48 protein-coding genes (2 of these 48 cut by a window edge) are annotated in these 57671 nt (G+C 55.7%); 3 read left to right on the forward strand and 45 right to left on the reverse strand.

Annotated features, from left to right (window positions below; all coding sequences use genetic code 11):
• The 3 genes from ACFSO0_RS00255 to ACFSO0_RS00265 all read right to left on the reverse strand — a co-directional run.
• Nucleotides 1-85, reverse strand: partial view of a low molecular weight protein arginine phosphatase gene (locus ACFSO0_RS00255; protein WP_376874605.1) — the beginning only. Its footprint begins 386 nt before the window's first position; the window shows 85 of its 471 coding nt (coding positions 1-85); its start codon is at nucleotides 83-85; its stop codon lies beyond the left edge, outside the window.
• 32 nt (nucleotides 86-117) lie between these two features.
• Nucleotides 118-678, reverse strand: coding sequence for a manganese efflux pump MntP (locus ACFSO0_RS00260; protein ID WP_376874608.1), 561 nt, complete (start codon nucleotides 676-678; stop codon nucleotides 118-120).
• 61 nt (nucleotides 679-739) lie between these two features.
• The gene (locus tag ACFSO0_RS00265; protein ID WP_376874801.1) at nucleotides 740-1831 is read right to left on the reverse strand and encodes an L-threonylcarbamoyladenylate synthase; all 1092 of its coding nucleotides are present in this window, start codon (nucleotides 1829-1831) and stop codon (nucleotides 740-742) included.
• A gap of 231 nt (nucleotides 1832-2062) precedes the next feature.
• Between ACFSO0_RS00265 and ACFSO0_RS00270 the strand changes: the two genes are divergently transcribed.
• Entirely contained in the window at nucleotides 2063-2842 is a 780-nt protein-coding gene (locus ACFSO0_RS00270; RefSeq protein WP_376874611.1) for a DUF3298 and DUF4163 domain-containing protein, read from the forward strand.
• An 89-nt stretch (nucleotides 2843-2931) separates the two neighbouring features.
• Here ACFSO0_RS00270 and spoIIR read toward each other — a convergent pair whose 3' ends face one another.
• From spoIIR to ACFSO0_RS00340, 14 genes are all read right to left on the reverse strand, one after another.
• Nucleotides 2932-3759 (reverse strand): stage II sporulation protein R, encoded by an 828-nt coding sequence (gene spoIIR / locus ACFSO0_RS00275; RefSeq protein ID WP_376874614.1) that lies wholly within the window; start codon nucleotides 3757-3759, stop codon nucleotides 2932-2934.
• A 139-nt stretch (nucleotides 3760-3898) separates the two neighbouring features.
• Complete coding sequence (gene prmC / locus ACFSO0_RS00280; RefSeq protein WP_376874617.1) at nucleotides 3899-4789, reverse strand: peptide chain release factor N(5)-glutamine methyltransferase; 891 nt, start codon at nucleotides 4787-4789, stop codon at nucleotides 3899-3901.
• A complete protein-coding gene (gene prfA / locus ACFSO0_RS00285; RefSeq protein ID WP_376874620.1) occupies nucleotides 4773-5849 on the reverse strand; it encodes a peptide chain release factor 1 in 1077 nt (358 codons plus the stop codon). Before prfA ends, prmC begins: the two co-directional genes overlap by 17 nt.
• 189 nt (nucleotides 5850-6038) lie before the next feature.
• The gene (locus ACFSO0_RS00290) at nucleotides 6039-6536 is read right to left on the reverse strand and encodes a sporulation protein (protein WP_376874623.1); all 498 of its coding nucleotides are present in this window, start codon (nucleotides 6534-6536) and stop codon (nucleotides 6039-6041) included.
• Between the two features lie 104 nt (nucleotides 6537-6640).
• A complete protein-coding gene (locus ACFSO0_RS00295; RefSeq protein ID WP_376874626.1) occupies nucleotides 6641-7231 on the reverse strand; it encodes a thymidine kinase in 591 nt (196 codons plus the stop codon).
• 166 nt (nucleotides 7232-7397) lie between these two features.
• The gene (gene rpmE, locus ACFSO0_RS00300; protein WP_310766816.1) at nucleotides 7398-7598 is read right to left on the reverse strand and encodes a 50S ribosomal protein L31; all 201 of its coding nucleotides are present in this window, start codon (nucleotides 7596-7598) and stop codon (nucleotides 7398-7400) included.
• Nucleotides 7599-7702: 104 nt separating this feature from the next.
• Nucleotides 7703-8968, reverse strand: coding sequence for a radical SAM family protein (locus tag ACFSO0_RS00305; RefSeq protein WP_376874630.1), 1266 nt, complete (start codon nucleotides 8966-8968; stop codon nucleotides 7703-7705).
• Between the two features lie 70 nt (nucleotides 8969-9038).
• Complete coding sequence (locus tag ACFSO0_RS00310; RefSeq protein ID WP_376874633.1) at nucleotides 9039-9941, reverse strand: peptidoglycan DD-metalloendopeptidase family protein; 903 nt, start codon at nucleotides 9939-9941, stop codon at nucleotides 9039-9041.
• A gap of 71 nt (nucleotides 9942-10012) precedes the next feature.
• Complete coding sequence (gene rho, locus ACFSO0_RS00315) at nucleotides 10013-11293, reverse strand: transcription termination factor Rho (RefSeq protein ID WP_376874636.1); 1281 nt, start codon at nucleotides 11291-11293, stop codon at nucleotides 10013-10015.
• Nucleotides 11294-11388: 95 nt separating this feature from the next.
• Nucleotides 11389-12345, reverse strand: coding sequence for a class II fructose-bisphosphatase (gene glpX, locus ACFSO0_RS00320; protein WP_376874639.1), 957 nt, complete (start codon nucleotides 12343-12345; stop codon nucleotides 11389-11391).
• Nucleotides 12346-12373: 28 nt separating this feature from the next.
• Entirely contained in the window at nucleotides 12374-13657 is a 1284-nt protein-coding gene (locus tag ACFSO0_RS00325) for a UDP-N-acetylglucosamine 1-carboxyvinyltransferase (protein WP_376874642.1), read from the reverse strand.
• Nucleotides 13658-13736: 79 nt separating this feature from the next.
• Nucleotides 13737-14381 (reverse strand): fructose-6-phosphate aldolase, encoded by a 645-nt coding sequence (gene fsa, locus ACFSO0_RS00330; RefSeq protein ID WP_376874645.1) that lies wholly within the window; start codon nucleotides 14379-14381, stop codon nucleotides 13737-13739.
• A gap of 15 nt (nucleotides 14382-14396) precedes the next feature.
• Nucleotides 14397-15251 (reverse strand): class II fructose-1,6-bisphosphate aldolase, encoded by an 855-nt coding sequence (fba, locus tag ACFSO0_RS00335; protein WP_376874648.1) that lies wholly within the window; start codon nucleotides 15249-15251, stop codon nucleotides 14397-14399.
• 97 nt (nucleotides 15252-15348) lie between these two features.
• Complete coding sequence (locus ACFSO0_RS00340; RefSeq protein WP_376874651.1) at nucleotides 15349-15723, reverse strand: response regulator; 375 nt, start codon at nucleotides 15721-15723, stop codon at nucleotides 15349-15351.
• Between the two features lie 155 nt (nucleotides 15724-15878).
• On the opposite strand from ACFSO0_RS00340, the gene ACFSO0_RS00345 reads away from it, so the two are divergent.
• Nucleotides 15879-16673 carry a lipid II flippase Amj family protein gene (locus ACFSO0_RS00345; protein WP_376874654.1) on the forward strand — a complete coding sequence of 265 codons (795 nt, stop codon included), beginning with the start codon at nucleotides 15879-15881 and terminating at the stop codon, nucleotides 16671-16673.
• Between the two features lie 70 nt (nucleotides 16674-16743).
• On the opposite strand, the gene ACFSO0_RS00350 is transcribed toward ACFSO0_RS00345, so the two are convergent.
• From ACFSO0_RS00350 to speE, 15 genes are all read right to left on the reverse strand, one after another.
• Nucleotides 16744-18345: a CTP synthase gene (locus ACFSO0_RS00350; RefSeq protein WP_376874657.1), complete on the reverse strand. Its 1602-nt coding sequence runs from the start codon at nucleotides 18343-18345 to the stop codon at nucleotides 16744-16746.
• A gap of 205 nt (nucleotides 18346-18550) precedes the next feature.
• Nucleotides 18551-19105 carry a DNA-directed RNA polymerase subunit delta gene (gene rpoE, locus ACFSO0_RS00355; protein WP_376874660.1) on the reverse strand — a complete coding sequence of 185 codons (555 nt, stop codon included), beginning with the start codon at nucleotides 19103-19105 and terminating at the stop codon, nucleotides 18551-18553.
• A gap of 284 nt (nucleotides 19106-19389) precedes the next feature.
• Nucleotides 19390-22641 carry a fused isobutyryl-CoA mutase/GTPase IcmF gene (gene icmF, locus ACFSO0_RS00360; protein WP_376874663.1) on the reverse strand — a complete coding sequence of 1084 codons (3252 nt, stop codon included), beginning with the start codon at nucleotides 22639-22641 and terminating at the stop codon, nucleotides 19390-19392.
• Between the two features lie 27 nt (nucleotides 22642-22668).
• The gene (locus tag ACFSO0_RS00365) at nucleotides 22669-23301 is read right to left on the reverse strand and encodes a TetR/AcrR family transcriptional regulator (RefSeq protein ID WP_376874666.1); all 633 of its coding nucleotides are present in this window, start codon (nucleotides 23299-23301) and stop codon (nucleotides 22669-22671) included.
• Between the two features lie 240 nt (nucleotides 23302-23541).
• Nucleotides 23542-24684, reverse strand: a complete 1143-nt coding sequence (locus tag ACFSO0_RS00370) for an acyl-CoA dehydrogenase (RefSeq protein WP_376874669.1) — start codon at nucleotides 24682-24684, stop codon at nucleotides 23542-23544.
• A gap of 67 nt (nucleotides 24685-24751) precedes the next feature.
• Nucleotides 24752-25894 carry an acyl-CoA dehydrogenase gene (locus tag ACFSO0_RS00375; protein ID WP_376874672.1) on the reverse strand — a complete coding sequence of 381 codons (1143 nt, stop codon included), beginning with the start codon at nucleotides 25892-25894 and terminating at the stop codon, nucleotides 24752-24754.
• Nucleotides 25895-25926: 32 nt separating this feature from the next.
• The gene (locus tag ACFSO0_RS00380) at nucleotides 25927-26778 is read right to left on the reverse strand and encodes a 3-hydroxybutyryl-CoA dehydrogenase (RefSeq protein ID WP_376874675.1); all 852 of its coding nucleotides are present in this window, start codon (nucleotides 26776-26778) and stop codon (nucleotides 25927-25929) included.
• A gap of 12 nt (nucleotides 26779-26790) precedes the next feature.
• Nucleotides 26791-27969: an acetyl-CoA C-acetyltransferase gene (locus ACFSO0_RS00385; RefSeq protein WP_376874678.1), complete on the reverse strand. Its 1179-nt coding sequence runs from the start codon at nucleotides 27967-27969 to the stop codon at nucleotides 26791-26793.
• 182 nt (nucleotides 27970-28151) lie between these two features.
• Nucleotides 28152-30224 (reverse strand): (Fe-S)-binding protein, encoded by a 2073-nt coding sequence (locus ACFSO0_RS00390; protein ID WP_376874681.1) that lies wholly within the window; start codon nucleotides 30222-30224, stop codon nucleotides 28152-28154.
• Nucleotides 30225-30525: 301 nt separating this feature from the next.
• Nucleotides 30526-31884 carry a lysine 2,3-aminomutase gene (gene kamA, locus ACFSO0_RS00395; protein WP_376874684.1) on the reverse strand — a complete coding sequence of 453 codons (1359 nt, stop codon included), beginning with the start codon at nucleotides 31882-31884 and terminating at the stop codon, nucleotides 30526-30528.
• Between the two features lie 201 nt (nucleotides 31885-32085).
• A complete protein-coding gene (locus ACFSO0_RS00400; RefSeq protein WP_376874687.1) occupies nucleotides 32086-33501 on the reverse strand; it encodes a sigma-54 interaction domain-containing protein in 1416 nt (471 codons plus the stop codon).
• A 173-nt stretch (nucleotides 33502-33674) separates the two neighbouring features.
• Nucleotides 33675-34088, reverse strand: a complete 414-nt coding sequence (locus ACFSO0_RS00405) for a YwiB family protein (RefSeq protein WP_376874690.1) — start codon at nucleotides 34086-34088, stop codon at nucleotides 33675-33677.
• Between the two features lie 57 nt (nucleotides 34089-34145).
• Nucleotides 34146-35390, reverse strand: a complete 1245-nt coding sequence (locus tag ACFSO0_RS00410; protein ID WP_376874693.1) for an MFS transporter — start codon at nucleotides 35388-35390, stop codon at nucleotides 34146-34148.
• 226 nt (nucleotides 35391-35616) lie between these two features.
• Nucleotides 35617-36486, reverse strand: a complete 870-nt coding sequence (gene speB, locus ACFSO0_RS00415) for an agmatinase (protein WP_376874696.1) — start codon at nucleotides 36484-36486, stop codon at nucleotides 35617-35619.
• A gap of 20 nt (nucleotides 36487-36506) precedes the next feature.
• Nucleotides 36507-37340, reverse strand: coding sequence for a polyamine aminopropyltransferase (gene speE, locus ACFSO0_RS00420; RefSeq protein ID WP_376874804.1), 834 nt, complete (start codon nucleotides 37338-37340; stop codon nucleotides 36507-36509).
• A gap of 244 nt (nucleotides 37341-37584) precedes the next feature.
• Here speE and ACFSO0_RS00425 point away from each other — a divergent pair, with 244 nt between their 5' ends.
• Complete coding sequence (locus tag ACFSO0_RS00425; RefSeq protein ID WP_376874699.1) at nucleotides 37585-39636, forward strand: transglycosylase domain-containing protein; 2052 nt, start codon at nucleotides 37585-37587, stop codon at nucleotides 39634-39636.
• 56 nt (nucleotides 39637-39692) lie between these two features.
• Here ACFSO0_RS00425 and ACFSO0_RS00430 read toward each other — a convergent pair whose 3' ends face one another.
• The 13 genes from ACFSO0_RS00430 to ACFSO0_RS00490 form a co-directional block, all read right to left on the reverse strand.
• Entirely contained in the window at nucleotides 39693-39950 is a 258-nt protein-coding gene (locus tag ACFSO0_RS00430; RefSeq protein ID WP_376874702.1) for a hypothetical protein, read from the reverse strand.
• A 269-nt stretch (nucleotides 39951-40219) separates the two neighbouring features.
• Nucleotides 40220-40717, reverse strand: coding sequence for a YwhD family protein (locus ACFSO0_RS00435; protein ID WP_376874705.1), 498 nt, complete (start codon nucleotides 40715-40717; stop codon nucleotides 40220-40222).
• Between the two features lie 81 nt (nucleotides 40718-40798).
• Nucleotides 40799-41131 (reverse strand): hypothetical protein, encoded by a 333-nt coding sequence (locus ACFSO0_RS00440; RefSeq protein WP_376874708.1) that lies wholly within the window; start codon nucleotides 41129-41131, stop codon nucleotides 40799-40801.
• Nucleotides 41132-41148: 17 nt separating this feature from the next.
• Complete coding sequence (locus ACFSO0_RS00445; RefSeq protein WP_376874711.1) at nucleotides 41149-43992, reverse strand: lipase/acyltransferase domain-containing protein; 2844 nt, start codon at nucleotides 43990-43992, stop codon at nucleotides 41149-41151.
• A 66-nt stretch (nucleotides 43993-44058) separates the two neighbouring features.
• The gene (locus tag ACFSO0_RS00450; protein ID WP_376874714.1) at nucleotides 44059-47655 is read right to left on the reverse strand and encodes an ABC transporter permease; all 3597 of its coding nucleotides are present in this window, start codon (nucleotides 47653-47655) and stop codon (nucleotides 44059-44061) included.
• A 372-nt stretch (nucleotides 47656-48027) separates the two neighbouring features.
• Nucleotides 48028-48936, reverse strand: coding sequence for an S-layer homology domain-containing protein (locus ACFSO0_RS00455; RefSeq protein WP_376874717.1), 909 nt, complete (start codon nucleotides 48934-48936; stop codon nucleotides 48028-48030).
• Nucleotides 48937-48979: 43 nt separating this feature from the next.
• The gene (locus ACFSO0_RS00460; protein ID WP_376874720.1) at nucleotides 48980-49372 is read right to left on the reverse strand and encodes a thioredoxin family protein; all 393 of its coding nucleotides are present in this window, start codon (nucleotides 49370-49372) and stop codon (nucleotides 48980-48982) included.
• 395 nt (nucleotides 49373-49767) lie between these two features.
• Nucleotides 49768-50298: a YwgA family protein gene (locus tag ACFSO0_RS00465; RefSeq protein ID WP_376874723.1), complete on the reverse strand. Its 531-nt coding sequence runs from the start codon at nucleotides 50296-50298 to the stop codon at nucleotides 49768-49770.
• On the reverse strand, nucleotides 50291-51586 hold the full coding sequence (locus tag ACFSO0_RS00470) for an HD domain-containing protein (protein ID WP_376874726.1): 1296 nt from the start codon (nucleotides 51584-51586) through the stop codon (nucleotides 50291-50293). The genes ACFSO0_RS00465 and ACFSO0_RS00470 overlap by 8 nt, the downstream gene beginning before the upstream one ends.
• Before the next feature lie 188 nt (nucleotides 51587-51774).
• The gene (locus tag ACFSO0_RS00475) at nucleotides 51775-54885 is read right to left on the reverse strand and encodes an efflux RND transporter permease subunit (protein WP_376874729.1); all 3111 of its coding nucleotides are present in this window, start codon (nucleotides 54883-54885) and stop codon (nucleotides 51775-51777) included.
• Entirely contained in the window at nucleotides 54882-56114 is a 1233-nt protein-coding gene (locus ACFSO0_RS00480) for an efflux RND transporter periplasmic adaptor subunit (protein WP_376874732.1), read from the reverse strand. Before ACFSO0_RS00480 ends, ACFSO0_RS00475 begins: the two co-directional genes overlap by 4 nt.
• The gene (locus tag ACFSO0_RS00485; RefSeq protein WP_376874735.1) at nucleotides 56107-56772 is read right to left on the reverse strand and encodes a TetR/AcrR family transcriptional regulator; all 666 of its coding nucleotides are present in this window, start codon (nucleotides 56770-56772) and stop codon (nucleotides 56107-56109) included. Before ACFSO0_RS00485 ends, ACFSO0_RS00480 begins: the two co-directional genes overlap by 8 nt.
• Before the next feature lie 220 nt (nucleotides 56773-56992).
• Nucleotides 56993-57671 carry the 3' portion of a polymer-forming cytoskeletal protein gene (locus ACFSO0_RS00490; protein WP_376874738.1) on the reverse strand. Its footprint extends 44 nt past the window's final position, so only the last 679 of its 723 coding nucleotides appear in the window; its start codon lies beyond the right edge, outside the window; the stop codon is at nucleotides 56993-56995.

The raw sequence follows: 57671 nt of genomic DNA on the forward strand, positions 1-57671 counted from the left end.
GCCCCGCCATCCTGGCCCGGAACATCGCCTCTGCCATGGGGCTGCGGCAAGTGTTGCCTGTGCAGACAAACAATATCCGTTTCACGTCTTACGCTCCCTTCTGCCTGCGCCATCGGGCTATAACATAAATTTTAACCCAAAACAGAACAAAATCAGTCCACCTACTAATTCGCTGTAATCCCCCAGCCATCCTCCCACGCTTCTGCCGAGCAGCAATCCGCAATAGGACATGGCTCCGCCCATGACACCAAAGAGCGTGACAGCGAGCAGCCTGTTGACCTCGATCAGCCCGAACGACACACCGACCGTCAGCGCATCCATGCTGACGCTGAACGCGAACAGGATGAGGCCAAGCCCCTTGGTCCGCAGCACGCTTTTTTGCTCGCCATTGGCAAATCCATTCCACAGCATATGCAAGCCGATGGCCATGAGGACTCCGCCGCCGATAAATACGGCGATGTCTCCGACCAGATCAGACAAATACGCTCCGACGAACAGTCCGACGATCGGCATTCCTATATGAAAAAGCCCGATGGTGATACTCACTTTGATAATTTCCCGCAAGCGAATGCCTACCATTCCTACGCCGATCCCGAGCGAAAAGGCATCCATACTCAGCGCAAAAGCGATCATGAGCAAGGTCAGAAACTGCCCCCACTGAAACAAGACTTGATCCAACTGGCCTCCCCTCCTCGTCTCTTCAACCTATGCGGACAAGAAGAAGTTTAGACAAGGCAATTTAGGCTTGCTGGATTCGGCCTCCCGCAGCTTTCTCCAACCGGTTCATCACCGCCATGCCAAGGCCGTCCCGGGAAAAAGTCTCCGACACGATAAACTGCACCTGATGCGCATCAAACTCCCTGAGCACAGCGTACAGCTGCTGCGCGACTTCTCCCAGCGCCGCACGCGAACCTACACAGAGAACGATGTCCGCATCCGGCTGCCCCTGCCAGTAGTCGAAAGTCTCAGCGGTCGCCAGCACACCTGTTTTGCGGCCGTGCTGCTTCGCTTCCCGCAGCATGGCTGCCATTTTCTCGCGCACGCGTCCTGCTTCGCCCGAGACCAGCCACATTTCTCCCTCCGGCGCGTAGTGCGTGTATTTCATGCCAGGCGCGCGCGGTGTCTCGGTCGCCCCCGCCGCAAAGGAAGGATCGAGCGCTACCTGTCCGATCACTTCCTCCAGCTGCTCGCGCGTAATGCCTCCCGGACGAAGAACCATCGGCGGCTCCACGGTCATATCGATGACGGTAGACTCCACGCCTACGCCTGTCGCTCCGCCATCCACAACACCTGCCACACGCCCCTCCAGATCCGCGAGCACATGCGCCGCAGTCGTCGGGCTTGGCCGCCCTGACCGGTTCGCGCTGGGTGCAGCGATCGGCACGCCGGCTTCCGCGATCAAAGCGAGGGCTACGGGATGATCCGGCATGCGTACCCCTACGGAATCGAGGCCAGCCGTCACGAGCGATGCAACCTTGTCCGTTCTGGGCAAAATCATGGTCAACGGCCCCGGCCAAAAGGCTTCCATCAACCGCTCTGCCTTGGCCGGCACTTCTGCGGCGACCGTGGACAGCTGCTCTCTCCTTGCAATATGTACAATCAAAGGATTATCGCTCGGCCTGCCTTTGGCTGCAAATATTTTTTCCACCGCGTCATTTGACAATGCATTGGCGCCAAGCCCGTAGACGGTCTCCGTAGGAAACGCGACAACCGCTCCAGCGCGGAGCAACCGGGCTGCATCCACAATCTGTGTACAACTCTGCAAATTTTCCACAGCATTTTCCACATCGTTATCCACAGTCCAGACTTTTGTCACTACCTTTTGTTCCATCATGAAAAATATCCTTTCTCTGGCACGTTTCACAACATCGAGTGCCTTTAGTATAGATGTGCCGATAAAAGTTTTCAACAGCCTGTGGGTAACTTGTGAATAACCTCTCCCGCTGTCGTGGAAAAAGTCATTGTTACCGATCTTTTACCGATCCGCGAAGCAGGTTGTAGTAGGATAAGAATATCAACACATTCCCATTTTCCTTCTTACCTGAAAGGATCGTGACCTTCCATGAAATCATGCAAATCGTTGGCAGCCGGCTTGATCGGCTCCGCTATTCTGCTTGGTGCCGTTGCCGCTCCCGCATTCGCAGCTTCCGCCCAGCCTGCCGCACCGGTCAAGCAGGCACAGACCCAGGCCGCACAGCAAAAAGGAGTCGTTATCACGTCCAAAGTCATCCGGCAAAAAACGGCCGAGTACGAAGCGAACATCACCATTCCTGTCATCAGCGGCCTCGCCGATAAAGCCTTTGAAGCGAAGCTGAATGCCGACCTTTTGAAGCAGGCACAGGATGCGCTGCAAAATTGCCAGATCATGAGCAGGGAGGATGCGGCTGCAGCCAAAAAGTACGGCTATCCGCTGCGCCCTCATGCCCTCGACATTTCATACGAGGTTCACTCCGTCGGCAAACTCGTCGCCTTCTCCTTGCAGACGTATTCCTACACAGGCGGCGCGCACGGTATGACAGACGTGACGTATTACAACATCGCCAATGTGGACAAAGCCAAGAACCTATCGTTGTCCGACCTGTTCCAGCCGGGATACGACTATCGCTACGTGCTGAACCATCTGATCCAACAGCAGATTCAGGCGAATCCGGAAACGAAAGACATCTACAGCTTTGAGGCGATCTCCGACAACCAGTCTTTCTCCTTTGAAAACGGCAATTTGGTCATTCACTTCAGCCAGTATGAAATTGCACCTTACGCAGCCGGGATGCCTGCCTTTACGATTCCCGGGCACAGCTTCCTCAACCTGCTCAAGCCGGAAGTCAGAGCTTTGCTCTTGTAAAACAGACTCGGAAGCGAAGCGGCACCCGCCCTATCGCGGCACGCGAAACGACACCTGACCAAAGGCCGGGTGTCGTTTTGTCTGTTTACTCAGGAGAACAGCTTCTCCAGCTTTTCCCACAGGAAGAAACGCACTTGCACATGCGGTTCCGGAACTGCTGCCTCCGTCTCTGCTGCTTCGCCCTGCCCGGAGTCCGCCGCGATCACACGGGGCTCTGGCTTGTCGTCCGATGCGCCTCCCGTCCGCATATCCTCGAGGCGCATCTGCCGCCATTCTTCCCATCCATTCCGCGCTCTGCCGGAAGCAACTGCAGGTGTCGGTTCTTCCTCTGCCGCTTCTGTTGCCGTCTGGAGCAGTTCGTCACCAGACTGCTTCGTCTGGACGGACAGCTCCGGCTTTGGCCCGGCGGCAGCAGCCGCCTGTACGCCGTCCCCGTTGGACATGTCGATGAAGCAAAGAGGCGGGAACAGCACGCACCACCAGTTTTGTCCTTTGGCTTCGCCGATCTGCACGCGCAAAGCGGTATAGTTGCCTGCCGGATAGACGTAAGCGCCGTACAGCTTGGTCGGGAACGGAACCTGGCCGAAATCGACGACAGCCTTGTACGAAAATCCGCGGTCGCGGATCGTTTCGTCGACCACCTGCTGCAACACAGGCAGATTGGCCGCCACGACCTTCTTCGCATCCTGGAACGTCCCGATGTCCTTCACCCATGTATCCATCTGGGCGATCACCGCATCCCGCACTTCCCGCTTCAGCCACTGATCCTGAAACGAGTCGCTGTTGGCGATAATGCGCAGGCGAATCGACTCCTGAGGGATCGGCCCGTTATCAACTACATTGGCCGACGAAAGCTGTCCCTCCCAGCTCATCATTAACATCAGTACACAAAATGCCATCCATATTGTCCGTTTCATCGCAACCGTCTCCCTCTGTACTCTTCTTTTTCTCTCTAGCACCAGTATGGGCAGAAGGCTGCGAAATCAACCGCAAAAATCACGCAGATTACGAATTTTTGCGCAAATGCTGCGTGGAAAAGGCGAGATGAGCGAAGCGCTATCGCCTGATGCCGATAACGACACGCTCGATTCCCGCCAGATCAGGGATAATATGCACGTCCGCAATCACTCCGGACGCCCGAAGCAAATCCGCTACAGCCCGGGACTGATGGATGCCGACCTCGTAGGCGACCAGAGCCTTCGCCTTTAGCACAGACGGCAGCGCCTCACACAGCCGGCGATAGCAGTCCAGCCCGTCCGCTCCGCCGTCCAAAGCGAGGCGCGGCTCGTGCTCGATCACTTCGGCGTCCAGCTCATCCACATCCGTACTGGGGATATACGGCGGATTAGAGACGAGAATGTCCACCCGCTCGCCTGCCGCAAGCAATGGCTGGGCCAGATCGCCTTGCAAAAAGCGAATCCGCGCCCCCAGCCGCTCGGCGTTTTCCCGCGCGATCACCGTCGCATCCGGGGACAGGTCGACTGTCATCACGTTCCAGTCAGGTCGTTCGCATGCGAGCGTGACGCAAATGGCCCCGCTTCCCGTACCGATGTCGGCCACATCCAGCACTGCCGCATCCGACCACAGCTGCCTTGCGTGCAGCAGCACCTGCTCCACCAAAATTTCCGTCTCGGGGCGCGGGATCAGCACGCCGGGCCGCACGGTGAACGGGCGACCGTAAAACTCCTGAGAGCCAAACATGTACTGCAGCGGTTCGTGCCGGGAACGCCGCCAGAGCAGCTCATCCAGTCTCTCCACGACCTCGGGCGTGACCGGGTCCAGCATGGAGATCAGAAACCGCGTCCGGTCCCAGTCCAGACAGTGCCGAAGCAGCAACTCGGCTTCAAATACCGGATCTTTGGCTCCCGACTCGCGTAAAAACGAAGAAGCCCGTGTCAGGGCTTCTCGGATCGTCGTGACATCAGACCAATCAAGCTGTGTGCGCATGGCTTTTCAGCAGCTCCGTCTGTTCATGCATAATCAGGTTGTCGATCACTTCGTCCAGGTCGCCTTCGAGGACGGATTCCAAACGGTGCAGTGTCAGTCCGATGCGGTGGTCGGTTACACGGCTTTGCGGATAGTTGTACGTACGGATGCGCTCGCTGCGGTCCCCGGTTCCGACCAAGCTCCTGCGGTTGGCATCGGCTTCCGCGTTTTGCTGCTGCATGTAGTAGTCGTACAGGCGCGCGCGCAGGACGCGAAGCGCTTTGTCCTTGTTGGAGTGCTGGGACTTCTCGTCCTGGCAGGATACCACGATGCCTGTCGGGATGTGGGTCACACGAACGGCCGATTTGGTCGTGTTGACGCTCTGTCCGCCCGCACCGCTGGAACAGAAAGTATCGATGCGGATGTCCTTTTCGTTCACTTCCACTTCGACTTCCTCGGCTTCCGGCAGCACCAGAACCGTTGCCGTCGAGGTGTGGATGCGCCCGCCGGACTCGGTAGCCGGGATGCGCTGTACGCGGTGAGCGCCGCTCTCGAACTTCATTTTGCTGTATGCGCCGCGGCCGCTGAGCGAAAAGACGATTTCCTTGTATCCGCCAAGCTCTGTCGGGCTTGCTTCCAGCACTTCCACTTTGAAGCCCTGGCGTTCAGCATAGCGCGTGTACATGCGGAACAAAACAGCCGCAAACAAGGCAGCCTCGTCGCCGCCTGCCGCACCGCGCACTTCCACGATGACGTTTTTCTCATCGTTGGGGTCTTTTGGCAGCAGCAGGATTTTCAGGCGTTCCTCGAGCTTTTCCTTGCGCGAGCTCAGTTCGCTGATTTCCAGCTTGACCATTTCTCGCATTTCATCGTCCAGTTTCTCTTCCAGCATGGCTTTGGCATCTTCCATCTGGGATACTACTGATTTATATTCACGGTAGGTCGTCACGGTTTCTTCCAGGGAAGACTGTTCTTTGGACAACTCACGCAAGCGCTTTGTATCGCTGATGACGTCGGGGTCACAAAGGAGATTGGTGACTTCTTCATAACGCTCTTCAACTGCGGATAAGCGTGTAAACAATGTACTTCACCCCAATCGCAAAGAATACGAAAATACATTCATACAATCGTAACAGATAAATTATAGGAGGAAACCGGGAATAAGTCAAAGCGCATTATTTATTTGGAAGAGTGAAAGAGAGGTTCCATAGATGCCAAACAGGCCCGGCGTTGCCGAGCCCTCGCTTGAATCCGCCTCTGACCGTGGCCGTCAGCGATGGAAGCCTTCGTTGGAAGTGACATGAAAGTCGTAGCGCGGAATTTTCTGCTTCAGCGCGGCAATCACCTGCCGCTCGATGTCTCGCGCCTGGCTCGCGGTGACGTTGTGCACCAGATCAAGAGTAACATATGCGTTTGCGCCGTTCAGTGTGATTCGCGCATTTTCCACTCCCGGCACGGATTTGGCCATCATCTCCATGTTGTTTAGATCGACCTGGTAGCCGCGCGTCTGGCTATGTCCAATGATCAGGTTCGGATTCTGGCTGCGTCCCATCAGCCCGTCCCGGTCTTCTGTGGGAGCCGCCGGCCGGTGGAGCACATCGCCGCTGTGCTCTCCGCGGGTCGCGGTGTTGTGCTGGCGGTCCAGACTTTGCGTGCCGTAGCTTTTCTCCTGGGTCAAGGTTCGGTTGCAGCCGACGGTGAGGACGGAAGCAACGGCAGCGGCACAAAGCACCGCCAACGAGCTTTTCCAACTGGGCAAGCGTCGCATGAAAAAGCCACCTCCTGTTTTGCCTTAGTCTGTGCATCACGGTGGTTGCTCATGCACGGGCGAAACGGGGGTGGCGCAATCGGGCCAAATGCTCCCGAGCCTGATCAGTCTACAGGCCGCTCTTTGTCTGTCGGCGGGCGGTAGTAGTGCTGGCGACAGACGCTGCTGTACGTGTCGTTTCCAGCGATCTCAATCGTTTCTCCGCTGTAAACGGGCTTGCCGTTTTTGAATTTGAGGATGTGCGTCGCCTTCTTGTTGCAGTAGACGCAGACCGTTTTGATTTCTTCCACTTTGTCGGCTTCGCAGAGCAAAGCGGCGCTGCCCGGGAACAGCTCGTTTTTAAAGTTTTTCAACAATCCGTAGACGATCACGGGAATGCCCAGCCCGTCCACGATCGCCACCAACTGATCGACGTTGTGCTTGCCGATAAACTGCCCCTCGTCCACCAGTACGCAATGCGGCTTCACTTCCTCTGCTGCGACGAGTTCATACAGATCGGTCTCCTCAAAGATCGGGATGGCTTCCCGGCTGATCCCTACGCGAGACGCCACTTTTCCCACCCCGAAGCGGTCGTCGACAGCAGGCGTAAACACCATCACTTTTTTTCCCGATTGCTCGTAGTTGTGTGCTACTGTCAAAAGCTGAATCGATTTGGAGGCGTTCATTGCTCCATAGCGAAAGTAAAGTTGTGCCACGTTCCTGTCTCCCTTTGGCGCGAAATCATGCAGCGTGAAATGGCGCTGCATGGATCGCGGTATATGGCTCTATTGTAGAGGTACTTGCAGCAGAGCGGAAAGGTTTTTTCCGAGGAAAAACAAAACCAGGCAGATCGCTCTACCTGGTTGCTCCAATCCCTTCCGATTAGGAAAGATTGTATTTGCGTTTGAAACGGTCTACACGTCCGCCAGCGTCGACGAATTTTTGTTTACCGGTGAAGAAAGGATGGCAGTTGGAGCAGATCTCCACACGCAGCGCTTGCTTCACAGAGCCGGATTCAAATTCGTTACCGCATGCACATGTAACCTTCACAGTGTTGTACTGTGGATGAATACCTTGTTTCATCTCAAATGCACCTCTTTCCGCCCTGAATCGTTTGCCGAAACAGAGTAAATAAACACAGTAAAAATAGTAGCATGCCGCCCGCACAAATGCAACTGTTTGCCCGCTTAGGCCATGTTTTTCCTGCGTTGCAGCTGCTGCGGAGGGATGTGCGTGAACGACCCGATCACGACGTCCGGCAGCTCTTCCTGATAGATTTCGATCGCCTGCTTCATCCCGAACACTTCGCCCTTCGCCTTCGGAATCATCGAAAGGTAGCTCTCCGGGTCAATGTTCAGATTGCGCAGCTGAATCAGCTTGATGCCGGTCCGACGGATGAAGTTGATCATCGCTTCCATCTCTTCCTCCCGGTCAAACACGCCCGGGAAACACAAATAGTTGATGGACGTGTACACGCCTTTGGATGCCGCATACTCCGCCGAGCGCGCCACATTTTCCAGCGTGTAGTTGCGCGGACGATAGTAGGCGTTGTAGTGCTCATCGATCGCGCTGATGATGCTCACCCGCATCAGGTCGAGACCGGCATCCACGATTCCTTTGATATGGTCGGTCAGTCCCGCATTGGTGTTGATGTTGATGAAGCCCATGTCCGTCTGCTGCCGCACGCGGCGCATCGCCGGAACGATGATGGACGCCATCGTGGACGGCTCGCCCTCGCAGCCTTGTCCGAAGCTGATGATGCTCTCCGGCGTCTGCAGGTGATGGAGCATGACCTCCACCAGCTCGTCCTCCGTCGGCTTGAAATTCATCCGCGTCTGCGGGGATGGGAAGCCGCTGTCCTCCGGCTGTTCGGAAATGCAGCCGTAGCAGCCGGCATTACAGGTGTAGGATACCGGCAGGCTTCCTTCCCAGCGGTGGAAAAAGTTGTTGGAGGCGGTCAAACATTCGTATTCCAGCGCACAGTGGGACAGATGGTGCAGAATCCGGTTTTGCGGAAACAGCTCCAGCGTCTTTGCCACGCGCTCGCGCAGCTCGTCCATCGGGAAGTTGAGCGGGTCCCACTTGTAGATGTCATCGCTTGCCCGTCCGGTTACCCAGAAGCCGCCGTCCTTCCAGACGACTGCCGTATAGCCAAACAGCGGCAGCTTGCTGTCCTTTTTGGTCTTCACATAGCCGGGCAGAAGCAGCCGCGTGATGCCTTGCGGAACGAGCGCTCCCACCGCCGTACAGCCGTCCAGCTTGACCATCTCGCCCGTGTCCGGGTCCATCCCGATCGGCACCGTATCCGGCAGGCTGACCAATGTCGCCCCTTCCGGCAGGGGAATCAGCTCGTCCTCCAAAATCTCTGTCAATATATCTCCGTTGCGCGCCACCGCGTACAGGCCCGGGTGGTCGTACACATTGCCTTTTTCATCTGCGTACACTAAATACATGGGAAAATCGCCTCGCTTCTTTGCTTTGCCCATTGTAACGCATTGAAAAAGCAATGTAAATTGCAGGAGCTTACCTGCCCAGATATGGCAGCGGGTTGATCGGCACGTCGTCCTGCCGCACCTCAAAATGCAGGTGATAGCCTGTCGAGTCTCCTGTATGCCCCATGTATCCGAGCACCTCTCCCGCCTCCACCGTTTGACCCGGCGTCACGACGATCGCCCGCATATGCGCGTAAAACGTCTGCAATCCGTTGCCGTGATCGAGCACGACCAGCTTACCGTAGCCGGAGCGTTTCGCGCCTGCTTCGACGACTACGCCGGATTTCGCTGCGTAAATCGGCGCCTGGCCTTCGCTCTCATTCCACAGATCTACCCCTTTATGCGCCTTTCCCCATCTCACGCCAAAACCGCTCGTGATCGTCGCGCCTTTCACAGGCCACTCCATTCGCTCCCGCACCCGCCCGATCGCCTGTCTGCTGGCTGCCTGCGACGTGTTCCGTTTTTTCTGCAGGTCTTCTGCCTGCAAGGTGCGCCCTGCGACAATCGGGACATGTACGACCTGTCCTACATACAGGTTGTCCGACAGCCATTTGAGCAACGGATTGCGGTCGATCAACAGCTCCCTGCTCACTCCATACCGTCTGCTTATGTAATTAAGCGTCTCGCCGCGCTTGACGACGTGTTTGACTTCATCCCGGCTGATGACCAGCTTCATCCCTATGGCCACCAGATTGGGATTGCTGATTTTGTTTTGCTCGACCAGCTGTTGCAGCGAAAGCCCGTACCGCTGGGCAATGCCTGAAAGCGTATCTCCCTGGTTGACGGCATATACCATCACGTTGCTCTGGGCAGGAGCATCAGAGCGGGCCAGACTGCCATATGGATTAAACGCTTGCAGCAAGGCTTGTTCCACTACGACCCTCTGGGCTTCCTCCAGGCTCCCGATGTGAGCCGGTGTCTGCTCGAAATCCACGATAGACTCCCCCTCTGCTCGGATTCTACCTCTTTACGGTATGCCAATCGGCGAAAAAAAATGACGGTGAGTTAGGAAGAACTCACCGTCGTGTTTGCTGTTTTGCCGCGGCCCTGCCTGGACTCCAGGGTCTGCAAAAATTCGTCGTTGGTTTTGGTTTCCGCCAGCTTTTTGATAAACGAATCCACGAATTCATTGGTCTCGTTCATGTTTTTGCGGATCATCCACAGCTTGTCCAACTGTTCCCTGGTGAGCAGCAGTTCTTCACGCCGCGTGCCGGAACGGCGAATGTCGATCGCCGGGAAAATGCGGCGTTCCGCCAGCTTCCGGTCCAGATGAAGCTCCATGTTGCCCGTTCCCTTGAACTCCTCGTAAATGACATCGTCCATCCGGGAGCCGGTCTCGACCAAGGCCGTAGCCAAAATGGTCAGGCTGCCCCCCTCCTCGATATTGCGCGCGGAGCCAAAGAAACGCTTGGGGCGGTGAAAGGCGGCCGGATCGATCCCGCCGGACAGCGTCCGTCCGCTGGGAGGAATGACGAGGTTGTAGGCGCGCGCCAGGCGTGTAATGGAGTCGAGCAAAATCACCACGTCTTTTTTGTGCTCGACCAAACGCTTCGCCCGCTCCAATACCAGCTCCGCTACCTTGATGTGGTTTTCCGGCAGCTCGTCAAAGGTAGAAGCTACGACTTCCCCTTTCACGGAACGCTGCATATCCGTCACTTCTTCCGGCCGCTCGTCGATGAGCAGCACAAACAAATGAATATCCGGGCGACTCTCTGTAATGCTGTTGGCAATTTCTTTCAGCAGCATGGTTTTTCCTGCTTTGGGTGGTGCCACGATCAGGCCGCGCTGACCTAATCCAACAGGAGAGAGGAGATCCATCAGGCGGGTGGAAACACGCTCAGGGGATGTTTCCAGAACGAGCTTGGTTTGAGGGTACAACGGCGTCAAAGCGGGGAAATGCAAACGCTCTGCAGCTGTTTCGGGGTCTTCTCCGTTCACGGCCTCCACTTGCAAAAGTCCGAAGTAACGTTCGTTCTCCTTTGGCGGTCGCGCTTTCCCCGATACGACATCTCCCATCCGCAAATCAAAACGTCTGATCTGCGATTGGGAAATGTAGATGTCTTCGGAGCTAGGGAGATAGTTGATCGGGCGCAGGAATCCGTACCCTTCTGGCAAGATATCCAGTACGCCCTCCATGAACATCAAACCGTCTCGCTCCGCTCTGGCGCGGAGAATAGCAAAAATCAATTCCTTCTTTTTCAACTGGGAATAGTACGGAATGTGATATTCTTTTGCCAGCTTATAGAGATCGGTCAGCCTCTTTTCTTCCAGTTCGGAAATTAACATACATCCACCACTCTTTATATTCTCTTATTTCCTCTCGATGAAGCGAGTCAGCAGAAATCGAAGCCAACGGTATCGCTGTGCCTGCCACCAGTTGCTTACAGCGTCGGTTTGCGTTCCAGGCGATGGTTGCCTTCGATGAAGCGGACCGTACCCGTTTTGGCGCGCATGACCACGGATTGTGTCGTTGCCCGGTTCCCCTGGAAGCGCACGCCTTTCAAAAGCTCCCCATCGGTTACGCCTGTTGCGGCGAAGATGGCGTCGTCGCCTTTGACCAAATCGTCCATGAACAGCACCTGATGCGGATTGGTCAGGCCCATTTTGACACAGCGCTCAAGTTCTTCCTGGCTCTGCGGCAGCAGCTTCCCTTGGATTTCTCCGCCCAGACATTTCAATGCGACGGCAGCGAGAACCCCCTCCGGAGCACCGCCAGAACCGAACATGATGTCTACACCGGTATCCGGGAAGGCCGTGTTGATCGCCGCTGCTACGTCTCCGTCGGAAATGAGACGGATGCGCGCGCCGGCTTCGCGAATTTCATGGATAATCTGCTGATGGCGCTCCCGATCCAGCACGATCGCCACCAGGTCGCTGATATCTTTGCCCTGCGCCTCTGCCACGGCCTTCAGGTTGTCGCGGATCGGCGCATTGATGTCGATCTTGCCGACAGCTTTTGGGCCTACGGCTATTTTCTCCATGTACATGTCCGGTGCATGCAAAAGATTGCCGCGGTCAGCAATCGCAATGACGGAAATGGCTCCCCATGTGCCCTTGGCGAGAATGTTCGTTCCTTCCAGCGGATCGACGGCCACATCCACCGCCGGAGCGACGCCTTGCCCCAGACGCTCTCCGATGTAGAGCATCGGCGCTTCATCCATTTCGCCTTCACCGATGACGACGATCCCGTCCATCGGCACTTTTTCAAACTCTTTGCGCATGGCTGTCGTCGCCGCATCGTCAGCCTCATCTTTTTTTCCCAGACCCATCCATCGGGCCGAAGCCAAAGCTGCCGCCTCAGTCACGCGTACCAGTTCAAGTGTTAAACTGCGTTCCATTCCGGAAGACTCCTTTTCTGGTCATTTATTATCGTTGATGATTTTCCGAGTGATGCAGACCTACCCGTACTACATCGGCCCCCAGCGACTGCAGCTTGCCCACCAAATTTTCATACCCGCGATCAATATGCTCCAGTCCTTCCAGCTCTGTCGTTCCATTCGTCGCCAGTCCGGCGATGAACAGAGCCGCTCCTGCCCGCAGGTCGGAAGCCACGACCTTCGCCCCGTTCAGTCTGCTGCCGCCTTCAATGACGGCCGATCTGCCCTCGACCTTCAGATTGGCCCCCATCCGCCGCAGTTCATCGACATGCCGGAAGCGGGAGCTGTAGATGTTGTCGGTGACGATGCTCGATCCTTTGGCCAACGTCAAAAGGGTCGTAATCGGCTGCTGAAGATCTGTTGGAAAGCCGGGATAAGGACTTGTTTTCACATCAATGGAACGGTAGACGGGACGGCCGATGACTTGAATGCAATCGTCCATCTCTACCACTTCCGCTCCGATTTCGCGCAGCTTGGCTGTGACGGATTCCAAGTGCTTGGGGATGACATTCTCCACCAGCACATTGCCATTCGTCGCTGCCGCCGCGATCATATACGTACCCGCTTCGATCCGGTCGGGAATGATCGTGTGGCGGCAGCCGCGCAAACGATCCACACCCTGAATGCGGATCATGTCCGTACCCGCGCCTTTGATGCTGGCTCCCATATTGTTCAAAAGGGTAGCTACATCGACAATCTCCGGCTCGCGGGCAGCATTTTCTATAATGGTCACGCCTTCTGCTTTGGCAGCAGCCAGCATGATGTTAATAGTCGCGCCGACACTCACCAGGTCGAGATAGATTCGCGCTCCCTGGAGTCGGCCGCGTTTCGCTTTGATCGTCATGACGCCGTTTCTGTTTTCCACCTGTGCGCCCATGGCCTCAAAGCCTTTGATATGCAAATCAACCGGACGCGGGCCCAGATCGCAGCCGCCGGGCAGCCCCACCTGGGCTTCGCCGAACTTCGCCAGCAAGGCTCCCCACAAATAGTAGGAGGCGCGCAGCTTTTTGATGCGCCCGTTCGGCATCAGCTTCAGCTTCATGGACCGTCCGTCTATTTCCATCCAATCGTCTTCAAAGAGCACATCGGCTCCCATTTCCTGCAGAAGCTCACAATAAATGTCCACGTCCTGAATACGGGGCAAATTCTCAATCACGACTGGCCCATCTGCCAGAAGCGCAGCCGGAATCAAGGCTACCGCGCTGTTTTTTGCTCCGCTGATGGTTACCGTCCCCGCGAGCGGTTTTCCACCATTGATGATCAGCTTATCCATGCTCTGCTCTCCTCAGACGTAATCGGGAAAGAAGCACCTTCCCCGATGGAAAAGGTGCTTGGAACTGTATCATTCGTTCTTATTTTTGCATGCCTGCCCAGTCAGTGAGAAATTTCTCGATACCGCTGTCCGTCAACGGGTGGGCAAGCAGTTGTTTGAATACTTTCGCTGGAATGGTAGCGTAGTGCGCTCCGCGTTTCGCAGCTTCTGTCACGTGGATCGGATGGCGTACCGAGGCGGCGATGATTTCCGTCTCGATGCCGTGTACGGAGAAAATTTCCGCGATGTCGTCGATGAGATTCATGCCGTCCTGACCGATATCGTCCAGGCGTCCCAGGAACGGAGACACGAAGCTCGCTCCGGCGCGAGCAGCCAGCAGCGCCTGGTTCGCGGAAAAGACCAGCGTGACGTTGGTCCTGATCTTTCTCTTGGCAAAATACTTGGCAGCCTTCAAGCCTTCTGCGGTCATCGGGATTTTCACGACGATGTTTTTGGACAGGGAAGCGAGCTTTTCGCCCTCTTCAATCATGCCTTTTGCATCGGTGCTGATGACCTCGGCACTGATCGGGCCGTCTACGATGTCGATGATTTCTTTCAACGTCTCGATGAAATCGCGGCCTTCCTTGGCTACCAGGGAAGGATTCGTGGTCACGCCGGCGAGCACGCCCCACTCGTGAATTTCGCGGATTTCATCGACGTTTGCTGTATCTATCAGAAAGCGCATGGGAATCCTCCTTGGCTACGCGCGGTTGCTGCTTCCGAACAGGCGCATTTTTCCTTTGACTACTTCCTTGATCGCATCGCGAGCAGGACCCAGGTATTTGCGCGGATCGATCTCGTTCGGCTTGGCGGCGAGCACTTTGCGTACTGCTTCGGTGCATGCGACTTGAGATTCTGTATTGACGTTGATTTTCCCCACGCCCAGGCTGATCGATTTGACGATCGCTTCGTCCGGCACGCCGGAACCGCCGTGCAGCACAATAGGAGCGCCGATGTTGCTCGCCACTTTTTCGATAATGTCGTAACGGATTTTCGGAACGCCTTTGTACATGCCGTGTGCGGTACCTACAGCGATGGCAAGGTAGTCTACCTTGGTTTCTTCCCAGAAGCGAATCGCTTCTTCCGGATTGGCCAGAGTTGCGTCCTCCTCGTCTACGGACAGGTCGTCTTCCACCCCGCCGATCGTACCGAGCTCGCCTTCTACAGAAACGCCAACAGCGTGAGCAGCCTCTACGACTTGCTTGGTCAGACGAATGTTGTCTTCAAATGAGTGATGAGATCCATCGAACATGACGGAAGAGAACCCTGCGCGAATGCACTTCATGACCATGTCAAAGTTGCTGCCGTGATCAAGGTGCAAGGCAACCGGGACTCCTGCGCGTTCCGCTGCCACCTTGGCAATGGCTACGGTGTAGTCGATGCCCATGTATTTCAGAGCTCCCTCAGAGACACCGAAAATGACTGGAGATTTCTCCTCCATGGCAGCTTCAGTAATCGCTTGAGTGAACTCCAGGTTGTTGAGGTTGAATTGTCCGACGGCGTACTTGTGCTTCTTGACGTCTTCGGTAAAAGCGGTCATTGGTACGAGTGGCATATTGTAAATCCTCCTCTAGCAAACTTCAATCATGAGGCTTATTATATCACAGACACCTGCTTGTTAACAGGTACGCTTGTCTAGGTTGCGCCTGATACTAACATGCCAGTTGCTGATGCACCGCCATGCGCAGCTCGTCGATGTCAAACGGCTTGGTGAAATGCGTCAGCGCTCCGAGCTGTGTCGCTTCCTTTATCATGTCCAGCTCTCCGTAAGCAGTCATCATGATGACCTTGATTTCCTGATTGATTTTTTTGATGTGCTTCAAAATCTCGATGCCATCCATGCCAGGGATCTTCATATCGAGGATGACCAGATCAGGAGACTCCTTTTCCACGATCTCCAACGCCATTTTTCCGTTCGCAGCCTGGAACGTCTTGTAGCCTTCCTTGCCCAGTACCTCGTAAAGCAAGATGCGGATTCCGTACTGATCGTCGACCACCAACACTTTTTTGTCTTTCTTGTTCAACATGTGCAATCCTCCTGACCAGGTCCTTTTCCTTATGACATATGGTTCGCCTAAATTCAGGAAAATCCTGCTGAATCCCGCTGAAATTTTCCCGCATCTGCGCATTGGAGTATAATAGAAATACGATTTTTTCAGCCAAGTGAGGAGCCGACGACCCTATGGACGCAGTATGGCTGATCTGCCTGTTGACTTTCATTATCCATACCACGGAGACACTTTCCTATGCCGTGCGCTTCGCAGGCGTACAGTCAGGGAGGCTGGCGGTAGCCTTGTCACTCGTTGGCATTATCCTGCTCCTGTCCCGCACGTCAAACCTGATCCAGGGCCCCTTCACCGGCGGACTGATCGACCAGGCGGCGCTGTCCCATAGCGATCCGAGCCTGAAGCTGCACCTGATCGTCGCGGCGGCATCGCTCGGCACGCTGGCGTCCATCCTGCTCTTCCCGACGGCGGCACAGCTCTCCAAAAGAGTGATCGCCCACCTGGAGCTGGCAGGGTCCATCCCGCAAATGCTGCGTACAGCCGTCACCATCGACAGCCTCCGCCGTGTACGGCATCACGTGCGCGTGCCCAGCCTGAACGTCATCTCCCGCTTTCGCATCAAAGGCGTGCCCAACCGGCTGCTGCTGCTTAACTGCATCGGTACCGGCATCTACACGAGCAGCATCCTGTCCGTCCTCTACGCGACGCTGCTCGCCCCTGACTACAAGGCTACGGTGCTGATGTCCTCCGGGCTGATCAACGGCTTCGCCACCATTTTCATGACGATTCTCGTCGATCCGCAGGTAGCGCTCATGACGGAAAAGGCGATGCAAGGGAAAGCCACGCTGGACTCCATCCGCGATATGTACATGTGGCTGATGATCGCCCGTTTCTTCGGGACGCTGCTCGCCCAGGCGTTGCTCATCCCTGCTGCCTACTGGGTGGCATGGATTGCGCCGCTCTTTCACTGAACCGCAAAACGCAAGATCTTATGCAAAATGCACCTGCGACACATTCCGCCGCAGGTGCATTTTTTCCTGTTTATTTACGGTTGGTCAGCGCAGCTTTTACGAACTCGCGGAACAGCGGCTGCGGACGGTTCGGACGGGAGGTGAACTCCGGATGGAACTGGGTAGCCAGGAACCACGGGTGGTCCGGAACTTCGATGATCTCCACCAGACGGCCGTCCGGGGAAGTACCTGCAAAGCGCAGACCCAGCGAAGCCAGCTGCTCCCGGTACTCGTTGTTCACTTCGTAGCGGTGGCGATGGCGCTCGTACACCAGCGTGCTGCCGTACGCCTGCGCGGCCAGGCTGCCTTCTTCCACTTTGGTCGGGCCAACGCCCAGACGCATGGTGCCGCCCTTGTCTTCGATTTCTTTTTGCTCCGGCAACAGGTCGATGACCGGGTATGGCGTGTCCGGATTGATCTCGGAGCTGTTCGCCCTATCCATGCCTGCCACGTGGCGCGCAAATTCGATAACGGCAATTTGCATCCCCAGGCAGATGCCCAGGAACGGAACTTTATTTTCCCGGGCGTAGCGCGTCGCGATAATTTTCCCTTCGATCCCGCGGTCGCCGAAGCCGCCTGGCACGAGGATGCCATCTACGTCGCCGAGCAGTTCGCTCACGTTTTCCTCCGTGACTTCTTCCGCGCTCACCCATTTGATGTCGATTTTGGAGTCAATGGCATAGCCGCCGTGATAAAGCGCTTCTGCTACAGACAGGTAGGCGTCATGCAGCTCTACGTATTTCCCGACAATCGCGATGCGCGTTGTTTTGGACAGGTTTTTGATCTTGCTGACCAGCGACTTCCATTCGGTCATGTCCGCTTCCTGGCAAGTCAGGCCGAGATGGCGACAGACGTAATCGTCCAGCCCTTGCGCCTGCAATTGCAGCGGAACATCGTACAGGGTCTCGGCATCGACGCACTCGACAACCGCGTTCTTATCGATGTCACAGAACAGCGCCAGCTTGTCCTTCATTTCTTGGGTCATCGGCTGTTCGGTACGGGTAACGATGACGGTAGGCTGGATGCCCAGGCTGCGCAATTCCTTGACGCTGTGCTGGGTCGGCTTGGTTTTCATCTCGCCGGCAGCCTTGATGTACGGCACGAGCGTCACATGGATGTACATGACGTTCTCGCGGCCGATGTCGCTCTTGATTTGACGGATCGCTTCCAGGAACGGCAAGCTCTCGATATCCCCGACAGTTCCGCCGATCTCGGTGATGACCACGTCCGCTCCGGTCTCGCGGCCTGCGCGGAAGACGCGTTCCTTGATTTCGTTGGTAATGTGCGGGATGACCTGTACGGTTCCGCCCAGGTAGTCCCCGCGGCGCTCTTTTGCGATCACCGAGGAGTAGATTTTACCGGTCGTTACGTTGGAGTTGGCGCTCAGGTTGATGTCGATGAACCGCTCGTAGTGACCGAGGTCCAGGTCCGTTTCCGCTCCGTCATCCGTTACGAATACTTCCCCATGCTGATACGGACTCATCGTTCCCGGGTCTACGTTAATGTATGGGTCAAACTTCTGAATCGTTACCTTCAGTCCGCGATTCTTCAGGAGTCGGCCCAGAGAAGCCGCCGTAATTCCTTTTCCCAGCGAGGATACGACCCCGCCCGTCACAAAAATATACTTCGCCATCGTTTACGTCCCCTCTTTCCCTAATCCTCAAGATGATAATAAATCAGATGAAGACGGCTCCCAAAAAAAGAAAAAACAAAAGCGAGTCCTATCCCGTACAGCGATGGGGTAGGGGCACTTTTGTTTTATAGTTTCCCATATTTGATCCTTCTTCATGTGAAGCCCAAGGAGTATTTTATCTGTCTGTCAGGCGGAAGTCAAGGACTTATCCTCGATCATCTTCATCCTCGAAATCTTCGTCAAACTCCTCTTCTTCTGCTTCTTCATCTTCAAACAATTCTTCTTCCTCGATCTCTTCCTCATCGATTTCTGCATCGAGTTCTTCATCCTCGATGTCGACATCTTCGTCCACGAACTCTTCTTCGTCGTCAAAGATAACCACATCGTCTTCCTCGTACTCTTCGACGATGTCTTCTTCGGTATCGTAGTCGTCGAAATCGTCGTCCAGGATGACCTTTTTCTTCTTCGTGCCGCCGCCTTCTTGCGTCTCTTCGACGGTGTCGGTCGGATACCAGCGTTTCAGTCCCCAGACGTTGTCGCCGAGACAGACGAAGCGGCCGTCGATGTTAATTTCTGTGTATACTTGAGCAATGATGGCCATCGTCTGCTCGTGCGTCATGTTGCGCAGCTTCGCCAGTTCATCCATCAGCTCGCGGAAGTTGTAAGTCCGGTTGGTTTCGCGCAAAATTTCATACGCAATATCAACCAATGCCATCTCACTCAGTTTCTCGGAATCAATATGAGCAAACAATTGACTCACTTGGGGGCACGTCCTTTCCATTGAAAACTTACGGGATACCATACAGCCTGTACTTCTCGGTGAGGCATGGCTTTGTACAGGTAAATCTACAATAAGGTCGGATTCTTTCATTGTACAACATACGAAGGCTAACATACAGTATTCCTTATTTTAGCCGAAAATGCAAGGCTTTCAAACCGTGGCGCAGAGATATTCGCGGCGAGCCGCAGGCAGCTTTGCAAGGGGCAGCAATTCCAAACACGGACATGGGAAATCCCCCGGCTCGCTGCCGAGGGATTCGCCTCTTACATGTTTCTGCGGTATTGCCCGCCGACCTCGTACAAGGCCGCGCTGATTTGTCCCAGCGACGCTACCTTCACTGTCTCCATCAGCTCCGCAAAAATATTGCCTCCGGACATGGCGACCTCCTGCAAGCGGCGCAGAGCAGGTCCTGCCTCGTCGCGGTTTCTTTCCTGGAAGGCCCGCAGGTTTTGGATCTGCTGCAACTTCTCCTCTTCCGTCGCGCGAGCCAGCTCGATCTCGTAGTCTTCCTCGGACGAATTCGGGTTGATAAAGGTGTTCACTCCGATAATCGGCAGCTCGCCGGTGTGCTTCTTCATCTCGTAGTACATCGATTCGTCCTGGATTTTGCCGCGCTGGTACTGCGTCTCCATTGCCCCCAGCACGCCGCCGCGGGAGCTCAGTCGCTCGAACTCCTGCATGACGGCTTCCTCGACCAGATCGGTCAGCTCCTCGATAATAAACGACCCTTGCAGCGGATTTTCGTTTTTCGCCAGCCCCAGCTCTTTGTTGATGATCATCTGGATCGCCATGGCGCGGCGTACCGAGTTTTCCGTCGGCGTGGTGATCGCCTCGTCATAGGCGTTCGTATGCAGCGAGTTGCAGTTGTCGTAGATGGCGATGAGCGCCTGCAGTGTCGTGCGGATGTCGTTGAAGTCCATCTCCTGCGCATGCAGAGAGCGGCCCGATGTCTGGATGTGGTACTTGAGCTTTTGGCTGCGTTCATTGGCGTCATAGCGGTTTTTCATGACAGTCGCCCAGATGCGCCGTGCCACGCGGCCGATGACCGTGTACTCCGGATCGAGCCCGTTGGAGAAGAAGAACGACAGATTCGGCGCAAAGTCGTCGATGTGCATGCCGCGGCTCAGGTAGTATTCGACGTACGTAAAGCCGTTGGCCAGCGTGAAGGCCAGCTGGGTAATCGGATTGGCCCCCGCCTCGGCGATATGGTAGCCCGAAATGGAGACGGAATAGTAGTTGCGCACCTTGTGATCGATGAAATACTGCTGGATGTCGCCCATCATCCGCAGCGCAAACTCCGTGGAGAAGATGCACGTATTTTGTCCCTGGTCTTCCTTGAGAATGTCCGCCTGCACGGTTCCGCGCACGGTCGAGAGCGTGTACGCCTTGATTCTCTCCGCTTCCTCCGCGGTCGGCTGGCGCCCTTCACGCGCGGTGAACGCCTCGATCTGCTGTTCGATCGCCGTGTTCATGAACATCGCCAAAATCATGGGCGCCGGACCGTTGATGGTCATCGACACGGATGTGCTCGGCGCGCACAGGTCGAAGCCTGCATACAGCTTTTTCATGTCGTCCAGCGTGCAGATGCTCACGCCGCTCGTACCGATCTTGCCGTAAATGTCCGGGCGATAGTCAGGGTCTTCCCCGTACAGCGTCACCGAGTCAAAGGCCGTACTCAAGCGCTTGGCCTCGTCATTTTGCGACAGGAAGTGGAAGCGTCTGTTGGTCCGCTCCGGTGTTCCCTCGCCTGCAAACTGGCGCTTCGGGTCCTCTCCCTCCCGCTTGAACGGGAAGACGCCTGCCGTGTACGGGAACTCCCCAGGCACATTTTCCTTCAGCGACCATTTCAAAATCTCGCCCCAATCCTCGAACTCGGGGACGGCGACCTTCGGGATGCGCGTTCCGGACAGCGACTCGCTGAACAGCTTGGTCACGATTTCCTTGTCGCGGATTTTCGTCACGAACTGATCCGCTTTGTAGGAAGCCTTCAATTGCGGCCAGCGCTCCAGAATGCGTCTGCACTCCGGATGCAGCTTTTCTTCAAACAGCTTGATCTGTTTGTCCAGAACAGCAATGACTTCCTCTGTAGAAGCATCGCCCGACGACAGGAGCGTCTCCTTGGCCCCGTGCAGCTGGTACAGCTTGCGGGCGATAGCGGACTGCTCCTCCGTGTACTTGCGGTATTGACGCACCGTATTGGCGATATCCTGCAAATAGTTGATCCTCTCTGTCGGAATCAACGAAGTTTTGTGAATGTGGACCGGAGTCGTATCCAGCTGCTCGACGGACCAGTCTACTCCTGTTTTCTCGACGATCTTGTGCATCAGCGCCGCAAACAGGACATTGGTGCCCGGGTCGTTGAACTGGCTGGCGATCGTGCCGTAGACAGGCACCTTCTCGTCCGGCAGGTCAAACTGCTGGCGGCTGCGCCGATACTGCTTGCGCACCTCGCGCAGGGCATCCTCGGAGCCTTTGCGCTCGAACTTGTTGATTGCGACCACGTCGGCAAAGTCCAGCATGTCGATCTTTTCCAGCTGGGACGGCGCCCCGAACTCGCTCGTCATCACATACATGGACACGTCGCACACTTCCGTGACCTGCGCATCGCCCTGACCGATTCCGCTCGTCTCTACAATGATCAGGTCAAAATGCGCCGCGCGCGCCACGCGAATCGCGTCCTCCAACGCCGCCGACAGCTCCATGCCGGATTTGCGCGTAGCCAGGCTGCGCATATAGACGCGCGGCGTGTTGTTGGCGTTCATCCGGATACGGTCGCCAAGCAGCGCTCCGCCCGATTTTTGCTTGGACGGATCGACGGACAAAATGGCTACCGTCTTGTCGGCGTAGGTGCGAATAAAGCGGCGGACCAACTCGTCCGTCAAGGAGCTTTTCCCTGCGCCCCCCGTACCGGTAATCCCCAGCACCGGAATCGTCTTCTGCGGCTCCGGCACGCCGTTTTTGAGCGGCTCTGCCCACTGCGGCTCGTCGACGGCATACTCCGCTACGGAGATCAGCCGCGCGACTGCCTGATGATTCTGCTCGCGGAGCCGCTCCACTTCATCGCGGAGCTGCTTGACCGTCGGGAAATCGGTCTTGCGGAGCATGTCGTTGATCATGCCCTGCAGTCCGAGATTGCGGCCGTCATCCGGGGAGTAAATTTTACAGACTCCGTATGCTTCCAATTCCCGAATTTCGCGTGGAACGATGACACCGCCCCCGCCCCCAAAAACGCGGATATGCTCGGCTCCCCGCTCTTTCAACAAATCGATCACGTACTTGAAAAACTCCACATGACCGCCCTGGTAGGAGCTGATGGCAATTCCTTGCACATCCTCCTGAATCGCTGCCGTGACAATATCGTCAACGGAACGGTTGTGACCCAGATGGATTACTTCCACTCCCGAAGATTGCAAAATACGACGCATGATGTTGATCGAGGCATCGTGACCGTCATACAGACTGGCGGCGGTCACAAAGCGAATCTTGTTTTGCGGACGATACACTTCTGTTTCCATCGTTCCACTCTCCCCGAGATTCCAGTATTATTCGGAGACACTGATTTCATTCAGCAGCAAAGCGATCTGCTTTTCGGTGTACTCCTCTAGCGTATAGTGTTTGTGCAAAGCCCACCGGCGGAACACCCACATCTCGCCCAGCACCATGATGTTGTCGGCCATGAGCTTGACGTGCTTTTCATCCATGCGAATGGACCCGTCGGCAATTCCTCTGCGGAGAATCTCCACAAAGACCTGGGCGATTTCTTCTTCCCGTCCCAGGACAAAGCGCAGCGTCTCTTTTGGCAGCGATTTGGACTCCTGGTAAATGAGCAGGACGCGATCGCTCATCTGGTCCATCACGCGAATGAAGCTCTTTAAGGCCAGCTTCAATATTTTCAGGCCGGTCCCGTTAAAATTGATCGCCTCGCGCAGACGGCTCTCCATCTCCGCATGGATGGCGTCACACACGAGGTACAGGACGTCTTCCTTCGATTCGATATACTCGTACAAGGTTCCGATGCTAAACCCCGAGGCACGGGCAATCTCCCGTGTCGTCGTTTTATGAAAACCTTTATGAATGAACAGGTTGACTGCCGCTTCCACGATCTGTTCCCGGCGCTTCTCAATCAGCTTGGGGTCCTTCACCAAAGAAGGAATACTTTTCCTTTTTTCAGACATAATTGCTCCACCCTTCCGACCGACCGAGCGTTAGGTCAGATGATTCGCCAAATATCAAGCGAAAAAACGCTCGTCTCTGTATCTTGTCGCAACTATTATAAGCGAGTCGACGACAGAAGCCAATTCTTTCTTTTCCCCTTCATTTTGCGGGACATCTTATATAGAAGAAATGGCGGGAGCAGTCATCCTGCTCCCACTCTGCCGGTCGGTGGCCGCTTGTGCCGTGGACGCCTGGTTTTCCTATTCTTTCAGCAGGTAGTTGCTGATGACAACGCGCTGGATTTCATTGGTGCCTTCGTAAATCTGGGTGATTTTCGCGTCGCGCATGAAGCGCTCAACCGGATACTCGCGGGTGTAGCCGTAGCCGCCGAATACTTGCACGGCTTCCGTGGTCACTTCCATCGCAGTATCGCCGGCGAACACCTTCGACATCGCGGATGCTTTGCCGTACGGCAGCCCTTGATCCTCCAGCCATGCTGCCTGATAGGTGAGCAGGCGGGCAGCCTCGATCTTGGTCGCCATATCTGCCAGTTTGAACTGGATCGCTTGCAAGGAAGCAATCGGCTTGCCGAACTGGTTGCGCTCCTTGGCGTAATTGCGGGCATGCTCGTACGCGCCCTGGGCGATGCCGAGCGCTTGTGCGGCGATCCCGTTGCGTCCGCCGTCCAAGGTCATCATCGCAATTTTGAAGCCCTCGCCTTCCTTGCCCAGCACGTTTTCTGCCGGTACGCGGACATCCTCGAAGTTGACAGCGAGCGTCGGCGAGGAACGGATGCCCAGTTTTTTCTCTTTTTTGCCCATCGTGAAGCCGTCCATGCCTTTTTCTACGATAAAGGCCGTGATGCCCTTGTGCTTCAGCTCCGGATTGGTCACCGCGAACACGATGTAGATCTCGGCTTCCCCTGCGTTCGTGATGAAGATTTTGCTGCCGTTCAAAATGTAGTGATCGCCTTCGCGGACTGCCGTGGTGCGCATGCCTGCCGAGTCAGAGCCAGAGCCCGGTTCGGTGAGGCAGTACGCTCCCATTTTCTTGCCTTCCGCCAGCGGGCGCAAAAACTTCTGCTTCTGCTCTTCCGTCCCGAACTTGTAGAGCGGCCAGCTCGCCAGGGACACATGGGCGGACAGCGTCACCCCGATGGAAGCATCCACGCGGGACAGCTCCTCGACGGCGATGACGTAGCTCAAGTAATCCGCTCCTGCTCCGCCGTATTGCTCCGGCCACGGAATACCCGTCAGGCCCAGCTCGGCCATCTGTTCAAAGATGGAACGATCGAACCGCTCTTCCTCGTCGCGTTCCGCTGCCGTTGGAGCCACCTGGTTTTCGGCAAAGTCACGGATCATTTTTCGCAGCATCTCATGTTCTTCGGTCAGTTGAAAGTTCATTTCTTCCACTCCCCCATGTGTTCATTCAGTCCGTCCGGAACGTGGCGCCGGACGATGACTCTCTGATTTAGTCTGCCAGCAAATGCTTGGCGATCACGATGCGCTGAATCTCGTTCGTTCCTTCGTAAATTTGCGTGACTTTGGCGTCGCGGAACAGCCTCTCCACCGGATACTCCCGGGTGTAGCCATAGCCGCCGAAGATTTGCACGGCTTCCGTCGCCAGCTCCATCGCTGTGTCTGTAGCAAAGCGTTTGGCCATGGAGGCTTCCAACCCGCACGCCTTCCCCTGATTGCGCAGCGACGCCGCCCGATAGACGAGCAATCTTGCTGCCTCGGCCTTGGTCGCCATGTCAGCCAGCTTGAAGGCGACTGCCTGCTGCTTGCCGATCGGCTGGCCGAACTGCTTGCGCTCTTTGGCGTATTCCGTCGCGTACTGCACGGCGGCTTCAGCGATCCCCAATGCCTGTGCGGCGATCCCGATTCTGCCGGTATCCAGGTTCGCCATCGCGATGGTGAAGCCTTCCCCTTCCTGTCCGAGCAAATTCGCCGCAGGGACGCGGGCGTTGTCAAACACCAGCTCTGTCGTGTACGAGCCGTGCAGGCCCATTTTCTTTTCCTTTTTCCCGATGATAAAGCCTGGGGTATCCTTTTCCACGATAAAGGCAGAAATTCCTCTCGTACCTTTGGAAGCATCCGTCACGGCAAACGCGATATACGTGTCCGCCTCGCCGCCGTTGGTGATGAACACTTTGCTGCCGTTCAAGATGTACTCGTCGCCCTGGCGTACAGCGGAGGTGCGGATGCTGCTCGCATCGGAGCCGGCATGGGGTTCGGTCAAGGCAAACGCTCCGAGGTAGCTGCCGGACGCGAGCTTGGTGACGTATTTGCGCTTTTGTTCCTCGTTTCCGAAGTAGAGGATCGGATTGGTGCCGACGGACGTATGGACAGATAAAATGACCCCCACAGTCGCGCTCACCTTGGAAATCTCATGGATCGCGATGATATAGGAGAGGAAGTCTGCGCCGGCCCCTCCCCATTCTTCTGCCACAGGAATGCCCATCAGCCCCATCTCGGCCATCTTCTGCAAAATGTGCCGCGGAAACTGATCGGTCTCCTCCATCACCGGAACGAACGGGGCGATCTCCTTTTGAGCAAAATCGCGCACCATGCGCCGCATCATTTCATGTTCTTCCTTGAGTCGAAGATCCATGTCAAGCCCTGCCTTTCTGCCTAAATCATCTCTCAGTTGTATACATAAAAGCCGCGTCCGGATTTCTTGCCGAGCCAGCCAGCCTTGACGTATTTGCGGAGCAACGGGCATGGGCGGTATTTGGAATCGCCGAACCCTTCATACAGCACTTCCATGATGTACAGGCACGTATCCAGCCCGATGAAATCGGCGAGCGTCAGCGGACCCATCGGATGGTTCATCCCCAGCTTCATGACCTCGTCGATCGCTTCCGGGGTCGCCACTCCTTCGTACACGCAGTAGATCGCTTCGTTAATCATCGGCATCAGCACCCGATTGGAGACAAAGCCCGGGAAGTCGTTGACGCTGACCGGCACTTTTTTCATCTGCCTGGACAAATCCTCCGTCAGCTGGTACACCTCGTCTGCCGTCTGCAGTCCGCGAATGATCTCCACCAGCTTCATCACAGGGACGGGATTCATGAAGTGCATCCCGATCACTTTTTCCGGACGCTTCGTCACGGCCGCGATCTCGGTGATCGGCAGCGACGACGTGTTGCTGGCCAGGATGGTATGCGGCGGGCAAATCTCGTCCAGCTTGGAGAAGATTTGCGATTTGATCGCCATGTTTTCCGTGACAGCCTCGATGACGAAGTCTGCGTCCTTGGCGTCTGCCAAATCCGTCGAAAGAGTCAGGCGAGACAGCACAGCCTGCTTGTCTTCCTCGCTGATGGCGCCTTTATCGACGCTGCGAGTCAGGTTTTTCGTGATCGTTCCCAGACCGCGCTCGACGAATTCCTGCTTGATATCGTTCAGGTAGACGCGAAAACCGGCAGCCGCTGCTACCTGGGCAATCCCGCTGCCCATTTGTCCCGCGCCAATGACCATAATCGTTTGTACGTTCATATGAAAGGCCCCCTATTCTACTTTAATCAGGACGGCATCACCTTGAGCCGCACCGCTGCAGATCGCGGCAATCCCCAGGCCGCCGCCGCGCCTTTTCAATTCGTAGGCGAGATGCATGATGATCCGTGCGCCGCTCGCTCCGATCGGGTGTCCCAAGGCGATCGCACCGCCGTTGACGTTTACTTTTTCGTCGTCCCAGCCAACGATTTTGCCGCTGGTCAAGGTAACCGCCGCGAACGCCTCGTTCACTTCAAACAAGTCGATGTCCGCGAGAGCGACCCCTGTCTTTTTCAACAGCTTCTGGATGGCGAGACCCGGCGTCGTCGCAATGTACGGAGCCTCTGCCCCCACCTGGGCGTGTCCCAGGATGGTCGCGAGCGGCTTGATTCCCAGCTCGGCTGCCTTCGCCTCCGACATCAGGACCATCGCCGCCGCCCCGTCGTTGATTCCCGGAGCGTTGCCCGCCGTGATCGTGCCGTCTTTTTTGTAAACAGGCGGCAGTTTCGCCAACCCTTCGAGCGTTGTTTCCGGACGCGGTCCTTCATCCTGGCTGACGAGAACCGGCTCGCCCTTCTTCTGCGGGATCGATACCGGAACGATCTCCTCTGCGAAAATGCCTTTTTCGATCGCCTGTGCCGCCCGCTGCTGGCTGCGCAGCGCCCACTGATCCTGCGCTTCGCGGGTAATGCCGTACTCTTCGGCCACGTTGCTGCCGTGGACAGCCATCGGCACCTGGTCAAACGGACAAGTGAGACCGTCGTACATCATGAGGTCCCGCACCTTCGCGTCGCCCATGCGCATGCCGTACCGCGCATCCGGCAGCGCATACGGGACATTGCTCATGCTCTCCATTCCGCCAGCCACGATGATCTCGCCATCGCCTGCGCGGATGATCTGATCGGCCATCGTCACAGCGCGCATGCCTGACGCACACACCTTGTTGATGGTTTCGCTGGCTACGTTCCAGGGCAATCCCGCTTTGCGCGCCGCCTGACGGGAAGGCACCTGGCCCGCTCCTGCTTGCACGACCATGCCCATGATGACCTCATCGACCTGTTCGCCCGTAACCCCCGAGCGGCTCAACGCTTCCTTGATAGCCACTGCGCCCAGATCGACGGCAGACAACGCTTTCAAAGCTCCGCCAAACTTGCCAAAAGGGGTGCGTGCAGCCCCTGCAATCACCGTTTTCATGTGAACGATCCCTCCACCTGAAGTTCATTCCAATGTCTGGTTTGACCGAGCGTTCGCTCATTTTCCTATTTTCATTTTGCCGTCTGCTGCCTCAATAGTCAATGAATTTGGGAAGAAAAAGCTGCCCTGCCAGAGCAGCTTTTCTCCTCTGCATAACGAGCTGGCGTCAGATCGCGCCTGTATCAGATGGCGTCAGCCAAAATCTCCGCCACGTCGCGCGTTTTGACTTCGTCTTCTTTTTCTTTCGTCTTGATGCCGTCGTTCATCATCGTCAGACAGTACGGGCACGCGCTGGCGATCGCCGTCGGATTGACCTCGAGGGCTTGCTCCGTCCGTGCCACATTGACGCGGGAGCCCTCGTGTTCTTCCATCCACATCAGGCCGCCGCCCGCGCCGCAGCACATGCTGTCGCAGCCACTGCGCTTCATTTCGAGAATTTCCACGCCCGGGATCGCCTCCAGAATGACGCGCGGCTTGTCGTAAATTTCGTTGTAGCGGCCCAGGTAACAGGAGTCGTGGTACGTGATGCGCTCCTTGACTTCCTTGGTCGGCTTCAGGCGGCCTTCCTTGACCCACTGCGCCAAAAGCTCGGAGTGATGGTACACTTCTGCCTGCAGCCCGAATTCCGGATATTCGTTCTTGAACGTGTTAAAGGCATGCGGGTCGCAGGTGACGATTTTTTTCACTCCATACGCTTCAAACAGGGCGATGTTTTCCTGTGCCAGCTGCTGGAACAAAAACTCGTTTCCGATCCGCCGCGCCGTATCGCCGGAGTTTTTCTCCTCGTTGCCGAGAATGGCGAACTTCACACCAGCCTCGTGCATCAGCTTGACGAAGGCCTGGGAGATTTTTTGGCTGCGCAGGTCGAACGAGCCCATGGAACCGACCCAGAACAGGTACTCGAATTCCTCGACCTGTTTGACCGTCGGCACTTCGTACTCCCCGTTCAGCCCCTCGATCCACTTCATCCGGTCTTTGCGGTTGATCCCCCACGGATTGCCCTGGCGCTCGATATTGTTCAGCGCGCGCTGGGCTTCCGCCGGCATGCTGCCCTCCGTCATGACGAGATAGCGGCGCATGTCGATGATTTTTTCCACGTGCTCATTCATCACCGGGCACTGGTCTTCACAGTTGCGACAGGTGGTACAAGCCCACAGCTCCTGCTCCGTGATGACATCGCCGATCAGGTTTTTCTCGTATACAGCCGCCCCTTCGGAGGTAGCGGCGATTTCCGTAGCCTGCATGGCGAGCTGGTTCGCTGTCGTCTGGGCAAAGGCGAAGCTCGGCATCCAAGGCGTCCGGGATGTCACGGCTGCTCCCTTTTCCGTCAGATGGTCGCGCATTTTGGTAATCAGATCCATCGGGGACAGCATTTTTCCCGTGCCCGCAGCCGGACACATATTCGTGCAGCGGCCGCACTCCACACAGGCGTACAGGTCGATCAGCTGCGTTTGCGTAAAGTCTTCGATCTTGCCGACCCCGAACACTTCCTGGGTCTCGTCCTCGAAGTTGATGCTCGTCAGCTTGCCCGGCGGGTCGAGCTTCTTGAACCAGACGTTCACAGGGGCAAACAGCAGATGCGCGTGCTTGGACTGCGGAACGTAAACGGCAAAGCCGAGCAAAATAATCAGATGCGCCCACCAGAATACATAGAACAGTGCCGCTCCTGCCGTCTGCCCGACGCCGATCGCGGAAAAGACAATCGCGAGCAAGGACGAAATCGGAGCAAATCCGGAAGGCTCATGGCCGAGCCAAAGCTGTTCAAAGGCGAGGGAAAGGAGCACTGTTGTCATCAGCGAAGAAATGAGCAGCAGGACGATCCCTGACTTGAAGCCGCGTTTGAGGCGCTTCAGTTTTTCGATATAGCGGCGGTAATAAGCGTATCCGACGGCGGCCAGGATGAGGAAGGTGGTAATCTCCTGCATCAGGCTGAAATATTTGTGAGCGCTGCCAAATGGCAGTTCAAAGCCTTTTGACAGACCTTTGATCACCAACTCAAGCGCGCCGAACTGCAAAATGATAAAGCCGTAAAACATGACAACGTGCATGACGCCGCTCTTTTTGTCCTTCAAGAGTTTCTTTTGAAAAATGACGTTTTCCAAGAGCAGGTTAATGCGTGCCGCAAAATCGTCCTTCACGTCCGGCTTTTTGCCCAGTTTGATGAACAAATAGCGGCTGTAGACGACATGTCCGGCGAGGTAAAGCCCGTACGCAAGCACCAGGAAAAAGGCGATCAGGTTAATGAGTGCCAGCATGATTCTACTCCTCCTCCATTGATCGGGTTTACTTTGTGTAAATCTTATCAGAATCGAGCCTGGAAATGAATGACTGTTCAGTCTCCCGGAATGAATATTTTTGAAAAATGAAACAAGACTGAACGGTCGCTCGAAATAGGATATGCCTTGATCTTAACATACTTATGAGCGATCAGCCATCCTTAAACCAATGTTGGGAAAAATCAGACAACACGGCCCGCAACAGGCGCTTTTCCTTGTCGCGCACAGAAAAACAGCCACCCGGATACGCTCCAGACGGCTGTTTTTTCTCTATATTCCTCTATTTTCCGGACACTTCTTTGTCCGCGATGCCGGGTTGTTCTTTTTTCAATTTTTGCTCCAGGCGAACGTCCGCCAGCGATTTGACCTTGGTCGCCTTGATGCGCTTGTTGCGCGGCAGGTCCGCAGGCTCGAGGTTGTCGGCTTCGTCCTGCATAAGGGCTGCGATCCCCACGGCTTTTCCTTTGGCCGCCCGGCAAAATTCGCAGTTTTCCTCATCGTGCTCGTGGTAGTTTTTCGGCTCCGGATACGAGGTGATGACGCCCTCGAAGTTGCGCAGGACAACTTTGTCGGACGCTTGCGAAATGATGTAGTTCGGGCTTACCGGAATTTTCCCGCCGCCGTGCGGTGCATCCACGACGAACGTCGGAACGGCATAGCCGGAAGTATGGCCGCGCAGATGCTCGATGATTTCGATTCCTTTGCTGACAGGTGCGCGGAAGTGGCCGATCCCTTCGGACAGGTCGCATTGGTAGATATAGTACGGGCGGACGCGGATTTTCACCAGATCCTGCACCAGCTTTTTCATCGTGTTGGGGCAATCGTTGATGCCGGCCAGAATGACCGACTGATTCCCGAGCGGCACCCCTGCGTTGGCGAGCATTTCGCACGCTTTTTTCGCTTCCGGCGTAATTTCTTTCGGATGGTTGAAGTGCGTGTTCAGCCAGACCGGATGGTATTTTTTCAAAATGTTGCACAGATTCTCGGTAATGCGCTGCGGGAAAACGACCGGCGCGCGCGTACCGATCCGGATGATTTCGACGTGCTCGATTTCGCGCAGGCTGCTGAGGATATATTCAAGCACGCGGTCATTGATCAGCAGCCCGTCCCCGCCGGACAAAAGAACGTCGCGCACTTCCGGGGTGCGGCGGATGTAATCGATACAGGCGTCCAGCTGCTTTTTCGGCACGCCCATTCCGATCTGGCCGGAGAAGCGGCGGCGCGTGCAATACCGGCAGTACATCGAGCATTGGTTGGTGACGAGGAACAACACGCGGTCAGGATAACGATGAGTCAGCCCTGGAACCGGGGAGTCGGCATCCTCGTGCAGCGGGTCTTCCATGTCGTACTTGGTCCGGACCAGCTCCGAGGAAAGCGGCACCGACTGCATACGCACCGGGTCTTTCGGATTGTCCGGGTCCATCAGGCTGGCATAGTACGGCGTGATGTTCAACGGGATCGTCTGGGTGGAAATGCGCACGCCTTCTTCTTCCTCGGGCGTCAGATTCACTACCTTCTTGAGATCCTCTACGGTTTTAATGGTGTGGGTCAGCTGCCACATCCAGTCATTCCACTGTTCGTCCGTAACTTCTTTCCAAAGTTCGATTTGGCGCCAGTCGCGCTTGGTCGCTACCGTCATTGATTCCATCTCCTCTCATCAGTGGTGATGCACTTGTCATTCACTCGCTGAAGAAGAGATGCAAGGGGCGTGCCAATCCTGTCAAAAAATTTGGAAAACAGGAAGAAAATCACTTTTTCAGGTGGTTTGCCCATAAGCCGTCCGGATTGGACTCGCGATGCGACCGTTTTGGCGCCGCTTCAATTGCCGAATTTTCGGCAGTCACTTCGGGGGAGGGCTCATCCGCTGGTTCAGCTTGTACTGCAAGGTCTGGCGGGGAATGCCCAGCCGTTTGGCGGCGCGCAGCACGTTGCCATCCGTCGCTTTCATCGCCTCCTGGATCACGCGCTCCTCCAGCTCACGCACCAGATCAGGCAATGTCTTGCCGGACTCCGCCTGAAAGGTTAGCGGCTCTGCCGCTGCAAGCCCGTGGGACCGCTCCGGCAGATGCGGCGGCAAATGCTCCAGCTCGATCGTATCTGCTTCGACCATGTTCATCGCGGCTTCGATCACATGCTCCAGCTCGCGCACATTCCCCGGCCAGCCGTAGGAAGCAAACAGCCGCTCCACCTCCGCGCTGATCGACCGCACATTCATATCAAACTGCCGGTTGAACTTGGCGAGGAAGTGGCGCACCAACAGCCCGATGTCTTCCCTGCGCTGGCGCAAAGGCGGCAGCTCGAACGACACCACATTGATCCGGTAATACAGGTCGGTGCGCAGCAGTCCTCGCTGGACGAGCGACTGCGGAGGCTCGTTGACAGCTGCGATCACGCGCACGTCGACCTTGCTCTGGCGGCTGCCGCCGATCCGGCGTATTTGGCCGTCCTGCAACACGCGGAGCAGCTTGGCCTGCAAATCCATCGGCATGCTGTTCAGTTCATCCAAAAACAGGGTGCCCCCATCGGCCAGCTCGAACAGGCCGGGTCTGTCGTCTGCTCCCGTGAAGCTCCCTTTTGTCGTGCCGAACAACAGGCTCTCCAGCAGCGACGAAGGGAGCGCCGCACAGTTCTGGGCGATGAAGGGCTTCATACACCGTGCGGAAGCCTGATGGATGGACTGGACGAACAGCTCCTTTCCGGTCCCCGTCTCGCCGTAGATCAGCACCGGCGACGAGGTGCGTGCCGCCCGGCGAGCACGTTCCTTGAGCTGGTTCATCCGTTCGTTGCAGGTCAATATATCGTCAAAATGAAAGGACAGCTCCTCATTCGTGCGCTTGGTCCGCCTGGGCTGACTGATTTTGGCCTGGAGGTCGACCAGGCGTTCCGACAGCTCTTTCAGCTTGCCGATGTCTTTGGCGACTTCGACAGCTCCGACCAGTCGCTGTCCTACCCGCACCGGCAAAGTCGTGTTGATCGTCTCCACGCGTACGCCCTTCCAGTTTTTGTAGACCTGCGGCTGGTTGTAGATCGCCTCTCCGCTCTCGATGACGCGCAAAAGCGTGCTGGACTGGCGGTCAAGCGAAGGGAACACCTCCAAAAGCGGCTTGCCCAGCACCTCCTCCGCTGTCAAACCGTCGAGCTTGGCCGCCACATGGTTGTAGAAGATCGTAATTCCGTTGGCGTCCACTACGTGTATCCCTTCGTCAATCGCCCCCAGGATCGCCTGCAGCATCTCCACGGTATCGGACAATGGCATCCTGGCGTTCACTCCTTTCATCCGTGCAGTCAACCAAGTTGCCAAAAAACCATCACTATGCCGAATATTCGGCACATTCTCCGCAAGCAGAGGTATCGTGCGTACCTCCCCTTCCGCTCCCTGGCTGTGTACCATTATTGTATGTGCAGAAAACCGCCCTTGCCAAGGACGGCTTACCAGCCAATCACCATCGTCAGCTCATGCTCACCGGCGTACTGCCCGTTCATCCACAGCTGATAGGCAATCTCCACTCGAGTCGGCAATTCCCTCTCGTAGCGAACCCGCAGCCTGTTCGTGTGCGTCTCCATCGCAAAAGGGCCATAGGGGCTCTGGTAGCTGGCATGGGTGCTGGCTCCTTTTTCAAACTGCTGCCGGGTCGACACCCCTCCCTGGCGCACCAGCGTGATCGCCCGCTCTGTCAATTTGAGGGTCGTGCTGACTTCTCCCGCGCCTTCCACCTGCTCCTTGTAGTTGAGATACCAGGCCGCAGCCTTTTGCACACATCTTCCTTCGTACGAGTGGGTCGTCTCCTCCCAGTCGCCGTCTACCCGATGTTTGGCTGTCAGTTCAATTTGTACGTAGTGCATAACTGTTTCCACTCTCCGCTTTTGTCCTGTATCCTTTTCATCCGTTCATTTTACCGTTCAATGATCTTCGGATGCAACCGCAGTCTGGGCCTTTGCTTCGGCAAGAATCGGGCGCATGGTCACGGCCAGCCCGACGGCCGCAAGCAGCAGCAACCCCGCCATGATGATATACCCCAAGCTCGCGCCTGTATGGTCGATGATCACGGTAAACAGCCCGATCAGGACGAGCCGCATCATCATTCCGACCGAATTGAAAAAGCTCATCACGCGGCCCATCAAATGCTTGGGCACGACGTTCATGTACAGCGTCTGGCGGATCAGGCGGACAGAGGCATTGCACCAGCCGTACACCGCATAGGCTGCAATCAGCGCCCATCCGTACGGCAGCGAGACCATCCCTGCGATCACGGCTGCAAACAGCAGCGTATTGCCGACAATCGCCGCATAGCTCCCCACTTTCCGGACGACGATCGCCACGAGCGCGCCTGCTGTTACCGCTCCGATCGCGTAAGCCATTTCCCCGAAGGAAAAAACCGAGACATCCGCCTTCAGCGTCTGGCTGACGTAGACAGGCTTGAGCAGATTGCTCACCATGATGGCGATAAACGGCATGAGCGCGGATATGCCAAAGACGAGAAAGCCCCGCCGCTCCCGGATGTACTGCCAGCTTTGGCCGAGCTGCCCGAGCCAGTTGACGCCCCGGTTTGCCCCAGCCTCCCCTTCGAGGGTAAAGGTGTACTTCATCGTCGAGAGCAACCCGAATGCAAGCAAATACGTCAAGGCGTCGAACAGGATGACGACATGCAGGCCGTACGAATTGAGCAGCACGCCTGCCACACCGCCCGCCAGCACCGAGGCCGTCTGCCCCTCGATCTCCAGCAGGCTGTTGATGCTGTCGTAATGCCTCGCCTCGAAGCCTTCCTGGACCAGCGCAGATTGGGCCGGGTAGTGGATCTGGTACATAAAGGTCGTCACGAGATAGATGGCGATGAGCATCCACTCGGCGTACGGGCCAAAAAAGCCCCATGCAGCAAGCGAACCCAGTACGGCAAAGCCGATCAGATTTTCAATCAGCAGCATTTTCTTGCGGGAAAAGCGGTCGATCAGCGTGCCGATGTACGGACCGATGAAAAACATCAGGAGAGCCGAGGTGAACATCGTCGAGCCGAGCAGCTGCGCCGAGCCTGTCGTCTCGACCAAATACCAGGCGATCCCGATCATCGTCATCCCTTGACCGAATCCGGAAAACAGATTGGAGAAAAACAGTTTGCGAAATTCAGCGTGGGCGAATACTTCTCGCATCGTAAACATCCTCCTTGGAAACAAGCCGGAAATTTACCAGTAACGAATGACCAGAAACGAACTGGAAACTTCTTGAAACCATCGTACACCTATTTATAAATTTTGTAAACAAAAATGTTTGTAAAATAGGTGATTCTTTGCATGTGCGGACGCTGCCTCGGGGACATCAGGGAAATCAAAAAAAACGCCTCCGGTACTGTACCCGGAGACGTTTTGCGTTCGTCTGTTATTTTACAAAGCCAAGCAGCAACTCGCGCACGATTTTGGAGGCGACGATTTGCGTCATTTCGCTGTGGTCATAGACAGGAGCAACTTCCACCAGGTCGCAGCCGATGACGTTCGCCCCGTTGTTTGCCATGAAGTGAATCGTGTCCAGCAGTTCGCGGGACGTAATGCCGCCAGCCTCGGTCGTACCGGTACCCGGCGCATGGGCAGGATCGAGCACGTCAATGTCGATCGTCAAGTAAATCGGGCGGTTGCCGATCGTCGGCAGCACCTTTTTCACCGGCTCCAGCACGTCGTATTTGTACAGGTGCATGTTTTCCTTCGCCCACTCGAACTCTTCGCGCATGCCGCTGCGAATCCCGAACGAGTACACGTTCTTGCCGCCGATCAGGTCGCACACCTTTTTGATCGGGGTGGAGTGGGAATATTGGTAACCCTCGTAGTTGTCGCGCAGGTCGGTATGCGCGTCAAAGTGGAACACGACCATGTCCTTGTACTTTTCGTAAACAGCCTGGAATACCGGCCAGGAAACCAGGTGCTCGCCGCCGAGACCGAGCGGGAACTTGCCGTCTGCCAGCACTTTCGCCACGAAATTGCGGATCATGTCCAGGCTGCCTTCCACGTTCCCGAATGGAAGCGGAATGTCGCCTGCATCGAAGTACTTGATGTCCTCCAGCAGACGGTCGAGATACGGGCTGTACTCTTCCAGACCGATAGACACTTCGCGAATCCGCGCAGGGCCGAAACGGGAGCCTGGACGGAAGCTCACTGTCCAGTCCATCGGCATGCCGTAAATGACCGCCTGGCTTTCCTCGTAGCTCCCGTGGCTGCGGATGAAGACGTTGCCGGAGTATGCTTCGTCAAAACGCATGCTGTTTCGTCCTCCTCCGATTAGTCGCGGGTCAGTTCAGCCACGAAGTTCGGGAGTTTGAAGACTGCGTGGTGAAGGTCCGCGTTGTAGTATTTGGTATCGAGAGCCTTGATTTTCGATGCGTCCACTTCCAGCGGATCGTATTGTTTGGACGCGATGGTGAAGCTCCACAGACCGGATGGATAGGTCGGGATGCTGCATGTATAGAGACGGGTTACCGGGAAGATCGATTTCAGGTCTTTGAATACGCGCTTGATCAGATCGCGGTTGAACCAAGGGGATTCTGTTTGCGCGACCATGATGCCGTCTGGCTTCAGCGCGTCGTAGATACCTTGGTAGAAGCCTTTTTCAAACAGGCCAACTGCCGGGCCTACCGGTTCTGTCGAGTCGACCATGATCACATCGTACTCGCCTTTATGGTCATGGATGTGCTTGATGCCGTCGATCACTTGCACGTCGACGCGAGGGTTGCCGGTCAGCGCGCTCGCGATTTCAGGAAAATACTTTTTGCAGGACTCAATTACGCCACCGTCGATTTCAGCCAAAACCGCTTTTTCCACGGATGGATGTTTCACGATCTCGCGGATGGCTCCGCCGTCGCCGCCGCCAACGACCAGGACCTTTTTCGGGTTCGGGTGAGTGTTGAGCGCTACGTGCGTAATCATCTCGTGGTAGACAAACTCATCGACATCGGTGGTCATAACCATGCCGTCGAGCACCAGCATGCGTCCAAATTGCTTGGTAGTAATCACGTCGATTTGTTGAAACTCGGTTTTTTCACTGTATAGGGTGTCGGTAATTTTCGTTGTAATTCCGTGATTTTCCGTTTGTTTCTCGGTGTACCACAATTCCATGTTCATGGATATGTAACCTCCTTCAAGTACCCGCATGTATTTAGAAGACTGCGAATCGAATACGTTCTGAATAGTACAAGAAAATTATAGTGGCTGTCTTTCAAAATGCAAGGTTTTTTTGGACAAGCTTCCTTTCGTTGGTTCAGGCAAGTTTATCCAACGTTTTGCCAACCCATACTAGGAATAACTTGTGTCTTAGTATGCCCCGATTCAGACAATCCATCGGGAGAAAGGAGGACGGCACATGGAAGTCATTCGGGAAGCGCCTCTCATTCGTTATTTGCGCTGGGCCAAGAAATTCGTAAAATTTGTCATACTCAGCCTATTGTGCGCTTCGTTCGCGATTTTGCTCATGATTTTGTACTTGCGCTCCCAGCCGCTTCCGGAGGCGTTCATCAAGCAAACGACGACGATTTACGCAGCTAATGGCGAAGTGCTGGATACGATGCATCGCGGCGAAAACCGGATCATCGTGCCCATCAGCGAAATCGCGCCGTCGCTGATCGATGCAACGATCGCCATCGAGGACCGGACTTTCCGCGAGCACTACGGCTTTGACTGGAGGCGCCTGGTAAAAGCTGCCTACATCGATGTCATCCATATGGATCTGGAGCAAGGTGCCAGCACGATCACCCAGCAGCTTGCACGCAATCTGTACCTGAGCCTCGACAAGACGTGGGACCGAAAAATCAAGGAAGCCTTGCTGACGATCCAGTTGGAGCTGAATTACAGCAAGGACGCGATTCTGGGCATGTACATGAACCAGATTTACTACGGCCACTCCGCCTATGGTGCCCAGGCCGCAGCACAGACGTACTTCGGCAAGGACGCCAAAGACCTGACTGTCGCCGAGAGCGCCATGCTGGCGGGAATTCCGAAAGGGCCGTCATACTATTCCCCTTTTATTGATTTTGAACGAGCAAAGTCTCGGCAAAAGCTGATTTTGGACGCAATGGTGCGGGATGGCGCGATCACGGAAAAGCAGGCGGAGCAAGCCTTTGCCGAAAAACTTCACCTGAAGGAGCGGAAAACGGAGGCCGCAGTGGAGCGGGCGCCTTATTTCCGCGACTACATCGCCAACCTGGTCAAAAACAAGTACGGCATCGACGAAGAGCTGTTTATTCATGGGGGCTTGAAAATTCATACGACGCTGGACCCCGTCATGCAGAAAAAGGCGGAAGAGATCGTGGCGGCCAACCTGCCGAAAGACAATCCGAACCTGCAGGTGGCGCTCGTCGCCATGGACCCGAACACCGGCTACATCAAGGCGATGGTCGGCGGGCGCGACTACAAGCAAAGCCAGTACAACCGCGTACTCGGCAAACGCCAGCCCGGCTCGTCTTTCAAGCCGGTCATGTATCTCGCTGCCCTGCAGAACGGCTACACCCCGTTGACGATGATGAAAAGCGAACCGACCGTGTTTACCTACGATGGCAACAAGCAGTACATCCCGAGCAATTTCGGGGGGCGGTACGCAAATGCGATGATCAATATGCGGGAGGCGATCAAGACCTCCGACAATATTTACGCCGTGAAGACGATCGACTTTTTGGGCCCGCAAAAGGTGGTCGAGCAGGCGCAAAAGCTGGGCATCGAAAGTCCGCTGCTGGCCGTTCCCTCCCTGGCGCTGGGAACGTCCCCTGTCTCGCCGCTGGAGTTGAACACTGCCTACGCCGCCATCGCCAACAAAGGGGAAGCTGTCAAGCCGATCGCCATCACGTCCATCGAGGACAGCCAAGGCAATGTCCTGGTCGAGGAAAAACCGGTGAAAACTCCCGCCGCTGACCCCGTTGCGGCCGCATTGCTGACCAATCTGATGCAAAGCGTGTTCGACCGCGGCGGAACAGGCTATCGGGTAGCAGGCGAGCTGAATCGCCCCGTAGCCGGAAAGACGGGTTCGACTGACTACGATGCGTGGTTGAGCGGTTTTACTCCCCAACTGGTGTCGACCGTCTGGATCGGATATGACAAAAATCAAAAAGTGGACGATGTCAAGGAAGGCTATCTGTCGAAAAAAATATGGGCGCAATTCATGGAAGCCGCTCTGAAGGATCAGCCGCCCACTCTGTTTGACATGCCTGCCGGAGTCGTATCCGTCTACATCGACCCGCATTCCGGAAAGCTGGCTACGGAAAACTGCCCGGACCCGCAACTGTTCTATTTTGCCAGCGGCACAGAGCCGCAAGAATACTGCACCGACCATTTGCCCGCCAACCAGGCGCCGACCCCGCTGAAGCCGCCGGACACCTCGTCCTTCTGGCAGCGGATGGGCAGCTGGTGGAAGCCGGGCGAATAAAGAGGAATACGTGGACGACAAAAAGGGACGTGGCCAGCATCCACGCCCCCTTTTTCTTATTGCAGCGATTGAATGTCTTCGCCGCCGGCAATAACGCCATCCCCATCCGCGAAAACATGGTCGTTGACGACCGTGATCAATCCTGCTTGACCGAGCTGATCCAGGACCTCGAACAAGCTTTCCCGTTTCCCCGCAGGCAATTTGCGGACAAAGTCGTTGATTTCCTGGGGAGACACGTGCGTGCGGAAATGAACGCCGCCGTGCTTGACGTAATGATCGTTGCTCTCTCCCTGTACACGGGGATCTTCACTCATCGGGTAACGCCCCTTCCGTCAGACAGATTCGTCATGCTTTTGTATTGTTCCGCTTCCCTGCCGATTGCATGAGCAGCAAAAATAGGCTGCGGAAGAAAAGGCGTCCCGAATGCATAATATATAAGACAAACAGGGAAAGAGTGACGGCTCTTTCCCCGTTTGGTGACCTAGTGTACATGTACACAGATATGGAAATAAGTTTACCTTACTCCTAAACTGGTAACAATTGATTTCACCATTTGTTCACAGACCGTTCACGTTTTCCAGGTCTATGCCAATGCCTGCTTCAATTCGTCAGAGGAATTGTCGAACATGGCCGCATTGTTTTCGATCAAAAGCTTCTTCAATGCCGCCTTTTCCTTTTCTCCCAGTTCGGACAGCATGACGCGGCGTTTCATGGAATAGTCCATCCGATTGACGTGGTCTGCCAAAATTTTATAGCCGCGCCGCGCTTCCCGGTCAATTTCCATGTAGCAGGCAGTCGCTCCTGCATAGTACGGCCCTTTTTCGTTGCGGTCCACAGTGACCCATACGACCCAGTACGGTTTCCCGTTCGGCACTTCTGCCTTGTTCGTCGTCCATTTGATGCCTTTTTCAACCGAGCTTTTGGCATGCAGGGCGCCCATGTCAATATAGGCTTCCTCTCCGTCGATAATGACGGAGGAGACATTATTTAGGTCCAGTAACCCCTGACCGAACCCTCCGTGCACATCGGTCTTGCCGCCCATGATCGTAAAGCCGCCCTTTTTGTTGTCAAAAATATCCACGCTACACACCCTCCAGACGTCGTTCTCCTTTCTTTATATTACTCGGAAACGCATAGTGACGCAATTTGACTGCGCGTCCGGTTACACGTCTGCAGTTTCCTCCTCCTGGCCTGCGCTGTCTTTTTTCCGTCTCAGCTTGTCGTACAACCACAGGATCAAGGTCACGAACAGCGACGTATGCAGGGCCATCAGCAACTCGATGATCCACATCGCGCCGCCGAGCATCCCGCCTGTCGGGATGATGACAAAGTAGTACAAGAAGCTGGAGCAAAACGCCGACAGCAGCGTCCTCCATATGCGAAATCCGAATACAGTCCGAATATAGCCCGCAACGATCAGCCCTACGACAGGGCCCGCCAACTGCCAGGCGTAAACGAACGGACCTGCCACAATCCAGATGAGTACGTCTTTCATTTTTCATTCCCTTTCATCTATTCGTTTGCATTCACGGCTTCCAACGAGCCGCGCTGACCGATCCGATACCATTTCCCCGTTTCCTGCTCTTCTTCTGAATCTTCCGACGAGAATCGCTGGATGTACAGGACTGCATCGTTTCCGCTGCGCGGTGCGACGTCCTCGAACGTCAGCTCCTCCCCGTCTTTTACATGGAGTACGGCGAGATTGCCGTGGTATTCGATGGACAGGTCGTCCCACGCTTCTTTTTGTCCTTTGGCAAGTATTTGCGACTTGCCGGATTTGCTGATCCTGACCTCCGGGAATGACCCGTCAGAACGAGAGAGAATGTAGGTCAGATACGGCTGGCTCCTGTCCGCCGACTTGCGCAGACCGGGCTGTGTCTCTTCGTTGCCCTGCAAAAGCTGGCTGACCTGCCGAATGACTTGCGGAATGGTCGGCAATTTGGCGTGCTCGCCCTTCGCATAGTACTTTTTCCTGATATCCTTTTGCCCGTAGCTGGCGCTCAAATACGGTACCGTGCCGTCCCCCATGCCTCTGTCGTAATAGGGGGCCCAAGTCTGGTGATACGCGTCGAAGAAATAGCCGAGCAACGTTGGTTCCCCAGAGCCGATAATCGAGTATTGCGGGACGTTGATGAGTTTGTTGTCCCATTTGTCATGGAGCTTGCCCGCCTGCTTGACGAGCGGCGAGTAAGAGAGACGGATGGCAGGGTCATTGATGAATTCGTCGTAGCTGTACGGCTCGTTCCTGTCCTTTCTCAAGAAGGGGACCTTCTCGAAATACTTCCTGGAAGGCAGCAGCTCGTATACCGCAGGTGCATACTCCGAGATGATCTTCCCGGTCTCCTCGTCCATCCACGGAATGGAGAAGTCGTAGCCGTAGCGGATGGCCTGATACGCGCGGGGCGCACCCAGAAACGGAGTGCCCATGTAGATGATGCGATGCACCTTGCCCTGATAAGAGACGTTGGACAGGAGCGTTTCCCGGACGAGCAAGCCCCCCATGCTATGCGCCACCAGCTGCACCTGGCTCGCTCCTGACCGCTGCAGGGCCAGGTCGATCTTTTGCTTGAGTGCTTCCGCATTTTGCGCGTTGCTGTAGCGCCAGTCGTACGGCATCGCAAACAAGGTGCGGAACTTTTTATAGCCCAGCTTTTCCAGCTCCTTGACCATGCTGTAATACTGCTCCGTCTTATCGCGGACAGGATCGATGGGAGAATAGGACAGGTACTCGATCGCACTGAACCCTTCGTCCGCTCTCTCCGGGAAGATGCGGACTCCTTGATTGCGCGGCCTGACGTCCACGCTGCCTGGACGCATCGGTTCCAGCGAGAGCAGCCTGCGGTGCCTTGGGTCGTTGATCCCGATCAGGCTGTCGCCCAGCCCGAGCCATATTTCCGAAATCTCGCCGTCTTCCTCCGCCTCCAGCCGCGATCCCCCGATTCCCGGAATCAAAATGACCGGAATGGGACTCGACTTTACGACAAGCTTGTACGTGTTGGGCGCAAAACCGGAACGCTTGCTGGCGACGACCTTGATCGTGTACGTTCCCGGATTGGCCTGAAACACGATCTGCTCGTTCGCATTTTTCGGCTTCTCCGACTTCGACAGCACTTTTCCGGCCTGATCCAGCAAATACAGATCGAGGTCCATCCCTGCGGGCAGCTCCTGCAAATCCAGCCTGACCGTCGAAGACAGCGTAATCCCGAATTTGTAGTAATCGACATCATCCAGGCCGTGCAGATTGGCCTGGAGGGTGGCGTCGAAGTCTGTAGCCAATGCGTACGCCTCGGCGGCTGAATTGTTCGGCTCGTATTCGTCTGCCTTGGCATTGCCGCGATCCGGCAGGAAATCTGCCCGCAAGCGGTAATAGAAGTCCTTGTGGTAGGAGCCGTTTCGCCCTTTGACTACGATGTAATACCAGCTGTTCTTCTCCATGGCGATACCTTCCACAGTCTCGTCCGCTCTGCCGTCTTTCTCCGAGCTTCCCAGTTCCCGGTTCTCTTCCGAATAGACGTACAGGTTGTAATCCTGACCGGGCGGAATATCCCGCAGCGCCACGTTCATGGTCCCGCTGCTGCTCGCCTTGATCTTCCACGTATCCACATCGCCGTCTTTGCCGATTTTGCCGTAGCCGTCCTTCGCGTCAAACAGCCAGTCCGCCTTGCCGAAGGTGTCGTTCGGCTCCAGCTCAAACAAGGCTTGTCTGCTGCGCAGCGCCGCTTCTTTTGGCTTCTTGCCCGCAGGAAAAGCATCGTAGAAATCATCTGCCCACCGCTGTACTTCCCGTTGGCTGCTGCCCCCAGATGAGAGGGAGACTCGATCACGCTCCCTCTTTGCTTCGGTGTCCATCTCCTGATCCCCTGCCGGTTTGACGTCCGCCTCCTCGACCTTTGCCCCATCTGCTCCGGCGTTTCCATCAGGCAGCGGCAGCCGCGCTTCTTTTTGCGCTGCCTTTCGCTCCCAAGGCACTTCTCGCAACTGCAAACCTTCCGCAGCCAATCGCACAGAATCCGGCACTGTGATCTGCCAGAGTGCTGCCGGCTCAGTCTGACGATCCTCCGCCCATTCCACAGTGAGCGGTTCATCGCTCGTGCGCGGCATCACTGCTACGGAAAAGCGCGAGCCGTGCTCTACCGGATACACCGCCTCCTGCCCTGCCTGCCTGAATACGAGCGCTCCCTCCTCAGCCGGATTCGCGAGCGCTCCCTGAATGCGCAGCTCCCCCGCTTCGCTCCAGACCCATGCTTCCTTTACGATAGAGCGTCGTTCCTTGGCCCATCCTGCGTGCGCCGCTCCGTTCCAGACAAGCGCAAGCACGAATAGCCAAACAGCCAGTCGTCTAGCCGAAGTTCCCACAAAAATACCCCCTTGTCTCTTTCTTTTTTCACAGTAGAAAAAGACAGAGAGGGGGTGCAAATATATTTACCGGGTCGTATGGTTGCGGATGCCTTGCCGCTCCCAGGCGTTGGCGATGATGCGGAATGGAATCCTGTAATCAGTGAGCGCGTGCCCTTGTCCTCCGCTTTTCACCGGATGGGCAAACCCCTTTTTCGCATCAAAACGGAATTGCACCGAAAAGTAGACCGCATAAGTGGAATCTTTCTGAAAGCCCCGCTGCTTGTCGCCCATGAGCGGTATGTCTACTCCGACTTCGCGTTGGCCCAGCTTGGACGCCGAGTAGGTTGGCCCTCGCCACAGCTGCGGTGAGGCTGGCACAAGAGACAACTGCGATTGCAAGGAAGTCTGGCGCATTCCGGTCTCCGCTATCCACGCCTGCGCCGACACGATGACCGGATACTTTCCACTGACGGGGTGGCGATGACGAGGCTCAAGCTCGATCTGCGAGAGGATGCGCTCCCCGGCGTAAAAATCGTCGGGACGGCTGTTTGGATACCGGTCGCGCGCATGGTACTCCGCCCACTCTGCAGTATGGCGGAGCGTGCCTGTCGCATTCGGCTCAAAAACCGCAAACGTGCGCTCTCCGCCTTTAACCGTAATCGTGTAGCGGCCTGCCATCGTTTTGCTCACGCTTTTTGCCTCGCATGCCTCCTGTCCTTCGTCGTCGGTCGTGCAGCTGTCATACGACAAATCAAACCGGACACTGTAGTCCATGACGATCACGAATCCGTCGATCTGCGCCTTGTATTTCTGCTGTTGCAGCTCCTCGCGCCACGTCGTCTCCGTCGGCACAATCGTCCCCGTGTAGACATAGTCTCCGCCGGTCGACGCGCTGCTCACTTGCCACGACTGGGGAGCACCCGGCCCGCTTACCTTCAGTTCAATCCGCTCCGGACTGTACACAGCCATGCTCCTCGCATCCGCTATCCAGCCAGGCTGTGCCGTTACGGTCACGTTTTGAATCCCTTCGCCGCTGACGGATTGTGCCAGCTGCGACTTGTATTCTGCGATTTTTGCATTGATTTCCTGCTGGGTACGCAGAAAGCCTTCATTGATCTTCGTCTGGTCGATGACGACGCGAATCGTCGCCGGCTCCCGCTCCCACACGCCATCCACCTGCGCGGCCAGCTTCTGCAGCTCGCGTCCGTCGCTGTCGTAGATCTCAAGGCCAATTTCGCCCCCGTCAAAATCTCCGCCTCCGCCTGGCGGATTCGGAATCTCCGGCTCCTTGGGTATCTGGACTGGCCACAGCGCCCTGTTGTCGGACCAGATCGTTTCATTGTCCGGCCTGTTTTTCGCCGGGTTGATATGGGCGATAAAATTTTCCCCCTGCTGTGGATACTTTGTGGGTACAGTAATGGTTCTGACTTCCCCTGGCTTGAAATTGTCCACAGCGAGCGTTGTCTCCTGCGGAGAGCTCTCCCATCTCACGGCGAGCGTCGTGTCATGCTCCTGCTGCCCCGCATTTTTCACCTGAAACGTTATTGTACTCGCTGTGCCTGCTGCCTGTGGCTGTTTGGGAGAGATAGAGAAACTGCTTTTGACAATCAGGAGGTTTTCTCCCCGCGGCGCATCATCTCCGATCTGGAGAAAGAAATATCCGTCGCACATGGGCGACTTGCCCGCATCATCGTAAAACACGACCTTGTACAGTCCGCCCAGCACCATGTCCGTGTCCTCGTCGCGCGGCAGTCGCAGCCAATGGTCTGAACGCGGGTTGGAACTGCCCGGAAGCGAGGCATCTCCGCGCTCGTACTCCCAGGTCTGGGTGTCCGGATCAAACCACTGCACGACGTATTTGGTATCCTCGCCCGTAAACAGCTTGAGACTTTTGCCTTTGGGGATGTCGGAGGCTTCGAGCTGAACCGTTTCGCCTCGCTCGATTTCCCGTGTCCACGCCTGGTTGCTGAAATTATCTTCCAGAATAAGCAGAAGCCCATAGCAGCGTTTGTACGAGATGACCGTAAAGGCAAATTCCCGGATACAGCCCGTTTCGGAGAGGAATACCAGTTTCATCGGCTCTCCGACCCCGTAATCTTCGGGCAGCACGACATCGAGCTTTTCATTCGCTGCCAGCTTTTGTCCCAGCGCCACCTTTTTCCCTGCGTATTCCAAATACCAGGAGCCTGCTGCATTGGCAGAAACTTTCATGTGCGTATCGTAGCCGGACGGGGTCTGCGTAAAAAGCTCCTCGTAGATCGGATCGTACTCCAGACTGCTGAGGACTGTCCCCCCGGGCGGAAACTCCGATGGTGGTTCTCCATACTTGAAAAACTCGATCCTTTGCTGCTCCGCAATGGTGCAGGCTATGTCTCTCACCTTGATGGTCAGCACCCAATCGCACTCGGGGCGGCCGTACCACAGGGCGCCCTCAAAGTTCAGCTTGACGCGGTACGTCTTTCCTCTCTCCAGCAGGACATCGTGCTTATCATTGCCTTTTCCGAAAGGGAGGGTAAGCTTCGCCGAATTCCACGTCCCCCATCTCTCCCGTCCTCCGACTTCGTCGTAAGCACCGGGCAGTGTTTCCACAGACCCGTCCGGCCGGGTCACGTCCCATTTAATCTCCGCTGGTCCCTGCTCCCCGTATGCATTTGTGTATTTGGCTGACAATCTCACTTCCTCGCCGGGCGTCACCTCGAGCGTGGCGCCATTGCTCAAGTTGCTGCCGTTTACGGTAATAATCGGGCATCGGTCTATCCCGTCTTCGCCGTCGTTCACCTTAAATGTCTTTTGCCAGCACTCGGTTCCATCGTCGCTTGCATAGGTAATGGTAAACGTGCCTGACTGCTGCGCTTCCGTTATCCCGAGCTTGCGATTGTTGTTCGGCCCGCTCTCCATTACGGCTCCATTGTGCTTGAACGTCCCTGGCTTCGCTGCAGTGACAACAATTCGGGTGTCGTCCCCCAACTCGATGGTCTCTCCCCCGCTGGGCACAGCGGAAAGCTCCCTGTCGCTGTTTTCCCGTTCAAAACGCAAATCCATCGCGGTTTGTTTGCAGCCCGCGGGCGGCTCAGGGTCGGGGTCAGGATCAGGATCGACAGGCACATCTCCGACCGTAAATTGATAGGTATACGGAGTCGACACGCTCATGCTGGCCGAACCTTGCCGAGCCCGATGGTGCCGGTCGGTAATAGTAAGCGTGACTTCATACAGGCCTGGTTCGGTCGGCTTGTACTGGTAGACCTGGCTCCACGGAAAGGGCTTGGGACTGCTGGACTCGTTGACAGGAGGAAGGTACCCGCTCTGGTCGCGGACTTCCCGATTCGATTCAAATTGGTAGTAGCCTTTCCCGGTCGTCTTGTTGATGACAGACAAGTTCCAAACAAGAATGCCACGGTCATAGTAAGAATAGTCCGTGGCATTCGCCGAAATGGTCACTTGTTCGTTGACCTTGTATTTGGTTTTGTCCGTAGAGACTTGCCCGGAAGGTTGCGGGGTGGTGCGGAAGTGGCCGACAGAAATATAGCCGTCTCCGTACGGTTCGAGGTTGTCTCCGATCGTGTACCCGGCTCCGCCGGAGGCTGCGGCTAGTTCTGCGAGGTTGTAGGCTTGGTAGGAAGGTTCAGCTGACTGATCAATTATTGTAACAGTCTTACTGTATACATTCGCTCCTCCTCCCAATATATAATTACCGTTTCCTTTAAAACGACTTATCCAATAACTAGCTTCATTTAAGTCAACAAAATACCAACCTCGATCCGCTTTCTTATCTAAGTCGGCAAATCCAAGAGACTTACGGGTATCCAAGGCTTCATCTACTTTAATATTAGCAATTGTAGCACCCAGAATTGCAGGGATTGATTCAATGTTAATCTTACTAATTGTATTTTGTGGTACTATGTTCTTATTGCTATCAACCGTCCCTGTGATTATACCATGCAATTCAGGAGAAGCAGCTTCAGCAATGTACTGATAAAAGTTGATTACAAATATTGTTAAAATACTGAGAATCAAGCCACATTTTCGTGTCTGCTTTATACTCATTACTTCACCCTACTGCTTCGAGAATTGTATTGTTTTCTTCTCTCTTAATAGAGAAGGTATTTTATTATAAAAATACCTTGCAGCATTAGAGGAATCCATTCTGTTTATCGCGATAAAACAAGCTTCTTTTATGTTTGCAATCGGGTATTGGAAAGGTTCACCATTTTCAAAACCAATTACACTACCATCCTTAGTAAAAATTTTAACGTTCAAATATAACGAGTTATCCCCCTTTGGTACAGTACCCTTCAAAACTCCATTAATACTTTTTAATGAATTATGGAACTCATCCGCATAATAATCCCCCAACTCCAACTGCCACTTATCCTTCCACAAATACCCCAAAATCTTCGCCGCATCCCCCCGCGTGACGGGCAGGTCTTCGCGGAACTTGGGCTGGCCTGCGGGAGCCGGGTCCATCCAGCCCCAGGTGATGAGGGCGCCGGTGTTGGTGTAGCCGGGCATTTTTACTCCGCGGTAGGGCTTCCAGGCGTTAAAGACGAGCAGGGCGGCCTCTTCCTTGGTCAGCAGCTTGTTCGGGTCGATCTTGATGCCTTCCAGAATGCCTGCCTTTTTCGCACGCTCGTACGTTCCCTTTGCCCAGTGGCCTGCGGGCAGTTCAGGTACTGGAGCTGCGTCCTTTACGCCGCGAATCGCCACGAGGCTCGCCACAAACTGCGACTGCGCGATCTGCTTGTCCGGGTAAAAGCGGCCGTCGGGATATTGCCACATGAAGCCTTTTTGCAAGGCGAGGAGAATCGCATCCTTGGCAGGGTGAGCGGCAAAGTCAGGCGTTACCTGCTGGGGCTGTACGGCCGAGGCCGGAGAAACCGCCCATGTCCCTCCCCACAACGCTTGTCCTAACGTGATTCCAGCCATCATCAGGCTTGCTGCCAAGCCCTTCCGTAGCATCTTCATCGGTTTTCCCCCTTCTCAATCTATCGATATTTTACCGACTTCGTTATTTTCCAGAAAGAGGATGATCAAGATTTTTTTGAAAAAAGAGACGAAGTGCAGCTGCTGGCGCGTCTCCTTCCAGCTTGTCCACGACCTGCTCATCTTCTACGATCAAAACGGTCGGCGTGGCCGCTGCCCCCAAGCGCAGAGCGAGCTGTAAATCGCGTGGCTGGCGGATATCCAGACGTTCCACCGTGTGTTGTGGATATTCTGCCAAAACCTTCATCAGCTTCGGCGAAAACGATTGGCAATATCCACAGCTGTCGCTGTACACGTACACAATCTTCTTTTCGCTCGCGCTGGCAGTTCCCCAGGTCCACACCATGCATACCGTTATCAACAGGCTGCCCACAATTGTCAGCCAAAGCCATTTGGAACGAAGCCGAATCCTCATCATTATCCACACCCTCTCCTATCATGCGTCGATGCACTGCCTATGCAATTGTCAAGGAACCCTGTCTGCATTATCACTCCTTGTATTGAGACAAAAAAAATGACCCGTGGAGGCCGGTTCGGACCGGTCCTCTGCGAGTCTGCCAGTTCTATTAGGTCTGCCAGGGGATCTGGCGTTTTTCGAGCTTCTATCGCTTCTGCAACTTCCGGGGCTTTCTGTAGTTTCCGAGCCTCCATACTTCCGATACTGCGGCGACCGCGGGGTACGGATGATCAGCCCCCTTTGCATCGCAGCCATTCCATGTCTTCCTTGACTTGAAACCGCTCCACAGCCCGCCCTCCACAGAAAAAAAGACGCATCCCAAACTTTCGCAAGTTCAGTCCATACGTCCCCCGCCCCTACATCGCCGTACTTTCGTTGTTGTCCTCTTTCATCAATTCCCGCAATTCTTCCACAAACTCCTGGCCCTTCCGGATTTCATCCTCGGTGTAGCGCTGCTTGCTCTTGAAGGTGAAGATTTTCGCCTTCATTTCCTCATAGGGCAGGTCATTGAAATACAGGATAGTCGAGACCAGCTCCAAAAAGCGGGAGTTTTCCTCGTTCATGCGGCGGATGGCACGCTCGCCGCGGCCGAAGTCCACCTCGTGGAAGCGGAGAAAGTCGCGTCCCGTCTCGTTTAGCTTGTAACGGTACATATGGATCGCGCCCTTGCTCTCCATTTGCTCGTCCAAAAGGCCCATGTTGCACAGCTCGTCCACGCGCAGCGTCAGCTCTTCCGAATACGGGCCGTACATGTGAAACTCATAGCGCTCATCGAAGTCCATCTGCAGATGTTTTCCTATGTATACCATTTTTTGCAGCTTTTTTCGCCCACTCACTTCGCCTACGATTTCTATCAAGCGTATGATTTTGGCGTGACGATTAAGCATCTTCCATCACTCCCAGACGTTCTCGAATCTTCCGGGACAGGTCCCCCGGCAAAGCCATGACTTTATCTAAAGGAAAGTACAATTTGTAATCAAACCGGCGCTTGCCGCTGATGGCCTGCACGATCTCGGACTTCTGGGAAAGCTCGACCAGCTCTCCCGACGGCATCTGCAGCATGATCGGAATCCGCTCTTCCTCTTCGCCGGCACGGTAAAAATCATACGGAAGATCTGATGTGGTGTCTACCTCCAAATAATACATCGGGTCGATGCCCGCCTGTTGGAACATGTCCTTCAACTCTGCCAGCAAGCGGAAATCTCTCGGGTTATATTCGACGTATTTGTAGAGATTCCTGTCCAGAAAACGCCCGCACAAATCTTTCAAGATCGGGTCTCCCTCGTTGCGCCACAGCTGCATGTAGAACAAAATGACAGATTCATCGAGGGCCAAATAATCTTGCAGCTCGACCTTTTCCTGTAAAAAGGGCAGCAGCATGACCGGCTCCTGCATGAACGGATAGCCTTGGGAAAACAGCAGCTTGGCCCGCTGGAATATTTTCCGCAGGATGACCTCCGCGCTGCGCGTCACCGGGTGAAAATACACCTGCCAGTACATCTGGTAGCGGGACATGATGTAGTCCTCGACCGCGTGCATGCCGCTGAATTTAAAGACAATCCCGTCCTCCTGCGGCCGCATCACGCGCAAGATTCGCTCGATCTCGAAGTTGCCGTAATTGACCCCCGTGTAGTAAGCGTCGCGCAGCAGATAGTCCATCCGGTCCGCGTCCAGTTGGCTGGAGATCAGGCTGACGATCAGCTTGTTGTCATACGTCTTGTTGATGACCTCCGCCAGCTTCTTCGGGAAATCATCGTCAAAGCGGCGCAGAATCCGGTTGATCTGCGTATCGCCGAGCAAAATCGCCCGCGTCCAGTCCTCGTGGTGGTAGCGGAATACTTTTTCAAAGGAATGGGAAAAGGGGCCGTGGCCCACGTCGTGCAGCAGACCGGCGCACAGGCAGAGCAGCTTTTCTTCGTAGGTGAGGTGAATCCGCTCCTCGAACGTCTCCAAAATTCGCCGCATCAGCTCATACACGCCGAGCGAATGGTTGAACCGGCTGTGTTCGCCGCCGTGAAAAGTAAAATAGCTGGTGCCCAGTTGCCTGATCCGGCGCAGCCGTTGAAATTCTGCAGAGTTGATCAAATCCCAAATGAACTGGTCGCGCACGTGGACGTAGCGGTGCACCGGGTCTTTGAATACCTTTTCTTCATGGAGAAGCTGTGGCTGTTGCATCCTGGACACTCCTTTCCGCTTTTCTCTCTCGTAGTTGCCCCTATCATATCACAGCCTTTTCCTGCGGGAAAACGGCATCAGCCGTTCGTCTATCATACTTGTGGAACAAAAAACCTGCACAAAAAGAAGAAGCGCCCCTGCGAGCACTTCTTCCCCGGCGAGCAGCCGTGACAGCCGCAGCGTTGCGATCAATGCATTTCCGCTTCCGCTCCGTACAAATCGGGACGCTTGGCTGCCCGTCTCGCCTGCTTTTTCAATTTTCGCTGCGCCAGCACGGTGTAAAAGGATGGGACGACCACGAGCGTCAGCATGGTGGAGAACAGCAGACCCGATATGATCGTCACCGCCAGCGGCTTGAACAGCACGTCGCCGGAAATGGCGAGCGGCATCAGACCAGCCACGGCTGTCAGGGAGGTCAACAGAATCGGCCGCAAGCGCGCTTCCCCTGCCGAAATGACCGCCGCCTTCAATTCTACCCCGGCATGGCGGGCCTCCTCGATAAATTCGATAAACACGATCCCGTTCCGCACGACGATCCCGGAGAGGGAAATGACGCCCATCATCGTCATGAAGCCCAGCGGCGTCTGCGTGACGAACAGCCCGATCAGGCTGCCGGACACCGCCAGATAGACCGTGCTCATGACCAGCACCGGAATGGTGAGCGAGTAGAATTGCATGGCGATCAGGATGAGGATCAGGAAGACGACCAGAACCGAAAGTTTGCCCATATCAATGAAGATGTCTGTTTGCTCGGACGTCTCCCCGCCGATCTCATAGCGGTAGCCCTCCGGAAGCGAGAGGCTGCTTAGCTTGGTGCCAATCTCTGCCATCACTTCCGTAGCAGTCCGCCCTCTCAGGTCGCTCGAGACAGTCACGCTGCGCGACAAATCGCGATGGGGGATCGTCTGCGTACTGAAGGTCGGCTTGACTTCGGCCAACTGGGACAGCGGAATCAGCTCGCCCCGTGCGTTCGCAACGCTAAGCCGCTGGAACAGGACGGACGGCTCCTCCTGCCCTTTTTGCAGGAACAGCTTGATGTCGAGCAGGTCTGTGCCCGAATCGAATTCGCTGACGGTAATGCCTTCGCTGACGAGGCGCAAGGTTTGGGATAAATCGGTGTAGTTGATCAGCTTTTGCTCCATCAGATCCTTGTTGACGACAAATTCGAGCGTGTACCGCTCCACGCCGAAGTCGTCCTGGATGTCGTACGTCCCTGCTGTGTCCGCTACCAGATCTTTGACCTGCGCCGACAGGGAGCGGAGCGTCTCAATATCTTCACCGTAGATGCGGATCACGACAGGCTTGCCGACAGGTGGCCCTGCCTCGAGCTGCTTGGGCAAAATCGTCGCCTCCGGATACATCTTTTTGAATTCCTCCGCCCACGGCTCCATCATGTCTTCGATCTTCGCTTTCTTTTTGTCGAAGCGGACGACGAGCTGCCCTACCGTGATCCCGTTGCCTGCCGCCGTGTCGCCTCCGAACATTTTGGGAGCACTTCCGCCTGCGTAAGACGCGACGGACTCAATCCCCGGCTGCTTCATGATCCATTCCGAAACGCCGCGGACGACCCGATCGGTCTCGTGAATGCTGCTGCCTACCGGGACGCGAATATTGACAAGAAATTCCGGGCGGTCGTCGTTCGGGAACAGCTGCACCGGCGTCAACGGAATCAGCCCGTAAGCCGCCGTTCCGATCAGCACCCCGATCATCCCGGCGAGCAGCGGACGGCGCAAAATTTTCGGCATCAGCCGGGTCGCGTACCATTTCGTCAATTCCGTCAATTGCTTGCCGAGCAGTCCGGCCGGTTTCCGGTAGCCGTCTGCGCCTGCTTTTCGGCGTTGCTCGTACCACTGGCGAAAAATCGGGATGATCGTGAGCGACATGAGCATGGATGCCAGCATCGTCAGGGAAATGATGACGGGGACGGGACGGATGAACTGTCCGGCATTCCCGTTCAAAAACATGAGCGGAGCAAACGAGGCGATCGTCGCCAGCGTCGCCGTCACGATGGAGATGGACACTTCCTTCGCGCCATTGACAGCGGCCTGCAGCGGTTTTTCGCCCAGGACGGACAGGCGGCGCTCGATATTGTCATTGACCACGACCGCGTCGTCCACGAGAATTCCCAAGACAATAATCAGGGAAACGATCGAAATCATGTTCAGGGAAATGCCCAAGGTCGGCAGGAACAGCATGCCGACTGCCAGCGAAATGGGAATCGCCAGCGCCACCACAAAGGAGGTAATCAGGTTCAAACCGAGTGTACATACCAGGAGAACCGCCACGATCGCGATCGACATTTCCCGGGTAAGATCGGAGAACAAATCGTCTACCCGTTCATTCTGGCTATAGATCGAATGTTTCTCGGCCCAATCCGGGAGAGATTTTTGCAGCGTGACCATCATATCATCTACGCGCTTTTGCAGGGAGGGCACGTCGCTGCCTGTCTCGGCATTGACACTGACCGAGATGGACGGCTTGCCGTTATAGTACGAGATCGCCTTGACGCTTTCGGTCGTCAGTTTCACGGTGCCGACATCTTTCAGATAGATGGGGTACCCTTCCTGGGTGCGGCTGATGATGACGCGGTTCAGCTCCTCCACATTGGCCGTCTCTGCCAGCTTTAGCTGATAGGTCCGCTTGTCGGTCGTCAGGTCTCCGAGCGGAATTTTTTCATTTTCCTTTTTGACCGCCATCATGACCTGACCCCAGGTAAGCCCGTACTGGCTCAGCTTCTGGGTATCGACCTCGATGTGTACTTCCTCCTCGGGCAGGCCCTCGACTGTCACGTCCGCGACGTTCGGGATCGTGCGCAGCTGCTCCTTCCACGACTTCATCATCGAACGCAGGCTGTACAGATGCTCGGTCGTATCGGCTGTCACTGCGAACGTCTGGACGAAGGTGCGGTTCAGGTCGTCGTTGATCTTTGGCTGCTTCGCGTCAGCAGGCAAATCCGCCTCCGCATCTTTCACCTTTTTCCGCAGTTCATCCCACTTCTGCTTGGGGTCTACACCGTTTTTGGTCTCCACGATGATCGAGGATACGCCCAGAGACGAGGTCGAGGAAATATAGTTGAGCCCTTGCAGCTCGTTGATTTTTTCCTCCAGCTTTTTCGTGACAGTCTGCTCCACTTTTTCCGGCGAAGCTCCCGGGTAGATCGTCGTGACGGTCGCCATGTTGATGATGATGTCCGGCGACTCCTGCTTCGGCAACTGAAAGAAGCTGAGAAAGCCGACAAGCACGATCATGACGAAAAACAAAAGCGTAATTTTCCGCTTGCGTACGATGTACTCGATCACGGCTGTGTACCTCCCGCTGCCTCAATCGGATCGCCGTCAAACAGCCGGTCCGCGCCTTTGACGATCAGCTCTTCTCCTGGCTTCAGCCCGCTTTTGATCTCCAGTTTGTCACCCGCCAGCTGGCCGATGGTGACGGCAGTCTTGACCGCTTTTCCTCCCGCATTGACGAACACATGCGCGTCGCTTTCCCCTCTGCTCAGGACCGCCTCGACCGGGACGAAAATGCCTTCCTGCCCTTTCAGCGTCTTGGTCGCCTTGACCACTTGCCCCGCAAACCAGTCGTGCTTCGGATTCGGCACCTGCACCTCGACCCCGATGGTACCCGTGTTCTCGTTAGTCGCAGGGAAAATTTTCACGACCTTGGCATCCCGCTTTTGCCCATACAGTTCCAGCGATACCGTCTCGCCTGTTTTCCAGGCGGAAATCTCGCGGTCAGGAACGGGCAGCACGACCTTCAGCGTGTCGATGTTGCCGACCTGATACACCGGCGTACCCGGGCTGACCAGCGTGCCTGTCGAGGACAGCTTCGCCAGAATCGTCCCGCTGATCGGCGCCCGCAGTTGGGTCTTTGCCAGCGTCGTCGCTGCCATTTCCTGGGCGACTACTGCCTGATTGTAGCTTGCCCGGGACAAGTCTTTGTCCTCGGGACGCGCCCCCTGGGTGACCAACGAAAAGGCTTGCTGCGCATTTTGCAGGTCCTTCTCCGCGATCGTAAGCCCGTTCTTGGCGCTTTCGTACTCGCTTTTGGAAATGGCCTTTTCCTGGTAGAGCTTCTCGATGCGCTTGAAGTCATCCAGCACCTTCTGGTAAGCCGCTGTCGCTTTTTCGACCGCGAGCCGCGCCTGGGTGACCTCCTGCTCGCGCGCTCCGTTATTGACCTTGCTTAGCGCCGCTGCAGTCTGCTGGACAGCCGCATTCGAGGATGCGACCTGCAAGGAGTAATCCTGGGCATTGACGCGGGCCAGGACATCTCCTGCCTTGACGCTGTCTCCTTCTTTGCGGTTCAGCTCGACGAGGCGTCCCCCGACTTCAAAGGAGACGACCGCTTCTTCCAGCGGCTGGAGCGTGCCGGAAAGCTCCGATACAAACGCAGCCCGCTCCTGCACGACCTTTTCCCAAACTACTTGCTTTACTTCCTTTACCGGCGCTTGCGCCTGTTCTTTTTCACTGCAAGCCGACGTTGCCAACAAGCTAATCATCACTGCAGAAACAAGCCATTTTTTATTCATGACACCCTCCGCTCCTGTGTACCTGACCGATCTGTCTTCCTTGTTCCGTAATGCCGTTCATCAGGATGTCAGTAGCCTCTGCAAACAGCTCCTCTTCCTGAAAATCGGCATCTAAACTGACGCGGTATTTTGCCATAAAGGCATAAAAAAAAGTCGAGACAAACATCAACGCCGCCGTGCAGGCGTCCTTCTTCGGCAGATACCCCTGATCCTGAAACTCTTGCAGCTTCGCGCTCAATACCTCCACCCCTGTCATCGGCACACTGCTGAACAGCCTGATGACCTCCGGGTGATTGTCTGCCTCGATCATGCAGATCATGAGAATTTCCTTGCGATCCACGAGGATTTCGTAGTACGCCCGCGCATAGCGCTGCAGCATTTCTTTCAGTGTGGAAAACTCGCCCTGCAGGGCACTCTCCAGCTGCTGGCGTATATCCAAAATTCCCTTCAACAGTTCTTCAAGAATTGCTCCCTTGTTTTTAAAATGACGGAAAATAGTGACCTCGTTGACCCCCGCCAGTTGGGAGATTTTTTTGGTCGTCGCGCCTTTGTAGCCTTTTTTCGCCATCAGCTGACTGGCAGCCGCCAAAATGCGCTCGCGTGTCTCCTGTTCTTCCCCCCTCCCTCCTTGAGGTGGTTCTGTATGGGGACGCTCCATGTCGCTCCTCCTTTTTCATGCAAGTGCTTGCTGTCATTGTAATTTTTGCCAAGGTTATTATATCCTGCGCCCTCATGCATGTAAATACTTGCATGCGCTTTCAAACGAAATTTTACATTTCCCCCTGACGATAGCCGATGCAACCTGTCAGCACACCCGAAAAAGCCTGAGCGCCGCGGCGTCAGACTTTTCGAGTGCGAAAATGTATGGGAGGCTGTCTCTATCGCTTTACGTGCTCTTTTACTTGGGAATCGCCGGCTTGACGAAACTCCCCGGTGTACTCGACCAGATCAATCTCGCAGCCCGGCCCGATCTCGATATTGTTGCCCCGCACGACCTTGGCCCGCGTGTACTCCAGATAAATCTCGTCGCCCTCCACGGAGCCTGCGGACAACGTATTGTTGAAAATGTGCTTCATGATCTTGTTAAGCGTGCTGTTTCCTGCCTTGCGCACTTCAATGTGCTCCCCACCGATCTCCCGCGCCTCGCACCCCCCGTGCAAATAAATCTCGATGCGCCCTGCGTTCAAGAGACCTCCGATGGAAAAGGCGCCTTTTGCCTTGAACAGCTCCGCCTCGCAGTCGCCCGAAGACTTCAGGAAGCCGCGCACCTGGATTTCCTCGCCGGCCAGCCCCCCGTGCACTCTGGCGTTGCCTTCCACGCGCAGCTGGGAAAAGGCCACTTCGCCGTTGACGTCGAGCTGACCGTACACCTCCATGGATGCGCTCTTCAGCGCCCCGCGCACGGTCGCGTTGCCTTCTACCTTTACATTGTCCGCCTGCACGTCTCCATCGATGCTGACGTGGCCGGCGCAGTGCAGTTCGCGGCACTCCACATCTCCTTTGATCTTGCCAAAGCCGTGCACGTTCACTTCCCGGTAAACGCCTCCCGAAGCATTT

The organism is Brevibacillus sp. GCM10020057 (assembly GCF_042683565.1).
Taxonomy (GTDB): domain Bacteria; phylum Bacillota; class Bacilli; order Brevibacillales; family Brevibacillaceae; genus Brevibacillus.

What these genes read in the sequence shown, in the direction of transcription:
- ACFSO0_RS00265 (WP_376874801.1), bottom strand. Translation starts at nt 1,831, where the DNA reads ATGGAACAAAAGGTAGTGACAAAAGTCTGGACTGTGGATAACGATGTG.
- ACFSO0_RS00270 (WP_376874611.1), top strand. Translation starts at nt 2,063, where the DNA reads ATGAAATCATGCAAATCGTTGGCAGCCGGCTTGATCGGCTCCGCTATT.
- spoIIR (WP_376874614.1), bottom strand. Translation starts at nt 3,759, where the DNA reads ATGAAACGGACAATATGGATGGCATTTTGTGTACTGATGTTAATGATG.
- prmC (WP_376874617.1), bottom strand. Translation starts at nt 4,789, where the DNA reads ATGCGCACACAGCTTGATTGGTCTGATGTCACGACGATCCGAGAAGCC.
- ACFSO0_RS00290 (WP_376874623.1), bottom strand. Translation starts at nt 6,536, where the DNA reads ATGCGACGCTTGCCCAGTTGGAAAAGCTCGTTGGCGGTGCTTTGTGCC.
- rpmE (WP_310766816.1), bottom strand. Translation starts at nt 7,598, where the DNA reads ATGAAACAAGGTATTCATCCACAGTACAACACTGTGAAGGTTACATGT.
- ACFSO0_RS00305 (WP_376874630.1), bottom strand. Translation starts at nt 8,968, where the DNA reads ATGTATTTAGTGTACGCAGATGAAAAAGGCAATGTGTACGACCACCCG.
- rho (WP_376874636.1), bottom strand. Translation starts at nt 11,293, where the DNA reads ATGTTAATTTCCGAACTGGAAGAAAAGAGGCTGACCGATCTCTATAAG.
- glpX (WP_376874639.1), bottom strand. Translation starts at nt 12,345, where the DNA reads ATGGAACGCAGTTTAACACTTGAACTGGTACGCGTGACTGAGGCGGCA.
- ACFSO0_RS00325 (WP_376874642.1), bottom strand. Translation starts at nt 13,657, where the DNA reads ATGGATAAGCTGATCATCAATGGTGGAAAACCGCTCGCGGGGACGGTA.
- fsa (WP_376874645.1), bottom strand. Translation starts at nt 14,381, where the DNA reads ATGCGCTTTCTGATAGATACAGCAAACGTCGATGAAATCCGCGAAATT.
- fba (WP_376874648.1), bottom strand. Translation starts at nt 15,251, where the DNA reads ATGCCACTCGTACCAATGACCGCTTTTACCGAAGACGTCAAGAAGCAC.
- ACFSO0_RS00340 (WP_376874651.1), bottom strand. Translation starts at nt 15,723, where the DNA reads ATGTTGAACAAGAAAGACAAAAAAGTGTTGGTGGTCGACGATCAGTAC.
- ACFSO0_RS00345 (WP_376874654.1), top strand. Translation starts at nt 15,879, where the DNA reads ATGGACGCAGTATGGCTGATCTGCCTGTTGACTTTCATTATCCATACC.
- ACFSO0_RS00350 (WP_376874657.1), bottom strand. Translation starts at nt 18,345, where the DNA reads ATGGCGAAGTATATTTTTGTGACGGGCGGGGTCGTATCCTCGCTGGGA.
- icmF (WP_376874663.1), bottom strand. Translation starts at nt 22,641, where the DNA reads ATGGAAACAGAAGTGTATCGTCCGCAAAACAAGATTCGCTTTGTGACC.
- ACFSO0_RS00365 (WP_376874666.1), bottom strand. Translation starts at nt 23,301, where the DNA reads ATGTCTGAAAAAAGGAAAAGTATTCCTTCTTTGGTGAAGGACCCCAAG.
- ACFSO0_RS00370 (WP_376874669.1), bottom strand. Translation starts at nt 24,684, where the DNA reads ATGAACTTTCAACTGACCGAAGAACATGAGATGCTGCGAAAAATGATC.
- ACFSO0_RS00375 (WP_376874672.1), bottom strand. Translation starts at nt 25,894, where the DNA reads ATGGATCTTCGACTCAAGGAAGAACATGAAATGATGCGGCGCATGGTG.
- ACFSO0_RS00380 (WP_376874675.1), bottom strand. Translation starts at nt 26,778, where the DNA reads ATGAACGTACAAACGATTATGGTCATTGGCGCGGGACAAATGGGCAGC.
- ACFSO0_RS00385 (WP_376874678.1), bottom strand. Translation starts at nt 27,969, where the DNA reads ATGAAAACGGTGATTGCAGGGGCTGCACGCACCCCTTTTGGCAAGTTT.
- ACFSO0_RS00390 (WP_376874681.1), bottom strand. Translation starts at nt 30,224, where the DNA reads ATGCTGGCACTCATTAACCTGATCGCCTTTTTCCTGGTGCTTGCGTAC.
- kamA (WP_376874684.1), bottom strand. Translation starts at nt 31,884, where the DNA reads ATGACGGTAGCGACCAAGCGCGACTGGCGCCAAATCGAACTTTGGAAA.
- ACFSO0_RS00400 (WP_376874687.1), bottom strand. Translation starts at nt 33,501, where the DNA reads ATGCCATTGTCCGATACCGTGGAGATGCTGCAGGCGATCCTGGGGGCG.
- ACFSO0_RS00405 (WP_376874690.1), bottom strand. Translation starts at nt 34,088, where the DNA reads ATGCACTACGTACAAATTGAACTGACAGCCAAACATCGGGTAGACGGC.
- ACFSO0_RS00410 (WP_376874693.1), bottom strand. Translation starts at nt 35,390, where the DNA reads ATGCGAGAAGTATTCGCCCACGCTGAATTTCGCAAACTGTTTTTCTCC.
- speB (WP_376874696.1), bottom strand. Translation starts at nt 36,486, where the DNA reads ATGCGTTTTGACGAAGCATACTCCGGCAACGTCTTCATCCGCAGCCAC.
- speE (WP_376874804.1), bottom strand. Translation starts at nt 37,340, where the DNA reads ATGGAATTGTGGTACACCGAGAAACAAACGGAAAATCACGGAATTACA.
- ACFSO0_RS00425 (WP_376874699.1), top strand. Translation starts at nt 37,585, where the DNA reads ATGGAAGTCATTCGGGAAGCGCCTCTCATTCGTTATTTGCGCTGGGCC.
- ACFSO0_RS00430 (WP_376874702.1), bottom strand. Translation starts at nt 39,950, where the DNA reads ATGAGTGAAGATCCCCGTGTACAGGGAGAGAGCAACGATCATTACGTC.
- ACFSO0_RS00440 (WP_376874708.1), bottom strand. Translation starts at nt 41,131, where the DNA reads ATGAAAGACGTACTCATCTGGATTGTGGCAGGTCCGTTCGTTTACGCC.
- ACFSO0_RS00455 (WP_376874717.1), bottom strand. Translation starts at nt 48,936, where the DNA reads ATGAAGATGCTACGGAAGGGCTTGGCAGCAAGCCTGATGATGGCTGGA.
- ACFSO0_RS00460 (WP_376874720.1), bottom strand. Translation starts at nt 49,372, where the DNA reads ATGATGAGGATTCGGCTTCGTTCCAAATGGCTTTGGCTGACAATTGTG.
- ACFSO0_RS00465 (WP_376874723.1), bottom strand. Translation starts at nt 50,298, where the DNA reads ATGCTTAATCGTCACGCCAAAATCATACGCTTGATAGAAATCGTAGGC.
- ACFSO0_RS00470 (WP_376874726.1), bottom strand. Translation starts at nt 51,586, where the DNA reads ATGCAACAGCCACAGCTTCTCCATGAAGAAAAGGTATTCAAAGACCCG.
- ACFSO0_RS00480 (WP_376874732.1), bottom strand. Translation starts at nt 56,114, where the DNA reads ATGAATAAAAAATGGCTTGTTTCTGCAGTGATGATTAGCTTGTTGGCA.
- ACFSO0_RS00485 (WP_376874735.1), bottom strand. Translation starts at nt 56,772, where the DNA reads ATGGAGCGTCCCCATACAGAACCACCTCAAGGAGGGAGGGGGGAAGAA.